The sequence below is a fragment of the Corynebacterium sp. SA-MJD20WY100 genome, from assembly GCF_039822565.1.
GTDB classification, from domain to species: Bacteria; Actinomycetota; Actinomycetes; order Mycobacteriales; family Mycobacteriaceae; genus Corynebacterium; species Corynebacterium phoceense_A.
In genome coordinates, this window is record NZ_JBCJKS010000021.1 from 1 (window position 1) to 43,454 (window position 43,454).

Here is a 43,454-nt window from a genome sequence, read left to right on the forward strand (position 1 = left end):
GGAGGGTGTGGGAGAGTAAGTTACCGCCGACATAAAACAACAAACAACAACTACATACACACAGACCGCTTGCCGGGAAGAACACGATTCTTCCCCGCAAGCGGTCTTTGCGGCGTCTTGGCTTCAGCTATCCCGGCTGGTGTAAAGGGCAGCTCCATCGCCATGCCGGCTGGTGGCCATCTAACCATGAATGAGGCATCTAATTATTAGAGATGCTGGAACGACTCATACCTAATTCAACCTCGAGCCCGGGAGAGTCGCTTTGGCCGGGTGGTGGAGCGGTGGTCTTCGTTGATGTTTTAACGCTCCATGCTTTAAAGGAGGGGCGTGGCTCGGTTGGTTGTGGTTTCGTACTTGTGACGTAATAGCACTCGAAGTCGCGCTCGCCCTTTTGATCCGGGTGGTGGTTGATGTACTCGAGTTCGGCCAATTCCAGGCGACGGGAACTCAGTGGAATGTTGCCGTTTCTTTAGCTGCTTCCCGCGGTGGCCGCTAGGGTTTTGTTCCCGTAGCGGGTAGTATGACTGGGTATTTGATTGATTCATCGAACTGGAAAGTGCAAGGCGATATGTCTGACTCCAACAGCTACGGGCGTCGCGACGGCGACCGCCGTGGTGGAAAGCCGCAGGGGAAGTTCTCTGGCCGCAACGGCCGTCGCGACGAAGGTCGTGGGCGTTCGTCGTACGGTTCCGGTCGCGATGATGATAACCGTCGCGACCGTCGTGAGGACGTCGAGCGCGGCTACCGTGGCGATCGTAACGAGCGCCGCGATGACCGCCGCGGCGGCCGTAACGATCACCGTGATGACCGACGTGGTGGTCGCAACGACCACCGCGGTAATGGCCGTCGTGATGACCGCCGTGGAGGTGGCCGTCGCGACGACCGTCGTGATAGCCGCCGTGATGGGTTCCGTGACGAGAAGAAGCGGAGCCACTCGCCGCAACGTTCGGGCTTCCGTGAAGAGCGCATCAATCGTCGCCAGAACGACCCGGATATCCCGTCGGACATTGATATGAACGAGCTCGATCCTTCGGTGCTTCAGGACTTGAAGTCGCTGTCGAAGGATAATGCGGAGGCGACCGCTAAGCATATGATTATGGCTGCGATGCTCATGCAGGACGATCCGCAGCTCGCCTTGCGCCATGCACGTGCAGCAAAGGACCGTGCAGGTCGAGTGTCTGTGGCGCGCGAGATCAATGGCGTTGCTGCCTACCACGCAGGTGAGTGGAAAGAGGCGCTGGCCGAGTTGCGCGCTGCACGTCGCATTTCCGGCGGTCCGGGCATGCTGGCCGTCATGGCGGACTGCGAGCGTGGCCTTGGCCGTCCGCAGAAGGCGATCGAGCTTGGTCGCAGTGAGGAAGCAAAGATGCTCGACCGCGATGGCGAGATTGAGCTTGCTATTGTCGTCGCCGGCGCGCGCCTCGATATGGGGCAGGCAGACGCTGCCGTGGTGACTATCCAGCGCGCACGCCCGGATAAGGCGGCGCGCGGCGAGAGCGCTGCTCGTTTGAGCTACGCATACGCCAACGCACTGCTGGAGGCTGGCCGTACAGAAGAAGCCAAGGAATGGTTCAAGCACACCGTCGCTATCGACGAGGACGAAGCGACTGACGCAGTTGATCGCCTCAAGGAGTTCTAATGAGCCTATTGTCCACGCACGATGCGTTGCTGCTCGACCTTGACGGAACCGTGTGGGAAGGCGGCGTGGCCATTCCCGGCGTTGCCGATGTCCTCAACGCGTGTGGCGTCAAGGCTATCTACGTGACGAATAACGCGTCGCGTGCGCCGGAGGAAGTCGCTTCGATGCTGCGTGCGATCGATATCCACGCGGCTCCGGAGCATGTTTTGACCTCGGCGCAGGCAGCAGTCGCGCTGGCTCAGCAGCACATCAAGGCCGGATCCAAGGTCTTGGTCGTGGGGGCTGATTCCTTTAAGAAGCTAGCGCGTGACGCAGGTTTTGAGGTCGTTTCTTCGGCAGACGACAAGCCGGTGGCGGTCCTCGAAGGTATGAGCAAGGACCTTGGGTGGCGCGAGCTGTCTGAGGCGGCTTTCGCTATTCGTGCCGGCGCACAGTTCTTTGCCTCGAACCTGGACACCTCGCTGCCGACGGAGCGCGGTCTTGCGGTGGGCAACGGTGCGCTCGTCGCAGCCATTACGACGTCGACGGGCGTGGAGCCGCTGTCTGCGGGCAAGCCCGGGCCCGAGATGTTTATTCAGGCCGCGAAGATGATGGGTTCCTCGAAGCCCCTGGCAGTCGGGGACCGCTTGGATACGGACATCCTGGGTGGCAATACCGCCGCCATGGATACTTTCCACGTGCTTACCGGCGTCAGCGGCCCGATGGCTCTTATCGAGGCACCGGAGAAGCACCGTCCCGATTACATTGGTGCGACCTTGGCGGATCTCGGACTTAAGCGAGCGGAAGCACGCCCAGGCGCCCAGGGTGGTTTCACGGCCCGCGTCGATGGTTATGATGTCCTGCTCGAGCATGGAGATGAGGGCGCTACGCCGACGCAGGCGCTGCGTACGGTGCTCGAGGTTGTCTGGGCGCTGCCCAAGCCTCCGCGCTACATCCAACCGCGTTCTGAGGCCGCGGAGCGTGCGGTCAAGGCGTGGTGGTGATGTCTGCACCAACTCCAGGGTCCATGCCTAGTCATCGACCCGCCCCGAAGCCGCATGATCCGCACGCGGTGGTGAGTCCTGAGTCCGTTGACACGCGTGTCGGTGAGATCTTGGGCGAACCGGCTGCGAACTTGCGCGAAGAATTTGAACAGCTTGATCGCGCGCACACGGTGCTGCGCGACGTACTTCAGGAGAACTAATGGCCCCCAAACGCCGCCGTCTCGACGCAGAGCTCGTGCGCCGCAAGATTTCGCGTTCACGCGAACAAGCCGTCGACTGGATTAAGGCTGGTCGTGTCTACGTCGGGGGCTTCCAGGCCAAGAAGCCAGCGACCATCGTCGAGCCTGAGGTCTCCATTCGCGTTGAGAAGGCCGACGAAGACGATTGGGCATCGCGCGGCGCACAAAAGCTATTGGGAGCGCTGGAGGCCTTCGATGTCTCGGTCGACGGGCTGCGGGTGCTCGATGCAGGGGCATCGACAGGCGGTTTTACGGACGTGCTCCTGCGCCACGGCGCGCGGGAGGTGCTTGCCGTTGACGTCGGTTATGGACAGCTGCTGTGGCGTTTGCAGAATGACGAGCGCGTCATGGTTCTCGACCGGACGAATATTCGTCACCTCACGCTTGAGTTGACCGAGGGCCCGTGTGATGCCATGGTGGGCGACTTATCGTTTATTTCACTCAAGTTGGTTCTGCCCGCCATCGTGGAGTGCTTGAAGGACGGGGCATTCTTGCTCCCGATGGTCAAGCCGCAGTTCGAGGTGGGCAAGGACCGCTTGGGGCACGGTGGCGTGGTGCGCTCGCCGGAGCTGCGGGCAGAGGTCACGGAAGAAATCGCTGCCTTTGCCCAGACCCTCGGACTAAGCTGCAAGGCAGTGGCTGCGTCACCACTGCCAGGCCCCAGCGGAAACGTGGAGTATTTCCTGTGGCTGGTCAAAGATGGTGGAGCGACGCATCCAGATGCCGAGACTCTGCACGACATGGTTGTGCGGGCCATTGAGGAAGGACCCCAGTAATGACCGCAACGCCGGACCGCACGCAGGACGCGCAGCGGACGATTTTGCTCGTGCCGCACACCGGGCGCGAAGACAATGTCGCCTCCATGCGTCGCGCCGCGGAATTGTTGCGTGACGCGGGGATTACGGTGCGCGTGTGCGCCACGCCGGCACCAGGCGTCGATCTGTCAGGATTGGATCTCGTTCCGCACGAGCCAGCCTCGGCCGAGGGGTGTGAGATGGTGCTCGTCTTGGGCGGCGATGGCACCTTCCTGCGCGCTGCAGACTTGGCGCATGCGGTGGACATCCCGGTTCTGGGTATCAACTTGGGTCACGTGGGCTTCCTCGCCGAGTGGGAGGCGGAGTCCCTGGAGCAGGCTATCGAGCGGGTGATCTCGCGAACCTACCGCGTGGAAGATCGCATGACACTTGATGTCGTTGTCTATGACCGCGCCGGCAAAGAGATCGGGCGCTCGTGGGCGCTGAACGAAGCCAGCGTGGAAAGCCTCGACCACTCGGGCGTGCTGGACGCCGTGCTGGAAATTGACGCCCGCCCGGTGTCGTCTTTTGGGTGCGATGGTGTGCTTATCTCTAGTCCCACGGGGTCGACGGCCTACGCCTTCTCCGCTGGTGGACCAGTGTTGTGGCCGGAGCTCGACGCTATTCTCGTGGTGCCCAACAACGCGCATGCCTTGTTTACCAAGCCTTTGGTGGTCTCGCCGCAGTCGCGAGTTGCCGTGGAATCCGAGTCGTCGACGTCCGAGGCACAGGTGAGCTTGGACGGCTTTCGGCGGTTGGATATGCCTGCCGGCGCGCGCGTGGAGGCCGTGAAGGGTGAACGCCCCGTGCGCTGGGTGCGCTTGGATAACCAGCCTTTTACGGACCGCCTGGTGAGTAAGCTGCGGCTGCCCGTGGCGGGGTGGCGCGGCCCGCAGCGCGGCGGCGACGACTACTCGGTCTAACTCGCTGCCGGACGTGGGCGCGGACGTGTGGACGCTTCGAACACAAATACGATAGACTATGGGGCATGCTAGCAGACATCACGATCGAGAACCTGGGCGTTATCGAACGCGCCAGCGCGGAGTTGTCCTCGGGATTGACCGTGCTTACCGGTGAGACCGGTGCAGGTAAGACGATGGTGGTCACTGGTTTGCGCCTGCTTGCGGGCGGGCGTGCCGATTCCACGCGTGTGCGCCAGGGCTCGAAGAAGGCCTCGGTGGAAGGCACATTTGCCGTGGATACGGCAGCGCCGGATATTGCGCAGGCGGCCGCGGCAGTCGTGGAGGATGCGGGCGGCTCGCCGGATGAGAACGGCGAGTTTATCGTGGCGCGCACGGTCTCGGCTGCGGGGCGTTCGAAGGCGTACCTGGGCGGACGTTCGGTGCCGGCGGCGACGTTGGGGGAATTCTCGTCGCTCGTGCTTACCGTCCATGGGCAAAACGATCAGCTGCGGTTGCTCGCGCCAGACCAGCAGCTCGGAGCCGTGGATCGTTCGGATCCGGCGGTCGCCCCGCTGCGTGAGGCCTACGCAGAGTCATTCCGTACGTGGCGCACGCTGTCCAAGGACTATAAGACGCGCACGGAGTCGCGGCGCGAGCTGGCACAGGAAGTGGACCGGCTTCAATTCGCGGTCGATGAGATTGATGGCATGCACCCGCAGTCGGGTGAGGACGTGGACTTGGTCGAGCGCATTCGCAGGCTCCAGGACGTCGATGGTCTGCGAGAGGCGGCCATGGTGGCGTTGGGGAGCATCGACGGGCAAGAGGGCTACGAGGAAGACGCGGCCTCGTCCTTGTTGGGTCAGGCGCAGGCGCAGCTGTCGGGCGTGGAGGATAAGCAGCTCAAGGCGTTGGGAGAGCAGCTGGCGGAAATCACGTCGCGCTTGGGCGACATCGCCGGTGAGCTTGGCGCGTTCCTGGCAGATTTGCCCGCGGATCCGGAGGAACTGGAGAAGTCGCTCACGCGGCAGCAAGAGCTGAAGACGCTCACCCGGAAGTACGCGCCGGATATCGACGGCGTGCTTGCGTGGCGGGATCACGCGAACGAGCGGTTGGCGTCCATCGACACGTCCACGGAGGCGCTGGAAGAGCTGGCCAAGCAGGTTAAGGCGGCGGAGTCTGAGATGATCGCGCACGCGGCGACACTGACGGCGGCGCGTGAGGACGCGGCGCGGCGCTTGGGGGAAGCCGTGACGGCGGAGCTCAAGGGGCTGGCCATGGCGTCCTCGGAGTTCACGGTCGCGGTGAAGGACGCCCGGTACTCGAAGACGGGCGCGAACGAGGTGGAGCTGCAGCTCAATGGCCGGCCGCTGGCGGCGACGGCATCGGGAGGCGAGCTCTCGCGCGTCATGCTGGCGCTCGAGGTCGTGCTTGCGGCGAATACGGAGGGCACGACCATGGTCTTCGACGAGGTCGACGCTGGCGTGGGCGGCCGTGCGGCGGTAGAGATTGGACGCCGCCTGGCGCGGTTAGCGACGCGCAATCAGGTCATCGTGGTGACGCACCTGCCGCAGGTGGCGGCGTATGCGACTACGCACCTCCACGTGGCGAAGGATAGGTACACCTCGGGCGTGAGCACGCTCAGCGAGAGGGAACGCGTAGAGGAGCTGGCGCGCATGCTCGCGGGACTCGACGGCACGGAGACGGGGCGTGCGCACGCACAGGAGCTCTTTGACCGCGCACAGGCGGAAGTCGCGGAATTCCAGCAGGAGAAACCGCAGGAGAAAGCGAATAAATAGGCCCGAGCCGGGGATGCTGCCGCGCGCCTCCCACGCTGGAAGGCCCAGAAGTGGGACAATCGCGCGCATGAGTTTGTTTTCTCGCACTACCGACGCACCCGGTGTCACTGGAACCCTGCGCGATTGCACGCCCGGCGGCAAAGGGCTGAAGAAGTTCGGCGCGGGGGACTTCGCCGTGGTCGACGCCGCGAATATCTCTCGCCAGGAAGCCCAGCAGCTGGTGGACTTGAAGCCGGCCGTGGTCATCAACACCGCGGAATTTAGCACCGGCAGCATTCCTAATTACGGCCCGCACATGTTGCTCGACGCCGAAGCGCAGCTCGTGGAGGGCGTGGGCCCGCAGTTCCTCGAGGCGATGAAGGACGGGAAGAAGGCGCGTCTTACCGATGACGGCACTGTCTATCTGGGAGACAAGCAGATTGGCTCTGGCACCGTCATCGAGCGCGGCCAGGCGCAGGCGCGCTTTGCCGAGGCCGAGCGCAACCTCATCGACCACATGGAGGCCTTCTTCGGCAACTCCATCCAGTTCATCCACTCGGAAGGCCCGCTACTCATCGACGGCTTGGGTATTCCGGAGTCGGGTGTGGAGATGCGTGGCCGCAAGGTCATGGTCGTCTCGCCCAGTGAGGACCACCGCGCCAAGGTGAAGTTGCTGCGCAACTTCATTCGCGAATACGAGCCCGTTATCGTGGGCGTCGACTCCGCAGCAGACTCGCTCGTGGAGATGGGCTACAGCCCGGATCTCATCGTGGCAAACCCGGAGACGGTCAAGGCGGAGACGCTGCGTTCGGGCGCGCGCGTCATCCTGCCGGCCACGCCGGACGGCACGGCACCGGGCTTGGAAAAGATTCAGGACCTGGGTGTGGGTGCGATGACCTTCCCGTCCGCGACGGATTCCTCGACGGACCTGGCGCTGCTGCTCGCGGACTTCCAGGAAGCGGACATGATCGTGCAGGTGGGCGGCTCTGTTGACCTTGACGATATCTTTGCGGACAAGGCACACGCGACGCCCGCGGCGTTGCTCGCGCGCATGAAGACGGGCACGAAGCTCGTCGACGCGGACTCCGTCATCACCCTGTACACGGCACCCGCAGGCGCAAGCCTGGGCTGGCTGTGGGCGTTGCTCGGTATCCTCGTTGCGCTCGCTGTCATCGTGCTCATCGCGGGCTTGGGTGGCGACGCCTCCTTCGGCGAGAACCTCTCCGCCACGTGGTCCAATCTCACCGAGACGGTCGCAGGATGGTTTAACTAATGCCACAGCGATTCTCTTCTTCTGGCCCGGTCATCGCAGGCATTGGCTTCGGGGTGGCCGTCGGCGTGGCTATCGGCGCATTCGCGCTGGGCCCCACAGTCGCGGGTTCTGCGGGTGGCGATGACGCCGTGCGCGATGAATTCCGCCAGGTCGTCCAGGACAACCAGGTGCTGCAGGCGCAGTCCAAGTCCGGCGACTCGGTCGTCTCTGAGCTGTCGCCCACCATGGTGGATGGCAGCCTCGCTGGGCGCCCGGTGCTCGTCATGACGACGTCGAATGCGCAAAGCAACGAGGTCGACGGCATCAAGGCGCTGCTCGCCTCCGCGGACATCGAGAACGCCGGAACCATCGACTTGGCGGATGCCTTCTTCGATCAGTCGCGTGCGGACGAGCTCCAGTCGCTCATCGCCAACACGCTGCCCGCTGGCGCGCAGCTATCCACCAAGCAGCAGGACATGGGCACCCACGCGGGCGAGTCTCTCGGCGCTGCGCTCTACATGGATCCGGAATCCACGCAACCGCTGGCCTCCGTCGCCGACCGCGCGACGGTGCTTCAAGCGCTGCGCGATGCCGGATTCATCGACTACGAGGATGGGACGATTCTGCCCGCCCAGGCCATCGTCGTCATCGACGGCAAGACGTCGGGGACTGCGGGCGATGCGTTCAAGTCCGATAACCTTTCGGCCATGCTCACGGCCTTGAATAAGACGGGCCGCAACGCCGTGCTCGCCGGAAGGATAGAGTCGACGTCGGATGAAGGGGTCATCGGCAAGCTCCGCTCCGCGAAGGATAACGAGGTCTCTACGGTCGATTCCATCGACCGTTCGTGGGCGCGCATGGCGACGGTGCTCGCGGTGCGCGAGCAGCTCGACGGCGGCCATGGGGCCTATGGTGCGGCCGCGGGTGTCGATGCCGCCGCGCCGCCGCTGCCGAACGCCGCCAGCTAACCTCTGGAAAGGATGACAGGCAATGTCGCATGAATTTAAGACTCTGAGCTCGGAGCTGCTCCTTGACGCACCGATTATCGCGGTGCGCCGCGACGAGGTCGCCATGCCCGATGGCCACGTGGCCAGTCGCGAGGTCGTTGAGCACTTCGGCGCCGTGGCCATCGCCGCGGTGGACGATCAGGGACGTATCGCGATGGTGAACCAGTACCGCCGCTCCGTCGACCGCCACCTGCTCGAGCTGCCCGCAGGATTGCTCGACATCAAGGGCGAAGACGAGCTCACCGGCGCCCAGCGCGAGCTGCAGGAAGAGGCCGGGCTTGCCGCTGAACAGTGGGAGACGCTCGCAGACCTCGTCACCTCGCCGGGCTTTTGCGAGGAGGCCGTGCGCGTCTTTCTCGCGCGCGATCTCCACGAGGTGGAGGCGCTCCACGCCGTGGGCGACGAGGAGGCAGACATGGACTTCCTGTGGCTGCCGCTCGAGGAGGCTGTCGCGAAGATTCTTTCCGGTGAGATCGTCAACTCCATCGCTGTGGGTGGCATTCTCGCCGCGGATCGCGTCATCAACCATGGCGGGGCCACCCGGCCTGCCGATGCCCCCTTTGACCTGCGTCCCCAGTCCCTCGCCGCGCGCCGCCAGGGCCCGGACATGAAGAAGCTGTGAGTTTCTCTCAGCTAGACCTGCCCGCGCATCAGGGGGAACCGTCGACCCCGGCCCAGCGCGTTGCCGCGACGTGGCTTAACCACTTGGCCGTCGAGCGGGGCGTCTCATCCAATACGCTGAGCAACTATCGGCGCGATGTGCGCCGCTATCTCGGCTGGCTCGCCGAATCTGGGATCGAGGATCTCGGCGACGTCACCCGCTCCCATGTCGAGGCCTACCTCGCGTGGCTGCGCTCCACCATGGCGGCATCCTCGGCCAATCGAGCCCTCGTGGTCGCGCGCGGCCTCCACAAATTTGCCGTCGCCGAGGGCGTGCTGGGCCTTGACGTCGCCTCGGAGGTCTCGCCGCCTGCCCCGCCGCAGCATCTGCCGGATACTCTCTCGGTCGACGAGGTCGCACGCCTCATCGAATCCGTCCCGGACGGGGAGGCCGCGAGCCCCATCGACGTGCGCGACCGGGCGCTGCTCGAGCTGCTCTATGGCACCGGCGCCCGCATCTCTGAGGTCGTCGGCCTGGCCGTCGACGACATCCACGACGCACTCGAATCTGAGCCCGGCACGCCCGGCGTCCTGCGGATTACCGGTAAGGGCAACAAGGAACGCCTCGTGCCCGTGGGCTCCAAGGCGCAGGCCGCCGTGCGCGCCTATCTCGTGCGTGCGCGTCCCGTGCTGAGCGGGGGACGTACGCCCGCGCTCTTCCTCAACACCCGGGGCAACCCGCTCACGCGGCAATCCGCCTGGGCCGTGCTGCAGACCGCCACACAGCGCGCCGGACTCGACGCGAAGGTCTCGCCACACACCTTGCGGCACTCCTTTGCTACGCACCTGCTTGAAGGCGGCGCCGACGTGCGTACCGTCCAAGAACTCCTAGGTCATTCCTCGGTGACGACGACGCAGATCTACACGCACGTCACAGCCGATGCGCTCCGTGAGGTCTGGCGCACGGCCCACCCGCGCGCCTAAGCCCGTAGTTTCCGGGCCGTCCACTGTGACGGTTAGACTAGGCCCGTTCAACTTCTGTTCATCGTCCACTCGCGCGGCACAGTGAGTACCGCGTCGACCATAAAGGTTGTGATCCCACCCGTGCCGACGACTTCCCACTCCGTGTTCCTGCCTTCGCGCCGCCATCTGGCTGCCGCGTGCGCCGCCGCGGCGCTGACCGCTCCGGCTCTCGCCGCCCCGGCCATCCTCGCGCCGCTTGGCGAGTTGTCCGTTCCCGCGGCCTCCGCGCAGATTCCGGAGGGCATGACTCCGGAGGCCGTCCAATCGATGCTCGCGACTCCCGTGAGCGTCGCCGCGGGCCAAACGACCACGGTCTCCTTGCCCGTGCCTGTCGAAGCCTCCTATTCCGGAGGCGGCTGGTCCGTCTCGGCATCCGGCGGTTCCGCCACGATTACCGCCCCCGCCGAGGGCGGCCAGGTCTCCATCCCGGTGAGCTACCAAGGCTATTCCGGCACCGTCACGCTCGTCTCGACCGCGCCGGAGAAAGCCGACGTCGGTGGCACCGGTAACGGCGGACACGGCGAGGGCGGCAGCAACGGCGCAGACAACGGTGCTTCTGGCACTGGCTCGGGCGGTGAGGGCACGCAAGGTGACAACGGCGCTGGCGGCTCCGAGGGCGGCAGCGGTTCTGCCGAGGGAACGAACGGCGGCGCCGCGGGGGATGCGACCGGTGGTGAGGCTGACGCGAACCTTCCCGTCGTGCCGGGGGAGAAGCCCACACGGTCGGCGGCGAGCCCCGCTGATGCCTCCGCAGCCGAGCACATCTACCTCGAGTCGACCATCAAGGACAACGTCATTACGGCCCAGATGGGCGTGAGCCAGGCGCTCGATCTCTATAACCGCTTCAAGGACATGGACCGCAACAGCGTGACGCTGCGCTATATCGACGCGGACGGCAACATCATTGAGGGCGTCCAGCGCGATATCAATACCACCGCGCGCACCCTGACGCTGACCTACCCCGAGGGCCAAGCACCGGACAACCCGTTTATCATGCAGCTCATCCGTGAGGATGGCTCCGGCGTGGTCGCGGACGTCACCCTGCGCGACCCGCACTACGCGTCCGCTGACCATGCCACGAGCGAGCAGCTCGAGAAGGAACAGACTGCGCATGATTCGGCGGATTCCTCCAACACCAAGCTCATCGTTGCCGGTGTCGTCATCGTCGTCCTCATTGTGGCGCTCATCGCCGCCCTCGTCGCACTGGCGCGCAAGCGCCGTTCCGCGCGCTCAACGACTCTATAGTCTAGCCTTTACCCTTTACTTTCCGGAGGCTTTGAGGGTTATGCGTCGTGGTTGCGCGGCGGCGGGTACGCTGTAAGATACGTCAAAGGGAAATGACACGGCTGTAAGACGGCGCGCCGACGGGCATGCTGGCAGCCCCGCCGGTGGGCGATGCATCGGTAGAAGTCAAGGAAGTAGGTGTGACTATGAGTGAGGACGGCCTCTTCGACGCCTCCGAAGTAGAGGTGGGCCTAACTGGTCGCCCGGTGCGTGAGCTCCCGGAGCCTGCCCCGCTGGAGTCCCACGGTCCCGCAACCATCTTGTCCATGTGTAATCAAAAGGGCGGCGTGGGTAAAACCACCTCGACCATTAACCTGGGCGCGTGCCTCGCGGAAGCTGGACGTAAAGTCCTCCTCGTTGACTTGGACCCGCAGGGCGCATTGAGCGCCGGCCTCGGCCTTACGCATGACGAGATTGAAGACACCATCTACGACGTCATGCTCGACAATCAGGTGTCCATTCACTCCGCCATTAAGCGCACGCCCATCGCAGGCCTTGACCTTGTTCCCGCGAACATCGACTTGTCCGCGGCGGAGATTCAGCTCGTCAACGAGGTCGGCCGCGAGCACACGCTCGCCCGTGCGCTGCGCCCCGTGCGCCGCGATTACGACTTCATCATCATTGACTGCCAGCCGTCCCTCGGCCTGCTCACCGTCAATGCCTTGGCGTGCTCGGCGGGCGTCATCATCCCGATGGAGTGCGAGTTCTTCTCCCTGCGCGGCTTGGCACTGCTCACGGACACGGTGGAAAAGGTTGCCGAGCGCATCAACTTCGATCTGGAGATCCTCGGCATCCTGGTCACCATGTATGACCGTCGCACCAAGCATGCCCGCGAGGTCATGTCGAGCGTCGTTGACTACTTCGGAGACAAGGTCTTTGACACCGTCATCACGCGCACCGTCCGTTTCCCTGAGACGTCTGTCGCTGGCGAGGCGATCACCACGTGGGCGCCGAATTCGCAGGCGGCGAAGCAATACCGCGACCTCGCCCGCGAGGTCATCGAGCGCACTTCGAAGTAGTGAACGCTACTCATCCCACCGCGCCTTCTCACGCACCCAACCAGGAGGCCGTCCAGCCGGAGATCACCGGCTTCCGCATCGCCCTGAAGAACTTCGAGGGGCCCTTCGACCTGCTTCTGCAGCTCATTTCGTCGAAGAAAATGGACGTCACGGACGTCGCGCTCTCCGAGGTCACTGACGAATTTGTCGCCTACACCCGGGCGCTCGGCGCCACGGCGGACCTCGACGAGACTACGGAGTTTCTCCTCGTCGCCGCGACCCTTCTCGATCTCAAGGCCGCGCGCCTCTTGCCCCGCGGCGAGGTCTCTGACTTGGAAGACTTGGAACTCCTCGAGACCCGCGACCTGCTGTTCGCGCGCCTGCTTCAGTACAAGGCCTACAAACAGGTCGCAGACCTCATGGCGCGCTGGCAGCGCGAAGCGCGCCGCAGCTATCCCCGCGCGGTAGGCATGGAGGAACAGTTCGCGCAGCTGCTCCCGCCGGTCACCCTGGGTCACACGCCCGCGAGTTTCGCTGAGCTTGCCGCCAGCGTATTCCGTCCCAAGCCGCCCGAGGGCGTGGCGACGGGCCACATTCACCACGTGGCCGTCTCCGTGCCTGAGCAAGCAGGAAAGATTCTCACAACGCTTAAGCTGCTGGGGCAAGACAATTGGATGTCGTTTACTGCGCTCACCCGTGACTGCACCGTGTCCATGGAGGTCGTCGGCCGCTTCCTCGCACTGTTGGAGCTCTACAAAGCGAAGGCTGTCGACGCGCAGCAGGAGGAGTCGCTCGGACCCCTCGATGTTGCATGGACCGGCCTCGACGTCGACCCGGCCGTCGTCGCGGCGGCTAACTGGGATTAGACTGCGAAGCCATGGATAATTCCCAGCCGCGTCCCGCCTTGCCGCTCATCTCGCAGCAGCGCTCGCGCCTCGAGTCGATTCTGCTCGTCCTCGACGCCCCCGCGTCCGTCGAGGCTTTGGCGCGCGCCCTCGAGCTCGAGCCCACCGTGGTCAGTGACCACCTGCGCGCCATTGCGAGGGAATTCGACGAGCGTGGCTCAGGGTTCGACCTCCGTGAAACAGGGGAGGGCTGGCGCCTCTACACGCGCAAAGACAACGCAGAGGCCGTCGAAGGATTCCTTCTCGACGGCAGCCAGACCAAGCTTTCTCGTGCCGCGATGGAAACCCTCGCGGTCGTCGCCTACCGTCAGCCCGTCACGCGCGCACAGGTCGCCGCCGTGCGTGGCGTTAACGTGGATGGCGTCATGCGCACACTCACCCTGCGCGGACTCATCCGCGAGGTTGAGCACGAGGGCCTGGCTCATCAATACGAGACCACGGAGCTCTTCCTTGAGCTGCTCGGCATCGATTCGCTGCAGCGCCTGCCAGACCTGGCGCCGCTGTTGCCGGACGTGGACTCGATCCTCGAGGAGTACTAACGCCCGAAAATCCGCGAATACCACGGCCAGACCATTCGGGGGTAGGATGGCCTCCGGTAAACAAAGCGTTTCCACGTCCAGCGCCTCGCGAGCAGGAGCTCGCGAGATTTCAACCGGAATGAACAAGGCGCCAGGCGGCAACTGCATACACAAGAAAAGGACACGTGATTATCGTGACCCCACCCGCTCGCCGCGACGGCACACCGGACAAGAAGCAGCGAGCCAGCGACATGCTGGTCTCGAATGCCAAGCCGGCCCGCCGCCAGCACGTGAAGAAAACTGACCGTTCCAAGAACGCCACCGCCGACTCTGTCGCGCGGGAACTCGGCGCCGACTGGCTGGTCAGCGGAAACAATGGAAAGGGGGAGCGCCTCCAGAAGGTGCTCGCCAAGGCTGGCGTCGCTTCGCGCCGCCACGCCGAGATCCTCATCGACGCCGGTCGCGTCGAGGTCAACGGAAAAATCGTCATGCAGCAGGGCGTGCGCGTCAACCCGAATGTTGACGTTATCCGTGTCGACGGCGTGCGCATCAACGTCAATGAGAACATGCAATACTTCATTCTCAACAAGCCGCGCGGGATGCAGTCGACCATGCATGACGACATGGGCCGCCCGTGCGTGGGCGACTTGGTCTCCGACCGCGTGGCGGCGGGCCAGCGTTTGTTCCACGTGGGCCGCCTTGACGCGGACACCGAGGGCTTGCTTCTGCTCACCAACGACGGCGAGCTTGCCAACCGCCTCATGCACCCGAAGTACGGCATTAAGAAGACCTACCTTGCCACGGTGCTCGGTGAGGGAGGCAACAAGTTAGTCAAGCAGCTCAAGAACGGCATCGAGCTCGATGACGGCCTGGCCAAGGCCGACTTCGCGCAGATTGTGGATAAGAACGGCGGCTACTCCCTCGTGCGCGTCGAGCTGCACGAAGGCCGCAAGCACATTGTGCGTCGCATGCTCAAGGAGGCCGGCTACCCGGTCCAGCGCCTCGTGCGCACCAAGCTGCACACGGTACAGCTGGGCGAGCTCACCCCGGGCGCGTTCCGCGCGCTCAACTCGAACGAACTGACCAGCCTGTACAACGCGGTGGAGATGTAAATGCTGAACAATATGCCTAACAATGGACTCATCGTGGCCGTCGACGGCCCGTCCGGCACCGGCAAATCCTCCACGTGCCGCCAGCTCGCCAAGGATCTGGGCGCCAAGTACGTCGACACCGGCGCCATGTACCGCGTCGCGACGCTTGCCGTCCTGCGCGCTGGCGTGGACCCCGCCGATACGCAGGCCGTTATTGCCGCGACCGCAGACCTGCCGCTCGAGGTTTCCGATGATCCGGATTCCAAGCAGGTGCTGCTCGCCGGTGAGGACGTCTCCCAGGTCATCCGCGAAGACGAGGTGACCCGCAACGTCTCGGCCGTCTCCGCCATCCCGGAGGTCCGCCAGAACCTGGTCGACCTGCAGCGCAAGCTGGCAGCCCAGGCGCATCGCGCCATCGTCGAGGGCCGCGACATTGGCACCGTGGTGCTTGCCGATGCCCCCGTGAAGATCTTCATGACCGCCTCGGCGCAGGTCCGTGCGCAGCGTCGCTATGACCAAAACGTCGCCGCAGGCATTCCCTCTGACTTCGACACGGTGCTCGCCGACGTCGAGCGCCGTGACGCCGCGGATTCTTCTCGCGCCACGTCGCCGCTGCGACCGGCCGAGGACGCCGTCGTGGTCGACACGTCTGAGCTCACGCTGCAGGAGGTTCTGCAGCGTCTCACTGCCATCATTAAGGAGTCCGCGCGTGGCTAAGAACACCAACACCGGCGGCCAGCCGGAGGAATTCGAGACCGAGTTCCACTACCCACAGGGCAAGATGGAAGAAGAAACCGTCTCCTCGAGCCAGAAGTGGGCGTCGTCCGACTTCGATGTCTCGGAGTTCGACTTCGACCTCGACGAGGACTCGAAGGAAATCGCTGTCGTCGACGGCTACGAGGGGGTCGACGATGATGACTTCGATGAAGACTTCGACGCCGAGGACTTTGACGAGTCCGAATTCGGCGAGGCCGACTATGGCGAAGATTACGAGGACGACCTCACGGATGAGGAATGGGCCGAGATCGAGGCCTCGTTTGGCGTCAATGCTGACGGTCACGTCGAAGAGAACCTCTGCACCGTGGCCGTCGTAGGTCGCCCGAACGTGGGCAAGTCCTCGCTTGTCAACCGTTTCCTCGGCCGCCGCGAGGCCGTCGTCGAGGATCATCCGGGTGTTACCCGCGACCGTATTTCTTACGTCGCCGAGTGGAACGGCCGCCGTTTCCTTGTCCAGGACACCGGCGGATGGGACCCCAACGTCAAGGGTATCCATGCTGCCATCGCGCGCCAGGCTGAGGCCGCCATGGAGACCGCTGACGTCATCGTCTTCGTCGTCGATACGCGGGTGGGCATCACGGAGACTGACTCCGTCATGGCGAAGAAGCTTCAGAAGTCCCAGGTCCCCGTCATCCTCGTGTCCAATAAGTTCGACTCGGACAACATGTATGCGGACATGGCGGAGTTCTACGCGCTGGGGCTTGGCGATCCGTGGCCGGTCTCCGCACAGCACGGCCGCGGCGGCGCTGACGTCCTCGACGAGATTCTGCGTCTCTTCCCGGACCAGCCGCGCCACCCGTCCATCACCTCGGGTCCGCGTCGCGTAGCGCTCGTGGGCAAGCCGAACGTGGGCAAGTCCTCACTGCTCAACAAGTTCACCGGCGAGGAGCGTTCCGTCGTCGATAACGCGGCGGGTACCACCGTCGACCCTGTTGACTCGCTCGTTCAGCTCGACCAGAAGCTGTGGAAGTTCATTGACACGGCGGGCCTGCGCAAGAAAGTCAAGAACGCTCAGGGCCACGAGTACTACGCGTCCCTGCGTACCCGCGGCGTCATCGACGCCGCCGAGGTCTGCGTCATGCTCATCGACGCCTCGCAGGAAATCTCGGAGCAGGACCAGCGCGTCCTCAACATGGTGCTCGAGGCGGGCAAGGCGCTCGTCATCGCGTTTAACAAGTGGGACCTCGTTGACGAGGACCGCCGCTACTACCTGGACCGTGAAATCGATGAGCAGCTCAGCCACCTGACGTGGGTCACCCGCGTGAATATCTCTGCGGAGACCGGCCGCGCCCTCCAGAAACTGGAGCCGGCCATGCTCGCGGCCCTCGAGTCCTGGGACCAGCGCGTGTCCACCGGCCAGCTCAACACCTGGCTGCGCGAGGCCATCGCCGCGAATCCGCCGCCGATGAAGAACAACCGTCTGCCGCGCGTGCTCTTTGCTACGCAGGCGGGCACGCAGCCGCCGACCATTGTGCTGTTTACCACGGGCTTCCTCGACGCCGGCTACCGCCGCTACCTAGAGCGCAAGTTCCGTGAGCGCTTCGGCTTCCACGGCTCGCCTGTGCGCATCGCCGTCCGCGTGCGCGAGCGTCGCGATAAGCGCAAGCGCTAGACGCAAGCGCTAGACTTCGGGGCCTAGACAAGGAATCCCCCTCGCCGTGCCGCCCTTTTAACTTGGGCGGTAGAGCGAGGGGGATTTTCGTCTTTGGTGCGGCGCATACTGGATATAACAACCGGCGTGCGATGGTAGGGGATGCCAGCGAAACGTCCGACGTTCGGCGTGGGCGCACGCGTCGCCCGCGGATAACAGTACGTGCGTTATGCAGCCATTATAGATCATAAGGTGCCGAAAACCGGCATTCCTCGCATGTGACTTTTCCCGCCTATGTTGCTTTATGTCTGGTTATGTCCGGTCGCATAAGATGGAGCACGTACACAGTTTCATTCTCAGAACCTTCAATGAGTTCGGAAGGGCGCGTAATGCTTGCCTCCATCCTTGACCCGACCTCGGGTCTCGCGATCGTTCTCCAAATCATTGTCATCCTCTCCGCGCTGCTACTTGGCACGCGCTACGGTGGCCTGGGGCTCGGTCTCATTTCCGGTATTGGCCTCGTCATCATGGTCTTCGTCTTTGGCCTCAAGCCAGGCGAGCCCCCGGTATCGGTCATGCTCACCATCATCGCGGTTATCGGTTGCGCGGCCACGCTGCAACAGGCCAGAGGTCTAGAGGTGATGATGCAATTCGCCGAGAAAATCTTGCGCGCTCACCCCGAGCGCATCACCATTCTCGCCCCGATCACCACGTGGTTCCTCACCGTGCTCTGCGGTACCGGCCACGTTGTCTACACCATGTTCCCGATCATCGAGGACATCGCGCTGAAGAAGGGCATTCGTCCGGAGCGTCCGATGGCCGTGTCCTCGACCTCGGCCCAAATGGGTATCACCGCGTCTCCGGTGTCCGTCGCTACGGTGTCACTCGCGTCCATCATTGCGGAGAATGCGGGCGTCACCGGCGTCTCATATTCCATTCCGCAAATCCTTATGGTCGCCATCCCCGCCTCGCTCAGCGGCGTTATCCTTGCCGCGCTGTGGTCGCTGCGTCGTGGCAAGGACCTCGACAAGGACGAGGCTTTCCAAGAGAAGATGAAGGATCCGGAGTTCGCACAGTCCGTCCAGTCGGCTGGCCACTCGTTGCTCGGTGAGGTCTTCCCGGCTTCCGCCAAGCACTCCGTTATCGTCTTCCTCACCGCTATCGCCATTGTCGTCATCCTCGGCGCCTTCGACGTTCTGCGCCCATCCTTCGCGGGCGAGGACGGCGAGCTGGAGAAGCTGTCCATGAACCTGGTCATCCAAATGGTTATGCTTGTCGCCGGCGCCGTCATCCTCATCTTCTGCAAGGTCGACAACAAGAAGATCGCCACGACCCCGGTCTTCAAAGCCGGTATGACCGCCGTGTTCTCCGTCTTCGGTGTCGCGTGGATGGCGGATACCTTCTTCGAGACGCACATCGATGCACTGGAAAGCACCCTGGGCGGCATCGTCCAGTCCGCTCCGTGGGCTTACGCTATCGCCCTGCTCATTGTTTCGAAGCTGGTCAACTCCCAGGCCGCGGCCCTTGTTGCCCTCGCGCCTATCGGTCTGTCGTTGGGCATCGACCCCGCCATCATCGTCGGTTTCTACGGTGCTGCGTACGGTTACTTCATCCTGCCGACCTACCCGTCTGACCTCGCCTGCATCGGCTTCGACCGCACGGGCACGACGCACATCGGCAAGTTCGTTATCAACCACTCGTTCATCATTCCGGGCTTCATCTCGGTGCTCACGTCCTGCGTGGTCGGTTCTCTGCTCGCTACCGTCATCCTCTAAGCCGGCTGGTATTTATACGCCGCGCGCACTTCGGTGCTGCGCGGCGTTCGCTATCCCACGGGCCCGGGGCGAAGCGCGAGGCGATTGAGGCATGGTGTGCGCTGCCTAGGACGCCCGCGTATAGGCGAAAGCGTCCGTGCGATAGGGAATCTCGAGCTGCTGCCCGGGTTTAAAGCCCATGTGCTCGAAGAGATACCAATTGAGGTTGTGCGTCATGCGCTCGTGAACCTCCTCGCCGTTGCGCAGCCAGTAGGAGCGCGTGTGCATGAGGCGGTGCAGCTGCTCCGGGGTAAGCGGCGTGGACCAACGCAGGCGGCGTTCCTCCGCGAGCTCCCACGGGTCGTCGATGGCGGGGTAGAAGCCTTCTTTCTGAATATCGCCGGAGTGCATGATGCGGGCCAGACGCAGGACCCACGGGTCGGAGTGCACGTCGAGGGTGTTCCATGCAAGCACTACGCGCCCGCCTGGACGCAGGATGCGGTCGAACTCGGCGCTGGCGCGGGCAACATCGACCCAATGCCACGTCTGGGCACACGCGACGGCGTCGAGGGCGGCATCGGGAAGCGCGGTGGCTTCAGCAGTGGCCCGCCAGACGGGAAGCCCCAGCCCGGCGCGCAGGACCCTGCACATATCGGGCGAGGGATCGCAGGCGAGCACCTCGGGATTGGTAAGTGTCGCCGTGAGCTTTCCCGTGCCGGCGCCGACGTCGAGGACGCGACCAGCTTGAGCGATAAGTGCGGCGACCTCGGCGGGGTAGCCGGGACGCACGTCGGCATACTCATCCGCGCCGCTGGCGAAGGCACGAGCGGAGGCCTGACGGTGCGCGGTAGTGCGGAACTCCGGCGCGGACTTCTCCGAGGGCTTGCGGTAGCTGGGGAAGTTCTCCGGGGCGGGGTGGAGTGAATCAAAAGACATCGTGTACACAATGTAGTCGGGCGCGTGGCGGGCGGTCTATTAGACTAATTCGTTATGAGTTCTCTCCCCGCGCCCGATGACAAGCGGTGGCTCATCAAGACGGTTCTGCTGCGCAAGCGCCGCACGATGCCGGCCGCCGTGCTCATGTCGCTCGGCTTCGTCACCAATGGTTTAACGCCGGTGCTCGTGGGGCGCGCGATCGATGACGCCATCGCACGGGGTTCGCTGAGCCGCCTGGGCTTGTGGCTCATGGCGCTGGCCGTGTCCTTTCTCATCAACGGCCTGGCGAACTGGTGGGCACGCAACCTCTTCTCGCTCGCGATGCTCGAAGTGGGCCACGTTCTGCGCATGGCTGTCACGGATCGCATCCAGGATCCGCGTGGCATGGCGGGCCCGCGGCGCACGGCGGGGGAGCTGCTTGCTATCGCGTCAACAGATACGCAGCGCGTGGGCGATGCGGTATTCATGACGGTCTTCCCGGTTGCCGAGGTGACCTCGATTATCTATGTTGCGACGATGGTCTCCTTGGTCAATCTTCCTTTGGGGCTCGCCGTGCTCGTGGGCGGGCCTATCGTGGTGCTCATTTCCCTGCGCGCTGCGAAGCCTTTGCGGCATCGCTCGGGTGCGCGGCAGGCGGCGCTCGCCAAGGCTGCGGCCACGGCGACGGACGTGGTACAGGGCCTGCGTATTCTGAAGGGCCTCGGCGCCATCGACACGGTGCGCTCGCGCTACGCGGCGGTCTCTGATGCTGCCTATACGAAGACGGTCGCCGCGGACGGCGCCCGGGCGAAGCTCAACGCAACGACGGAAACCGTAGGCGCCGTCTACGTCGTGCTCGTGGCGCTGGCGGCGGGCAGCCTCGCGCTGAAGGGCTCCATCACGATCGGCGAGCTCATCTCTGTGGTGGGCCTGACCCAGTTCATCATCACGCCAATGACGATGTTGGGAAAGAATATCGCCTCGCGGTGGGCCAATGCGCAGGCCTCGGGCAAGCGCATCCGGGCGGTGCTCGGCGCTGGATTCGCAGAGCATCCAGAGGTGGAACTGCCCGCGTTGCCGCGCGGCATCACGGTGGTGGACGCACATGCGCCGGAAGGCCTGGAGTACCTGCCGCACGAGACGGCCGTCGTGGCGCCACACCAGTCGGACCTGTTCGAGGGCAGCGTGTTGTCCAACGTGCACGAAGACCCAGAGAAGGCGCGCGAGGCACTGTGGGTCGCTGCTGCGGACGATATCCCCGGCGGGCCGGAGCGTGAGGTGGGCGAGAACGGCGGCAACCTTTCGGGCGGCCAGCGCCAGCGCGTGGCGTTGGCCCGAGCCATTGCTGCCGATGCCCCCATCCTCATCCTCCAAGACCCCACCACCGCCGTGGACTCCGTGACGGAAGCCATCATTGCCGAGCGCGTGGCCGCCCATCGCGCCGGGCAGACGTCGGTCATCTACACCTCGGCGCCCGCGTGGCAGGCCGTCGCTGTGGACGTCACCGCCGATGTGCAGGAAGCGGAGGCATAGCCCATGGCCTTGAGTTTCCCTACTGCCGCGTGGCCGGACGTCCGTCGCGTTGTGGGCCGCCATGCTGCGCAGGTCCCCGGCGCCAAGGGCCAGTGTGCCGCAGCCATCGCGCTGCTGGCGGGCGGCTCGGTGGCCAATATCTTTATCCCCATCCTGCTGGGGCGGATCGTGGATGCCGTCATCGCCGGCGGCGGCGCGAACCTTTTCGCCATCGGCGTGGGCCTAGCCGTCTGCGCCTTGCTGGGCGCGGCGCTGTCTGCGGGAGGATTCTATCTGCTCTCCCGTATCACGGAGCGCGTGATCGCCAACCTGCGCGAAGACATGGTGGGTACGGCTCTAGGCCTGCCCACGCACCGCGTCGAGGAAGCCGGCACCGGCGACCTCGTCTCGCGCTCCACGGATGACGTGGCGGAGCTTTCGGCCGCGGTGACGGAGACGGTGCCAGTGCTCTCGAGCTCGGTCTTCGCCATCATCACGACGGCGGTGGCGCTCGTCTCGCTCGACTGGCAGTTCCTCCTCGTGGTTGTCGCGGCCGCACCCATCTACTACTTTGCGGCCAAGCGTTACTTGCGCGTCGCGCCGGGCCGGTACGCTGCGCAGCGCGCCGCCATGGCCGATCGCGCCCGGCGGGTTCTCGAGGCCATCCGCGGACGGGCGACTGTGCGTGCCTTCGGACTGGAGGAACGCACGCACGAAAATATCCGCGCAGCCAGCCAGGACGTCGTCGATTACGGCTTTAGCGCCCGGCGCACGCTCATGGTGCTGCAGTCGTGGCTCACTACCGTGGAATTTGTCATGGTGACCACGGGCCTGCTCGTTGGCTTCTGGACGGTACGCACGGGTGCCATGACGGTGGGCGCTGTCACGGCGGCGATGCTCATGCTCATCCGTCTGCGCGGCCCGCTCATGGGACTCATGCGTGTGCTGGACACCATTCAGTCGGGCTACGCGTCGCTCGCGCGCATCGTGGGCGTGGTCATGGACCCGCCACAGCCCACGCCGCCCGCGGGCGCGCCGAGCAAGGTGGGCGAGGTGCGCATGGATCACGTCTCCTTCAGCTACGGCGAGGGCTGGGCCGTGGACGATATCTCCATTCATCTCCACCCGGGCGAAATGGTGGCTCTCGTTGGCGCGTCCGGCGCGGGAAAGACCACCGTTGCGGCGCTCCTCGCGGGCCTGCGCGTCCCCGATGAAGGCACGGTGACCGTCGACGGCGTGGAGGTCTCGCACCTTTCGGATACCGAACGCGTCGCTCGTTTGGCAATGATCTCGCAAGACGTGCACGTCTTCTCCGGAACGTTGCGCGAGGATCTTCAGCTGGCGCGGCCGGATGCCACCGATGAGGACATGCGCGACGCGCTGCGTCGGGTGCGGGCGGACTGGGTGGAGCACCTCGTCGATGGACTCGATACCGAGGTTGGCGCGCAAGGCATCCAGCTCGAACCTGTAGAGGCACAGCAGTTGGCGCTGGCGCGTATTTTGCTGCTCGACCCGCGCGTCATCGTCATGGACGAGGCGACGGCGGAGGCCGGTTCCGTGGGCGCGGGTGCGTTGGAAGAAGCCGCGGATGAGGTCACGCGCGGGCGCACGGCGCTCGTCGTGGCGCACCGGCTTGACCAAGCCTCGCAGGCGGATCAGATCCTCGTCATGGATGACGGACGGGTGAGTGAGCGGGGCACACATGCAGAGCTGGTAGCGTTGAACGGTCGATACCACGAACTATGGCAGGCTTGGCAGAAAGGACGGACGAGCTCTTCGTGATTATGGGCAGGACATCCGGGAGCTCGCGCACACGGACACACGCGGGCGCGGCGCTGAGCGTTCTCGCTGCTTGTGGTCTGTTGGCGGGATGCGGCGCTGGGGATGGTTCGGATGAAGGACTCACCGATCCCGCCGCCGTGACGACCACGGGGGCGACGCAATGGGAGCCCAGCCTCGGCATCCCCGCCTCCTCGCCGTTGGCGGGACCGGAGCCGGGGGAGTCGAAGACCATCAACCTGCCGTCGGGTCGTACGTTTATCCTCCATGTTCCGGAGAACTACGATCCGTCGCGTGCCTGGCCCGTGGTCTTAAGTTTCCACGGCTGGGGCGAAACGGCCTCCCAGATGGAGGCGTACACCCGGTTTGATTCCTCCGAAGCCATCGTTGCGTACGCACAGGGGACGGATAAGGCATGGGCGCCGGCTCCCTATGCGAAGACGAGCGGCGCGGAAGATGTCGCGTTTGTCCAGCAGATCGTGGACTCTCTGCGCGCGACGTACGCAGTTGACGACGAACGCATCTACGCCGTGGGCATGTCGAACGGGGGCGGTTTTGCAGCCTATCTCGCGTGCCAGATGCCGGAGTATTTTAACGCCGTCGCCAGCGTCTCGGCCGCGTATTACTCGAAGATTCACGATGGTTGCAAGTCGGCCGCGGAGAGCGAAAACGAGCACTACGGCGAGCCCCTCCCTGTGGGGCGCCTTGATCTCCACGGCACCGACGATCCAATCGTGTCCTACTTTGGCGGGACCCGTCACGGTGCCAGATACAACCCGGTCATGGAGGTCCTCGCGATGGACCAGAAGCGCAACCAATGCAGCGACCAGATCTCCACGTCGCGCCTGGCTTCGAACTCGTTGCTCATGCAGTGGAAAGGCTGCCGCGCGCCGCTGGTGCACATCCGCATTGGCGGCGGCAACCACGTTTGGCCCGGCGGTTCCTACGATAAGTCGCACGTCCTGCCGGAAGGCTTTGCTACCGATGCCGTCCTCGACTTCTTCGCCATTCCTGGCCGCGCGACCGGCACTGAGGACTCGGCGAATAAGCTCTAGAAGCTCTTCGTGCCTACGGCGGGCTCGGCGGGCTCGGCGGGCTCGGCGGGCTCGACATCCCAGACGGTGACGGACTCGCTGGCGGCCGCTGCCGCCGCCTCGAAGCGCGCGAGACAGAGTGCCGCGAGGTCCTCGTAGCCTGCTCGGAATGCGGCGGAGTCTTTCTCCGTGGGCTGTGGGATCTGGACGAGCTGGACGCTGCGGGTCCCGCCGTCGTCGGCATTGAGTTCGAAGACTGCTTGGGCGGTCGTGCCGGAGCCAGCGAAGAAGTCGAGCACGGTGGCATTGGAAGGCCCGCACAACGCAATGAGGTGCTGGACGAGACGCACCGGCTTCGGGAAATCGAAGATTCCGCGCACGCCCAACGCTTCCTCGACGTCGCGTCGGCCGGTGCGGGTCACTCCAAAGCGCTCGCCGTCGAGAATGGAACGCGGACGGGCGCCGCGGCTCGCATAGTTCTTCGTGTAGACGAAACCGCGGCGGAAGACCAAGTCATCGTGGTGCTCGGCCACCTTGTCGCGGCCCCAGCGCCAGCGCGCCACCTTGTCGCGACCCGCGGGCTGGTCCGGCCAGTACTCTCTGCCGTCCGGGCCTGCAATGGGGAAGTCGAGGGTAGGCAGGTAGCCCAGCGTCTTCGAGTCGAGGCGCACGAGCGAGTACCGCCCACGTTCGTCTTCATGGTTATAACGGGTGGATTTCTCGGCGCCCACATCGAGATTGAAGCCAGGGTTATCGAGGGACTTGGCGTAGACGAGGATGTATTCGTGCTCGACGACGGCGTAGCGCGAGTCATTCTTGCCAGTACCGGCCTTCTTCCAGATGAGTTGGCCGGCGAAGCATTCCTCGCCGAAGATTTCGTCGGCGACCTTGCGCAGGTTGGCCACCTCGTCCTCGCCGATAGAGATACAGATGAACCCTGAGTCCTTGAGCAGATCGCGCGCGAGCACGAGACGCGGGTACATCATGGACAGCCACTCCGCGTGCCAGCGGCCATGGTCCGCGGCGCGGAATTCGCGGCGGCTGCGGTAGTTATCCCGGTAGATGAAGTCGCGCCCCGTGTTGTACGGCGGGTCGATGTAGATGACGTCGATGCTGCCGCACCCAGCCTGTGGCGCGTCGCGCAAATGCTTGAGGACGTCGAGGTTATCGCCCGAATAGAAGTGATGCGGGCTTGTGGTGCCCGTGCGCTGGCGCAGGCGCGTCGAGGTGGGACGTGTTGCTGCGGCCATGGCCTCGTCCTTGCCGGGCCATACCAGCCCGAAGAAGGAGGATGACATGGGCTTTAAGGATAGTCACTAGCGCATATGAGTGGACTCTGCCACGCGTGACCTCGCCGTAATCTTCTGCCGCAGCCCGTAGGGGACCCTGTGCGGAGACTGGCAATCCTAAGGTTTTCTCATCTTTAGGTGGCGTGGCCCGGGTGGCGTCGCTACGGTGGGTGTCATTCCCGCTGCGATGGTGGGCGTTAAGAATTTGGCAACGAAAGGATTTTTAATCATGGGCATCTTCGGCAAGGCCAAGGACGCACTGAACTCCGACAAGGGCGAGCAGATTTCTGACCAGGGCCTTGACAAGGCTGCTGAGTTCGCGAAGGGCAAGCTCGGCGAGGACAAGGCCGACCAGATTAACTCCGCGCGCGACAAGGCCGACGAACGCATCGGCAAGCAGGGCGAGTAAGCCCTCACGCACCTCCGCGACAGCGCTGGTTCTTCTCCGACATTAAGGAGAGCCGGCGCTTTTCGTCTGTTCGGAACGACAGCTTCTTAGCCCTAGCCCTAGCCCGAGGTGTGCCAGAGGGTACAACGACGATGACCGGAGCACGCTGTTGTGCTCCGGTCATGTGCTGTCGGGCTAACAGGATTTGAACCTGCGACCCCTACACCCCCAGTGTAGTGCGCTACCAAACTGCGCCATAGCCCGTCCGTCGCTGTTGTTGGCGACTGGTCTAGATTACACCACGGTAGTTCGCTGACACAAAAGGGCCGCTAGGATACCTCGCCGGTGGAGTAGAACCACTGGCCATCGCGCTTGAAGAAGCGCGAGCGTTCCCGCTGCGAGCCTTTGGCGGAGCCCTTGTAGAAGGCCTCGAACTCGACTGCGCCGGTGTCGTCGAGGAGTCCGCCGCCCTCCGTGTCGAGGATGTCAAGGCGGTAGAAGCGGATGGTGGTCTCCTTGAGCTGGAGATCATAGGGGCGCGTGTCCGGGTCCCACGTGCGTAACAGGTACTCCTCGTCGCCGGTGACGAAGGCGCTAAAGCGTGAACGCATGAGGGTCTCAGCCGTGGGGGCGTCGGCACCCTTGTGGTACTTGCCGCAACACTCGCCGAAGGTGAGGCCTGTGCCGCAGGGGCAGCGGGCGGTATCGGCAAGCGGGTGCAGGACGAGGGGAGTGGAAGCCATGAAGAAAATAGTAGACGCCCCTGCCCGGCGCGCCGACATGCGGTGCGGGGCAGGGGCGTGGGGACGCGGAGGGTTTAGGGCGTCACGTCGACGATGTGGGTATGGCCAATGAGGGTGTCAATCCCGGCACCACGGGCAGTGGAGCGCAGCTGGGCGCGCTGTTCCTCGCTGATATCGCCGGTGATCTTAATGCGGCGCTCGAAGGTTGAGTCGTGCACGTGCGTGACCGTCACCGAGATATCTTCGATCGCCTTGTCGAGCTTGGCTGCCTTGGCCGCGTCGACGAGCGACTGGTGGGTGCCTGTGGCGATGGCGGACATGAGCAGGCCCTCAGCCGTTATGCCCTTGCCCTTGCCGCCGTTCTTGCGCGAACGGTCTGCAAAGACGGACTGGTTATTGGAACGCACGACCACGCCCACCTTGGTGCCGATCGCGGTGTGCGTGACGGCGGAGTCCGGGGAGACGTCTTCGGGCTCGGTGTCCGGGATGATGAATTGCTCGGCCCAGCCGCCAATGAGATCGGCAGCGCGCGCGGCGGCGTCTTGCTTGGTGAGCAGGTGGTCCGCCTTATCGAGCGCCACGAGGGACTTGGGGTAGCGCGTGGACAGGAAGATGTTCTGCGCATTATCAATGCCCACGGTCTGGTCGATGGGCGAGTGCAGCACCATGAGAGGCTTGCGCAAGCGCGAGAGGTAGGTCACCGGGTTGGTATCCGCGAGGTCCTCGAGGAAGTGGCGGGAAATGGTAAGCGCGCGGCCGCCGAGAGTGACCTCGACTTCACCGTTGGCGTCGACTTCGCCGATCTTGTCTGCATAGTGAAGCACCGAGTGTGCCGGGTCGAAAGGTGCGCCGAGGGTGGCGATGGCACGTAGCGAGTCGATCTTGCTGCCGGCGGCCAGGGATGCGGCGCCGCCGAGGGAGTGGCCCATGAGTAGCTGCGGGGCGCGGTAGTTCTCCGTGAGCCACTCGGCGGCCGCGACGATATCCGCGACATTTTGACTAAAGCTCGTCTCTGCGAAGTTGCCCTCGGACTGGCCGAGACCCGGGAAGTCGAAGCGCAGCGTGGCGATGCCGAATTTGGTGAGCTGCTTGGCTGTGCGCGCCGCACCCGGGGTGTGGCGCGAGCCTGCGAAGCAGTGCGCGAAGATGGCGAAAGCCTTGGGCGCTGAATCAGGGAAGTCGATGGTTCCCGCCATCGCGGTGCCGGCACTCGAAGGGACAGTCACATTCACGGATTGCATGGATTCCACAATAGCGGGCACGAGCGAACTCGTGCGAGCGAGCGTGCGGTACACGAAGTGTGCGCGTAGATGTAACTCATAGCACGCTCGCCCCATGCTTCCGCCCAAGCCGTGGGCTGCGGCGGCTAGAGTAGGAGAGATACTAATTCATCTTTTCCGTGAATGGGCCGCCCGTGCGATCGCAGCGGCCGCGCGGTGAGCGGCGACGTCAAGCATGAAGGAGGCCCCGCATGGGTGCATTTGGCTGGTTCTGGAAAGCGATGGGTGCGCAATCCGAGCGCAACGATAAGAAATCCAAAGCCATCGTCAACGATTCGGCTGCGGCGACGCAGTCTCTGGCGCAGCTCAGCGACGCCGAGGTCGCGCAGCACGCGCGCGACGCCGTGCGTGACGGCGCGATCGCCGATAAGTCAGCCTTCCTCGCCGCGCTTGCCGTCGCGAGCGAGCGCCGCCTGGGCATGCACCCCTTCAACGTCCAGTCCCAGGCCGTGCTGCGTCTGCTCGAGGGCGACGTCATCCAGATGGCCACAGGTGAAGGCAAGACCCTCGTGGGTGCCATGGCCGCCACCGGGTTCGCACTCACAGGCAAGCGCGTTCACCTCGTCACCGTGAACAACTACTTGGCCGAGCGCGATGCGGAGTGGATGCGCCCGCTCGTCGAATTCTTCGGCCTCACAGTTGCCTCGGTGACCGAGAAGATGGACCAGGACTCCCGCCGCGCGGCCTACCGCAGCGACATTATCTACGCCCCGGTCAACGAGCTGGGCTTCGACGTGCTGCGCGATAACCAAATCACGGACCGCTCCCAGACCGTCCAGGCGCGCGCGGATGTCGCGCTCGTCGACGAGGCAGACTCCGTGCTCGTCGACGAGGCTCTCGTCCCGCTCGTGCTCGCCGGCAACCGCCCGGGCGAGGCCCCCACAGGCCACATCACGAATGTCGTCTCTCGCCTGCGCGAGGACCTGGACTACACCATCGCCGAGGATGGCCGCACCGTGGCGCTCACCGACGACGGTGCCGCGCGCGTCGAGCGCGAGCTGGGCATCGACTCCCTCTACTCGGAGGAGAACATCGGCACGATCCTGGTCAAGGTCAACTTGGCGCTCCACGCCAAGGCCCTGCTCATCCGCGACATTCACTATATCGTCACCGACGGCAAGCTGCAGCTTATCGATGCCTCCCGCGGCCGCGTCGCAGACCTCCAACGGTGGCCAGACGGCCTGCAGGCCGCCGTCGAGGCCAAAGAAGGCCTTGAGGTCTCCGAGGGCGGCCGCATCCTCGACACTGTCACGCTCCAGGAGCTGATGCGCCGTTACCCGCTCGTGTGCGGCATGACTGGTACCGCCGTCGAAGCGACCGACCAGCTGCGTCAGTTCTATGACCTTCACGTCTCCGTCATCGACCGCAACAAGGAGCTGCGCCGCTTCGACGAGGCGGACCGCATCTACGCCACAGCCGAGGAGAAGAACAAGGCGATCGTCGAAGAGATCATCGCCATCCACTCCACTGGCCAGCCGGTGCTCGTGGGCACCCACGATGTCGCCGAGTCTGAGGATCTGGCCGAGGTCCTGCGCGAGCGCGGAATCGGCGTCAACGTCCTCAACGCAAAGAACGACGCGGAGGAAGCACGCATCGTCGCCGAAGCCGGCGATATCGGCCGCGTGACGGTCTCCACGCAGATGGCAGGCCGCGGCACCGACATCAAGCTCGGCGGCGCGGATGAGGGCGACCACGACACGGTCGCGGACCTCGGCGGCCTCGCCGTCATTGGCACGACCCGCCACCGCACGGCGCGTCTCGACAACCAGCTGCGTGGCCGTGCCGGGCGCCAGGGCGATCCCGGTTTGAGCCTCTTCTTCGTCTCCCTCGAGGATGATGTGGTCCGTCAGGGCGGCGAGGATGAGTCGCTGTCCGCGCAGCCCGGGCCGGACGGGCGCATCGAGTCCAAGCGCGTCTCCGACTTTATCGCTCATTGCCAGCGCGTGACGGAAGGCCAGCTGCTGGAAATCCACGCCCAGACGTGGAAGTACAACCAGCTGCTCGCGGATCAGCGCATCATCATCGATGAGCGCCGCGCCGTGCTTCTCGACACGGACCAAGCGTGGAAAGAATTCCAGCAGCGCGCGCCGCAGAAGGCCGCCGCGCTGGAAGCCCTGCCGGAGGAAACCCGCGTCGCTGCCGCGCGCGAGATCATGCTCTACCACCTCGACCTCGCGTGGGCCGACCACCTCGAGCTCATGGACGATGTCCGCGAGTCCATCCACCTGCGTGCCATCGCGCGCCAGACGCCCATCGACGAGTATCACCGCATTGCTGTGCGCGAGTTCAAGCAGCTGGCTCAACGCGCGGTGGATCAGGCGGTGGAGACCTTTAACGACGTCCTCATCGACGAGGACGGCGCACACCTTAACGATTTGGGTTTGTCGCGTCCGAGTGCGACGTGGACGTACATGGTTTCCGATAACCCGCTGTCCGGTTCTGGAAACTCCGTCATGAGCAGCATCGGAAACATCTTCCGTTAAATTAAATAGCTCCAACGGCGCCGCCGAGCGAGGCGGATCGCTATGATTGAGAGCAGTTAACTTTTGGTCCGAAACATCGGAGGTAATAATGAGCGAACATACTGGAACCCCGGAACCGCAGGTGGAAACCACTTCTGTCTTCCGCGCAGACCTTCTGAAGGAGATGGAATCCGGCGCTGCCACCGATAACACCGTGACGGGTGCGGACAACCTGCCCGCCGGCCAGGGCCTGCTTGTTGTCAAGCGTGGTCCCAACGCGGGTGCGCGCTTCCTCTTGGACCAGGAGACCACCACCGTGGGTCGCCACCCGGAGGCAGACATCTTCCTCGACGATGTCACCGTTTCCCGCCGCCACGCGGAGTTCCGCATCAAAGACGGCCAGTTCGAGGTCGTCGACGTGGGATCCCTCAACGGCACCTACGTGAACCGCGAGCCGCGCAACTCCCAGGTTCTCGAGGTGGGTGACGAAATCCAGATTGGTAAGTTCCGTCTGGTCTTCATCGCCGGCAAGAACTAATCTAGACAGAAACGCGTACCGCGGCGGTCCGGCACACTTGGCCGTCGCGTGGCGCATTCGGCTTCCCGCGCACCGCGTCGCCCGTGCTTGTACCACCGGCTCAGCGCAGCACCACCGCAGTGTAGCGGCGCGAAGCCATACCCCTTAGTGAAGTAGACAATCCCGACAGATACGGCGAGTTATAAACCAGTGAACGCAATAGCACGCGATCAAGGCTCCGCGGCATTCCGCACGCAGCCCAAGGCAGGAGCGAAGAAGGCTAAGACCATGTCTATTGGCGTGGTGTTGCAGACGCTTAATCAGCAGTTCCCCGACGTCACCGTGTCTAAGATCCGCTTCCTGGAATCCGAAGGACTTATCACACCGCAGCGCACGGCCTCAGGCTACCGCCGCTTCACGGAGGCCGACGTCGACCGCCTGCGCTTTATTCTGCAGACCCAGCGTGACAACTACACGCCGCTCAAGGTCATCCGTGAGCAGCTCGAAGCTATGGATTCCGGCCAGGTGACCGCCATCGTGGGTGCCAGCCTCGGCGAGACCCTCGTGCGCGCCGACCAGTTCCGCGCCCCGGCCCTCACGCGGCTTACCGACGCCGATGTCGCCGCGCAGGCCGGCTGCACCGAAGAAGAGGTCGCCTCCCTCGCCAAGCTGGGCCTCATCACGCCGGACGAGTCCGGCTTCTTCACCGCGGATGACGCCGCCGTCGTATCCACGGCGCTCGCACTCAAGGCTTTCGGTTTTGACGAGCGTTCGCTCAAGACGCTGCGCAACAATGCACGTCGCCAGGCTGACCTCATCGCCCAGGCCGCCACTCCCGTCGCCAACGGCAAGTCCGATACCGCGCGCCAGAAGGCCGAAGAACTCTCTCAGCAGATGACCGCACTCGTGGTGTCCCTGCACGGCACGCTGGTGAAGACGGACCTGCGCAACGAGTTCAACGCCTAAACGCTCGCTCTCGCCGCTGTTCGTCGTACCCACTTTCCTTGAGGGAGGAACCATGGCCGCCGTCGCACTTGCGCTTATCGACATCGTGTTGGACGTCACCGAGGACTTCACCTGCATCGCTCTGCAGCCTGAAGGCCAGCAGCGTGTCGTGCCCATCTGGACCACTGGCCAGGAGCCGCGTCTCGCCGCCGCGTATGTCAAGGGCTATGAAGGTCAGCGCCGCCGCGCCATCGATGCTCTCATTGACGTCTTCGACGACCAGGGCGGCGTCGAGGCCATCTCCCTGTCGACATATAACGAGGGAGTCTTCCTCTTCGATGTCGTCTCTGCCAGCGGCAGCAGCGTCGAGGTGTCGGCCTGCGACGCCATTATCCTGGCGGACCGCTTTGGCGTCGACCTCACCATGGACGAGGAGGACGTGTCTCAGGTCGCTATCTTTACCACGCCTGAGGCACTCGATGAATACTTAAGCTCGTCCTACCCACTCGAGATTCAAGCGGACCAGCCTGCGACGCAGGGGGACGCCAAGAGCACCTCGGCTTCGGGGGACCCGCAGGCCGACGCCGACTTCGAAGCGATGATGCGCTCCCTTGGCATGGAAGACGAGGACTTCGGCGAGACCGACTAAACGCGCCGAAGGCCAATCACAGGGCGAAAGCACTGGTCCGAATCGCGTCAGGAAGCCGACGCGCACACTATTCACACCAGTCACGTGCGCCACGGGGGTAACACCTGGGGGTAATCCGTGAAAGAAATTTCGCCGATGTAATGACACGCCTGTGACTCGTGGTGCAGAGGTTTATTCCAAGGTCTAAAGTTCTACTTAAGAGTTAGACGCCGCCCAGTCGACGAAGAACGGTTGACTAGGCGGCGTGAGTGGAATTTAATAGGTCCTAGGACTTGACTCGCCAGCTGCAATTCTGGCTGAGACAAGGATCGCTAGGCCTAGACCAGTGGAGAATACCGTGAGCAATACCGAAGACAATCAGCTGAAGGAACGGGCAGTGCAAGAGTCCCTCTTCGACCTCGGCCCAGACGAGGAAGTGGGCTACCGCGTCCCGATCGCCTGCCAGGTCGCCGGCATCACCTACCGTCAGCTTGATTACTGGGCACGCACGGACCTGGTCAACCCGTCCATCCGCACCGCACGCGGCTCCGGTTCGCAGCGTCTGTACTCTTTCAAGGACGTCCTCGTCCTCAAGATCGTCAAGCGCCTGCTTGACACTGGTATCTCGCTGCAGAATATCCGCTTGGCTGTCGAGGGCCTGCGTGACCGTGGTGTGAACGACCTCGCTGAACTCACCCTCGTCTCCGACGGCACGACCGTCTACGAGTGCCGCTCCAACGAAGAGGTCATCGACCTTCTCGCCGGCGGCCAGGGCGTCTTCGGCATTGCCGTGCCGGGCATTGTCAAGGAACTTACCGGTACCATCTCCAACTTCCCGTCCGAGCGCGTCGAGCCTGTCGATGCCCCCGTGGCCGAGGTCGTTGGCCTCGACGAGCTCGCCGCTCGCCGCCAGCGCAAGACCTCCTAAGGCAGCGCTTCAGGCGTAACCCCGCCGTCCACCCACGCTCACGGGATAGACGGCGGGGTTTGTGCTGTCTTGTGCGACAGTGTTGTGTAGAGCGTTCTCGTACGCGCATGAGCATGAATCGGGGACGCGCTCCACCTCGACAGAGTGTAGAGGGCAACGGTGTGATCGGCGCGAGCCGCCAGCGCGGGCGTTCGGCAACGCCGATTCATCGACGACCAAGAAAGGCACCGGCCCCGCGTGAGCGGGGCCGGTGAAAGGACGGAGGCTGGGAAGCCAAGTAGTCAACTGCTTAGACGCCGGAGGCGGTGGCGAGAACCTTGGCGGCGTCGTTCGGGGAAGCTGTGGCGTAGGAGGCTGCTGCCTTAGCCAAGGCCTCATCCTTGTCACCGCTGATCTGGACTACGGAGAGCTTCACATTGTCGCTGCGGACGTCGTCGAGTGCCGCTGTGAAGGCAGCGTCGTCCATGTCCTGGGCGGTGCCGGTGGTAACCAGGACGACGCGGGCGCCCTTGCCAGTGGCGTTGGCTTGATCGCGGGCGGTGGCAAGTGCTGCGATGACAGCGCTTCGCGTTTGCGGGACGCCACCGGTTCCGAACTGCGTTGCGGCGGCAGCGACGTCACCAGCGGCACCGAATCCGACATTGTCGCGGTAGCCAACAGTTGCGGTGGGCGAGAGCGGCGAGGAGTAGTTCCACAACGCGACGGACTGGCCAGCGGCGCCGAGCGCCTGTGCGGTGTCGGCGAGCGCGCCCGCGACGGCAGCATAGTTCGGTGCCATCTGGACGGACGTATCGAGGAGGAAGAGCGTGTCGGCCGGCGCTGCAGGTGCGTGTGCTGCGCTGGGCTTCTCGCTCGACGGGGCGGCGCTGGAAGGAGCTGCCGCGGACTCGGAGGCGTCCTTGGACTCCGCGGCAGACGAAGTAGCAGGGGAGTCCTTGTCTGAAGCCTTTGCGGAGTTCTGTGCTTCCTTCTCGCTGGCAGGCGCTTGAGATGCGTTGTCGTCTGCGGACCCTGCGCTGGAGGACACTGCGGCGGGTGCGGCGGAGGTGGCCCCTTCATCGGAGCCGCCGCGCAGCAGCCAACCGATGCCGAAGACGAGGGCGGCGACGATGAGGATGGCGAGCACAATGAGCCACCAGGCCACCGAATACGTACCTTTACCGTTTGAATGACGTGCCATGAGTGAGTGCTGTCCTTCCCGCCTGAAGTATGGCCGCATGTGCGACCCGTTACACAATGGCTAAAGTGTAGCGGCGCGCGCGGCGTCAACGAGTGCGACAAGCCGTTGACGAAGCGGATTCCCCTTCGCCGCGAGTGCACGCTGGCGATGGACGTATTCTGCCTTGCCCTCAGAGGTCTCGATGGGCACGACGCCAAAGCCCCACTCACGGCAATCGTAGGGCGAGGCCTCCATGTCGAGCGTACGTGCCTTCACCGCGAGGTCGAAGGCCTCAAGGAAGAGTTCTCCGGGGACGAGCGGGCCGAGTTTCCAGGCCCACTTGTAGAGGTCCATCGTCGCGTGGACGCAGCCGGCCTGGTCGTGGTCGGGCTGACTCTCGCGCGTCAAGACTGTGAGGTTGAGCGGCCGGGCCGGTTCGGTGAAGAAGCGGAACGCGTCATAATGTGTGCACTTGATGCGATTGGCTTCGACCACGGCATTCGTTCCCTTCGCGCCAAGGCGCAGCGGAAGGTCGTGGCGCGGAGTGTCCGTTTTGTAGACCATCGCCCACTCGTGCAGGCCAAAGCAATCGAAGCTCGTGGGGTTGACCGTCGACTTCGCCATGAGGTCGCGCATATACGTAAAAGACTCGCCGCGGAGTGCCCACACTGCGTCGAGGTCAACGGTGACGGCCTGACCGCGCGGGGTGTCGACGACGTGATAGTCGCGATACTCCGCTTGCGGTATATCCGTCGGCTCGCCGAGCAGCGCCGTGCCGAAGCCCGGGTGCCAGCGCGTGAGGTGGGACGGGCGGACCGGGTAATACTCGAAGAGGAAATCGTAGACCGGGTGATAGCCGCCGGGGTGGCGGAACCGTGCAAGGCGTTCCTCGGCTGCGGCGACGTGCGCCGCATGGCGCGGTTTCCACTCCTCAGGGGTGAGGTATGTAAGTGCGGACAAGCTCGCCATCACTAGCGCCCCTGGCGACCCTGTCGTCCGCCGCGACCTTGACCACCTCGTCCTTGACTGCCCCTGCGGGAGTGGCCGCCGCCTTGGCCATCCTGACCGCCATTGCTGCGACGCGTGGAACGACGGCGCGAGCTAGAGCGTGAGCCGCCTGCGGAATCCTCGCGTGCGCCGCCGTTCGAGGGCTTTCCGCGTCGTGAGCGGGGCCTGCGGCCCTGGCCGGACGACTTCTGTGCGCCTGACTTCTGCGCCGAGGACTGGCCGCCCTGTGCGGCCTGGCCCGGAGGCGGCAACGGAGCGCCGGTAGGCGTGCGCGCGCCCGTGATACGGACGAGCTCGGGGTCGAGGGCAGGTGAGGGGGCATCGGCAAGCTCGAGCTTGCGGGCCTTGACGCCGGCCTTCTTCAGCAGTGCGGCGACCTCGTCGCGCTGTTGGTCCATGACGAGAGTGAGCACGGTGCCGGAGTGGCCACCCCGGGCCGTACGTCCCGCACGGTGGAGGTAAGCCTTGTGCTCTGCGGGCGGATCGACGTGGACGACGAGCGAGACATCGTCGATGTCGATGCCGCGGGCAGCGATATCGGTGGCGACGAGGACCGGCACGGAGCCGTCGGCAAAGCCCTCGATGGCGCGGGTGCGTGCACCCTGGCCCTTGTCACCGTGCAGCGGCATCGCGTTGATGCCGGCGCGACGCAGCTTCTTCGCCTGGCGATCGACGCCGTGCTTGGTGCGCATAAACATGATGGTCTTGCCCTCGCGCGCGCCGAGGGTGAGCACGACGTCGTTGCGGGTGTCGCGGTCGCCGACGAAGGCGACGAAGTGCTCCATGGTGCCCACGGCGGCCTCGACCGGCGCGGTGGAGTGCGTCACCGGGTTATGCATGTACTGCTTGACCAGCTTGTTGACGTCGCCGTCAAGCGTGGCGGAGAAGAGCAAGCGCTGGCCAGTGTTCGACGTGAGGTCGAGGAGCTTGCGCACTTGAGGCAGGAAGCCCATGTCAGCCATGTGGTCGGCCTCGTCGAGGGCTGTGATCTGCACGTCGGCGAGGGAGAGCTTCTTCTGGTTGATGAGGTCCTGTGCGCGGCCTGGGGTGGCGACGAGGATGTCGACGGGGCGGGCGAGTGCGCGGATGTGGCTGTTGATGTTGACGCCGCCGACGACGGCGAGGGTACGTAGGCCCAGCGCATTGGCGGGCTCGTCGAGGCGTTCCTGGATTTGGATGGCCAGCTCGCGGGTGGGCGCGAGGATGAGGCCGCGCGGGTTCTGTGGCTTGGACGCGCCGGAGTTCGCCAGGCGGGTGATGATGGGCAGACCAAAAGTAAAGGTCTTGCCGGAGCCCGTGGGGCCGCGACCGAGGACGTCCTTGCCCGCGAGCGCGTCCGGAATGGCGGCTTCTTGGATGGGGAAGGGGGACTCGATCCCTTGGCGGGAGAGAATGTGAACGATGTTGCGAGGCAGGCCGAGATCGGCGAAAGTAGTCATTGTTTATCCAGTCTATAGCCGGGATGGATGAAAACACGGATCGCCGGTGAAATGGGTGTTTTATTCGCTTTTGTGACCGTGACGTGAGAAATCCCATAGGCGTGAGGGACTGCTTGGTTAGAAGATATCCACAAGAGGTTATAACCTAAAGGGGTACGGCGCGAAAGCCCAGAGGACAAGGGCGCGACTATATGGCATGCATGGGCGAGTATTCGCCAAAGTGGGCCTATGAGGTGGTCCCGCGGGGGCTGGCGCGCATCACCCCGTGGGAGTTCCTGCGGCCGCCGGGGCATGTGTGGCACCGTGCGGTGAGAGCACTAAAGGAGTGAGACGAATGTCTCAAGAAAACACGTCAGGCGGCGCCGCTGCCGTGCACGAAAAGCGAGCGGACAGCGCAGCAGCCCCTGTGAAGAAGCGTGCGTTCGATATTAACGCGGCCTGGTTCTTCGTCGCTGTCGCGGCGTTGGTCACCGTGCTTGTGCTTCCCATCGAGTCCTTGAACCAGCCGGGTCAAGTGGCCTTGGCGATGCTTGCGTTCGCTGTCATCATGTGGGTGACGGAAGCCGTGTCGTATCCGGTGAGTGCCCTCCTTATCGTGGGCCTTATTTCGGTGATCCTGGGACTCACGCCCGATCCTGAAAATCCCGGTGAGATCATCGGTACCTCGAAGGCGCTCGGCGTGGCCATGGACGGCTTTTCGTCCTCGGCGGTCGCGCTCGTCGCGGCGGCGCTTATCCTTGCCGGTGCCATGCAGGTCACGGGCTTGCACAAGCGCATTGCGCTCGTCGTGCTCAAAGTAGCGGGGGAGAAGACGTCGCATATCGTGGCCGGCGCCATCGTCATCGCCATTATCCTGGCTTTCTTCGTACCGTCCGCAACTGCGCGTGCTGGTGCAGTGGTCCCGATTCTGCTGGGCATGGTCGCGGCCTTCGGCTTGTCGAATAATTCGAAGCTTGGTGCGCTCCTGGTCATCACTGCGGCGCAGGCCGTGTCCATCTGGAACGTGGGCATTAAGACCGCAGCTGCGCAGAATCTCGTAGCGGTTGGCTTCATTGAAAAGCAGATGGACCAGTCCGTGAGCTGGGGCCAGTGGTTCCTCTGGGCCGCACCGTGGTCAGTGCTCATGTCCGTTGCGTTGTACTTCATCATGCGCGCAGTTATCAAGCCCGAGACCGACCGGATTGAGGGTGGCAAAGAACTCGTCGCCAAGCAGCTTCGTGACTTGGGTCCCATGTCCGGTGCTGAGAAACGACTCGTGGTCATCTCCGTTCTGCTGCTGTGCTTCTGGGCGACGGAGGATCTTCTCCACCCGATCAGCTCCGCTGTCGTCACAGCCGTGGCTGTGGCCATCATGCTGCTTCCGGGCGTGGGCGTATTTACCTGGAAGGAAGCTCAGGCCAAGGTGAGCTGGGGTACGCTCATCGTCTTCGCCATCGGTATCTCGCTCGGCTCCTTTCTTTTGGACACGGGTGCTGCGACCTGGCTGTCGGAGAAGACTTTCGGTCTCATGGGCCTTGACTCCCTGCCCATCCTCGCAACGATTGCGCTCGTGGCACTGTTCAATATCTTCATCCACCTAGGCTTCGCGTCCGCGACCTCGTTGGCTTCGGCCCTTATCCCGGTCTTCATTGCGCTCGCCTCGACGCTGTCTCTGCCCAACGACGGCATTGGCTTCGTCGTCATCCAGCAGTTCGTTATCTGCTTCGGCTTCCTGCTGCCGGTTTCCGCACCGCAGAACATGCTGGCCTACGGTACCGGCGCGTTTTCCACCAAGCAGTTCCTCAAGACGGGTGTTCCGCTCACCATCGTGGGCTACCTGCTTGTGCTTCTCTTCTCCGCGACGTACTGGAAGTGGATGGGCTTGGTTTAAGCCACTTTCTAGCAGTGGATCGCGGACACAGGAAACGCCCCAGCCGCCTCATTGAAAGAGGTGGTCGGGGCGTTGGCCTGTGCGCTGGTTGCGCCTAGGCGGTTAGTAGGCTTAGGCGTCGGTCTGCGTCAGGGAGCGGTCCGTGGACCACTCGATGTGGAACGTGCCTTCACGGTCCGTGCGCTTGAAGGTGTGGGCACCGAAGAAGTCGCGCTGGCCCTGGATGAGGGCGGCGGGCAGGCGCTCGGCGCGCAGGGAATCGTAGTAGGACAGCGACGAGGCGAACACCGGCACCGGCAGGCCCATGTGCGTGGCAGCAGCGACTACGCGGCGCCAGGGCTGAATGAGGTCCTCCAGCTCGCCCTTGAAGTACGGGTCGAGAATGAGTGCCGGAAGCTCCGGGTTGGTGTCGTAGGCCTCGCGGATGCGGTTCAAGAACTTCGCGCGGATGATGCAGCCGCCACGCCAGATGGTGGCGAGATCGCGCGGGTCGACGTCCCAGCCGTACTGGTCTGAGCCAGCCTTGATTTCGTCGAAGCCCTGGGAGTAGGCGATGAGCTTGGAAGCATAGAGAGCGCGGCGTACGTCCTCAACGAACTCGTCCGGGTCGACTCCGCCGTCGTCGATGATGCCCGCGGGCAGGCCGCCTTCCTGAGCGGCGGCGCGCTGCGCGGTGGCGGAGGAGAGGCCACGGGCGAAGACGGCCTCGGCGATGGCGGTAACCGGGGTGCCCAGCTCCAGGCCGTTGATGGCGGTCCAACGGCCCGTGCCCTTCTGGCCCGCGGCGTCGAGGATGACGTCGACGAGCGGGGCGCCGGTGGCCGGATCCTTCTGTGCGAGAACCTCAGCGGTGATTTCGATGAGGTAGGAGTCGAGGTCACCCTGGTTCCACTCGCGGAAGATGTCCGCGATGGCGGCGGGCTCAAGGTTCAAACCGTAGCGCAGGAGCTGGTAGGCCTCGCCGATAACCTGCATGTCTGCGTACTCGATGCCGTTGTGGACCATCTTCACGAAGTGGCCGGCACCGTCGGGTCCGATGTGGGTCACGCACGGGGTGCCATCCACGTTCGCGGCGATGGACTCGAGGATGGGGCCGAGGGTCTCCCAGGACTCCTTCGGGCCGCCCGGCATGATGGACGGGCCGTTGAGCGCGCCCTCCTCGCCGCCGGAGATGCCGGCGCCGACGAAGTGGCGGCCCTTGGCGGCGACTTCCTTCTCACGACGGATGGTGTCCGTGTAGAGCGAGTTGCCGCCGTCGATGATGATGTCGCCGTCGTCCATGGCCTCGACCAGCTGGGAGATCATGGAGTCGGTGGGAGCGCCAGCCTTGACCATGATGATGGCCTTGCGCGGACGCTCGAGGGACGCAACGAAGTCTTCGATGGTTTCCGACGGGATGAACGAACCCTCGTCACCGTGGTCCGCGATGAGTGCGCGGGTCTTTTCTGGGCTGCGGTTGTACACGGCAACAGTGTTGCCGTTGCGAGCAAAGTTGCGTGCCAGGTTGGAGCCCATCACGGCCAGGCCCACAACGCCGATCGATGCGAGATTCTTCGTTTCAGTCATGGGGTCTATCCTACGTCACCGAGCGGCGCCGATGCCCGTCTGCGTGGGATTGTGTGGTGAATATCTGTGGTGACTGCGTGCATGCCGCCGTGGGCGCGTGCGCGGGCGGGGAGCCCGTTGCCAGCCACAGTGGGCACGGTGGGGCAGGTTGGGCGCTAAGCTTGACGACTATGACACGCCAGTCCCACACGAACCAGGACTCCTCGGCCGACGCGCGCCAGGACTTGCTCAACCGACTCATTGCTACAGCCGCGCAGCGCCCGCTCAATCAGGGGGAACTCGGGGAGCTCAACGATTCGAATGCCGGTTTTGATGCTCAGGTCGGCATTCGTTATACGCACCTCTCCCGCGGCGAGGTGCGCGGCGTCATTCACGCGGGGCCGCAGCACCATCAGCCTTGGGGGCTCGTCAACGGCGGCGTGTACGCCTCTTTTGCAGAGTCGCTCGGGTCCATCGCAGGCGTCATCGTGGCCGGCTGCCCCGTGGTGGGTGTGAACAACTCGACCGACTTCATCCGCTCGGTTAAACAGGGGCCCATCGAGGGCGTGGCGCGCCCGCTGCAGACAGGCCGCCGCACCCAGCTGTGGGAAGTCGAGATGTCGCACGGCGGAGAGCTCGTGGCGAAGTCGACGCTGCGCACCATCGTTGTGGGCGCGTAGGCGCTGGGGAGTCGGGCGGCTTAGAGCCACTTATTCTTGCGGAACCAGAACCACAGCACGGCGACGACGAGCACCATGAGGAATACGGCGAAGGGGTAGCCCCACGCCCAGTGGAGCTCCGGCATTTTATCGAAGTTCATGCCGTAGACGCCAGCGATCATGGTGGGTGCGGCCCACATGCCAACGATGGCGGAGATGGTGCGCATATCGGCGTTTTGCTGCATGGAGACCTTGGCAACGGAGGCATCGATAAGCGAGGTAAGGCGCTCGTCGAAGTGTGCGACCTCGTCCTTGACCACGAGCTCGTGGTCGTTGACGTCGCGCAGGTAGGAGCGCAGCTGCTTGGAGATGAGGTCCTTGTGGTTGCTGATCATGGCGCTCAGTGCGTCGGAGAGCGGCGCGATGGCGTGCTTCATCTCGAGGACCTCGCGCTTGAACATGTAGATACGGTCGATCTCAAAGTTGGAGCTGGGCGTAAAGACCATCTCTTCGAGTTCGTCGACCTCGATGGCCAGCAGCTTGCCAATCTCGCCATAGCGGTCCACGAGCATATCGAGCACCTTCCACGCCATGGCGACGGGACCCAGCTCCACGAGGTCCTGGTCGTCGCCGATGGTGTAGGCAAGGTTGGGCAACTTCGCACGGTGGCGGACGGTGATGATGAAGTTATGGCCGATAATCATCTGCACCTCACCGGTGGAGATGATTTGGCGCTTATCGATAACCTCGTCGTGGTCGCGGTAGTTGACGGAGCGGGCGACGACGAAGAGCTGATCATCGTAGCGCTCCAGCTTGGGGCGCTGGTGTGCCTGGACGGCGTCTTCTACGATGAGTTCGTGGATGCGGAATTCCTCGGCGACGGAGGTCATCTGGTGCTCGTCCGGCTCGTGGAGACCGACCCAAATAAAGCCGCGGCCGTACTCGTCCACGGTGTCCTGCGCAGTGGCAGGCGTGAATTCGCCGGGGAGGGCCTCGCCGTCGACGAAGACCCGGCAGTGTTCAATGGCGCGCTCGACGGGGACGCGAATGCGGGCGGGCGCAGGTGCAGGGTCCTTCGGCTTACGCGACCTGAACGGAGATGGTACTCCTGCCATAATCTGCCTCCCTTGCGCAGTAAGGTGTTGCCGTCCGCCGCGGGGCGTGGACGGTGCGGGCTACACGCCGTGGTCAATCTGGCACGGACGCACCGCAGTGCGGGCTTAATAGTAGCGCGTTTTGCGTCCTATACTGAACAGCATGCCTACCTGGAAAGAAGTCACCGCCGCTAACCCTGCACATTCCCATAATTTTGCACGCAAGTGGAAGATGCTTGAGGCGCAGGGCCAAGACATCCACGGCGAGTCACGCCTCATCGACGCGATGGCGGAGCGCGGTTCGCGCGTCCTCGACGCTGGCTGCGGCACCGGCCGCCTTGGCGGGCGTCTGGCGGCGCTCGGCCACGACGTGGTGGGTGTCGACGTCGACCCCATCCTCATTGAACACGCTGTGCATGACTTCCCAGAGGGGGATTGGCGTGTGGGTGACCTCTCTGAGGATGCGATCGAAGAGCGTGACTTCGACATCGCGGTGGCTGCGGGCAATGTGGTGGGCTTCTTCGCGCCGGACGGCCGCGAGGCCGCGTACCGCAATATCTTCAACGCGCTCAAGCCAGGCGGTCGCTTCGTCGTCGCATTGGGTGCGGGACGCGGTTGGGAATTCGATGACATGATGGCACTGGCGGAGGCCGTGGGCTTTGTTACCGACTACACGTTCTCGTCCTGGGACCTCAAGCCCTTCGGACCCAATTCGACGTTTCTCGTGGTCGTCTTCCGTCGCCCCAACGTGAGCAGCTTGCTGGCATAGAACTGCGAGGTGCCCACGACGTCTAGCCCCATCGGCTTTGTCGATGGGGTTTTCGCGTGTGTTTCGTTAGCAGATAACCGGGTCGCCGTAGGCGGGCTGGTACCAGATGCGGCCTTGATCGTCTTTCCAGTAGCTATCGCCGTCGGCCTTTTTGCCGTTGTGATATCTGCACAGTGGCATGAGGTTATCGAGGACGGAGAGCCCGCCTTTGTTGACGGCTATGATGTGGTCGTTGTCGCAGCGGTCCCGCGGCACGTGACAGTTCGGGTTCAAACACTCGAGGTAGACTGCGGTATTCATGTCGATGGCCTTCTTCGTGAACTCTCGGCCGTAGTAGTTGTCGATCGGTTCGCCGCGCC

Annotated in this window: 40 protein-coding genes and 1 tRNA gene; 30 read left to right on the forward strand and 11 right to left on the reverse strand. The window is 64.1% G+C overall.

The genetic code is table 11. The features are described from left to right. Nucleotides 1–568: 568 nt before the first annotated feature. From ABJ196_RS10550 to ABJ196_RS10635, 18 genes are all read left to right on the forward strand, one after another. A complete protein-coding gene (locus ABJ196_RS10550) occupies nucleotides 569–1,639 on the forward strand; it encodes a hypothetical protein (RefSeq protein WP_347306916.1) in 1,071 nt (356 codons plus the stop codon). After that, entirely contained in the window at nucleotides 1,639–2,622 is a 984-nt protein-coding gene (locus ABJ196_RS10555) for an HAD-IIA family hydrolase (RefSeq protein WP_347306918.1), read from the forward strand. Before ABJ196_RS10550 ends, ABJ196_RS10555 begins: the two co-directional genes overlap by 1 nt. Then, nucleotides 2,622–2,822, forward strand: coding sequence for a hypothetical protein (locus ABJ196_RS10560; RefSeq protein ID WP_347306920.1), 201 nt, complete (start codon nucleotides 2,622–2,624; stop codon nucleotides 2,820–2,822). The genes ABJ196_RS10555 and ABJ196_RS10560 overlap by 1 nt, the downstream gene beginning before the upstream one ends. After that, nucleotides 2,822–3,637: a TlyA family RNA methyltransferase gene (locus ABJ196_RS10565; RefSeq protein WP_347306922.1), complete on the forward strand. Its 816-nt coding sequence runs from the start codon at nucleotides 2,822–2,824 to the stop codon at nucleotides 3,635–3,637. The genes ABJ196_RS10560 and ABJ196_RS10565 overlap by 1 nt, the downstream gene beginning before the upstream one ends. Beyond that, entirely contained in the window at nucleotides 3,637–4,578 is a 942-nt protein-coding gene (locus ABJ196_RS10570; RefSeq protein WP_347306924.1) for an NAD kinase, read from the forward strand. The genes ABJ196_RS10565 and ABJ196_RS10570 overlap by 1 nt, the downstream gene beginning before the upstream one ends. A gap of 65 nt (nucleotides 4,579–4,643) precedes the next feature. Next, on the forward strand, nucleotides 4,644–6,353 hold the full coding sequence (gene recN / locus ABJ196_RS10575) for a DNA repair protein RecN (protein WP_347306926.1): 1,710 nt from the start codon (nucleotides 4,644–4,646) through the stop codon (nucleotides 6,351–6,353). A 67-nt stretch (nucleotides 6,354–6,420) separates the two neighbouring features. Continuing rightward, on the forward strand, nucleotides 6,421–7,605 hold the full coding sequence (gene steA / locus ABJ196_RS10580; RefSeq protein WP_347306928.1) for a putative cytokinetic ring protein SteA: 1,185 nt from the start codon (nucleotides 6,421–6,423) through the stop codon (nucleotides 7,603–7,605). After that, a complete protein-coding gene (locus tag ABJ196_RS10585; protein ID WP_347306930.1) occupies nucleotides 7,605–8,552 on the forward strand; it encodes a copper transporter in 948 nt (315 codons plus the stop codon). Before steA ends, ABJ196_RS10585 begins: the two co-directional genes overlap by 1 nt. A 22-nt stretch (nucleotides 8,553–8,574) precedes the next feature. Further along, entirely contained in the window at nucleotides 8,575–9,213 is a 639-nt protein-coding gene (locus tag ABJ196_RS10590; RefSeq protein WP_347306932.1) for an NUDIX hydrolase, read from the forward strand. Between the two features lie 17 nt (nucleotides 9,214–9,230). Continuing rightward, nucleotides 9,231–10,175, forward strand: coding sequence for a site-specific tyrosine recombinase XerD (gene xerD / locus ABJ196_RS10595; RefSeq protein WP_347306984.1), 945 nt, complete (start codon nucleotides 9,231–9,233; stop codon nucleotides 10,173–10,175). A 120-nt stretch (nucleotides 10,176–10,295) separates the two neighbouring features. Further along, entirely contained in the window at nucleotides 10,296–11,459 is a 1,164-nt protein-coding gene (locus ABJ196_RS10600; RefSeq protein WP_347306934.1) for a hypothetical protein, read from the forward strand. Nucleotides 11,460–11,644: 185 nt separating this feature from the next. Further along, nucleotides 11,645–12,517 carry a ParA family protein gene (locus ABJ196_RS10605; RefSeq protein ID WP_066489215.1) on the forward strand — a complete coding sequence of 291 codons (873 nt, stop codon included), beginning with the start codon at nucleotides 11,645–11,647 and terminating at the stop codon, nucleotides 12,515–12,517. Continuing rightward, nucleotides 12,517–13,362 (forward strand): ScpA family protein, encoded by an 846-nt coding sequence (locus tag ABJ196_RS10610; protein ID WP_347306936.1) that lies wholly within the window; start codon nucleotides 12,517–12,519, stop codon nucleotides 13,360–13,362. Before ABJ196_RS10605 ends, ABJ196_RS10610 begins: the two co-directional genes overlap by 1 nt. An 11-nt stretch (nucleotides 13,363–13,373) precedes the next feature. Continuing rightward, a complete protein-coding gene (gene scpB, locus ABJ196_RS10615) occupies nucleotides 13,374–13,940 on the forward strand; it encodes an SMC-Scp complex subunit ScpB (protein ID WP_347306938.1) in 567 nt (188 codons plus the stop codon). 230 nt (nucleotides 13,941–14,170) lie between these two features. Further along, the gene (locus ABJ196_RS10620) at nucleotides 14,171–15,031 is read left to right on the forward strand and encodes a pseudouridine synthase (RefSeq protein ID WP_347306987.1); all 861 of its coding nucleotides are present in this window, start codon (nucleotides 14,171–14,173) and stop codon (nucleotides 15,029–15,031) included. Beyond that, nucleotides 15,032–15,727 carry a (d)CMP kinase gene (gene cmk / locus ABJ196_RS10625; RefSeq protein WP_347306940.1) on the forward strand — a complete coding sequence of 232 codons (696 nt, stop codon included), beginning with the start codon at nucleotides 15,032–15,034 and terminating at the stop codon, nucleotides 15,725–15,727. Between the two features lie 64 nt (nucleotides 15,728–15,791). Next, nucleotides 15,792–17,399, forward strand: a complete 1,608-nt coding sequence (gene der, locus ABJ196_RS10630) for a ribosome biogenesis GTPase Der (RefSeq protein WP_347306989.1) — start codon at nucleotides 15,792–15,794, stop codon at nucleotides 17,397–17,399. Between the two features lie 368 nt (nucleotides 17,400–17,767). After that, a complete protein-coding gene (locus ABJ196_RS10635; protein WP_347306942.1) occupies nucleotides 17,768–19,153 on the forward strand; it encodes an anaerobic C4-dicarboxylate transporter in 1,386 nt (461 codons plus the stop codon). Nucleotides 19,154–19,258: 105 nt separating this feature from the next. Here ABJ196_RS10635 and ABJ196_RS10640 read toward each other — a convergent pair whose 3' ends face one another. Further along, nucleotides 19,259–20,068 (reverse strand): class I SAM-dependent methyltransferase, encoded by an 810-nt coding sequence (locus tag ABJ196_RS10640; protein ID WP_347306944.1) that lies wholly within the window; start codon nucleotides 20,066–20,068, stop codon nucleotides 19,259–19,261. Nucleotides 20,069–20,122: 54 nt separating this feature from the next. Between ABJ196_RS10640 and ABJ196_RS10645 the strand changes: the two genes are divergently transcribed. From ABJ196_RS10645 to ABJ196_RS10655, 3 genes are all read left to right on the forward strand, one after another. Continuing rightward, a complete protein-coding gene (locus tag ABJ196_RS10645; RefSeq protein ID WP_347306946.1) occupies nucleotides 20,123–21,580 on the forward strand; it encodes an ABC transporter ATP-binding protein in 1,458 nt (485 codons plus the stop codon). A gap of 3 nt (nucleotides 21,581–21,583) precedes the next feature. After that, nucleotides 21,584–23,341, forward strand: coding sequence for an ABC transporter ATP-binding protein (locus ABJ196_RS10650; protein WP_347306948.1), 1,758 nt, complete (start codon nucleotides 21,584–21,586; stop codon nucleotides 23,339–23,341). A 137-nt stretch (nucleotides 23,342–23,478) separates the two neighbouring features. Further along, complete coding sequence (locus tag ABJ196_RS10655; protein ID WP_347306950.1) at nucleotides 23,479–24,393, forward strand: PHB depolymerase family esterase; 915 nt, start codon at nucleotides 23,479–23,481, stop codon at nucleotides 24,391–24,393. Here ABJ196_RS10655 and ABJ196_RS10660 read toward each other — a convergent pair. Continuing rightward, nucleotides 24,390–25,670, reverse strand: coding sequence for a site-specific DNA-methyltransferase (locus ABJ196_RS10660; protein ID WP_347306952.1), 1,281 nt, complete (start codon nucleotides 25,668–25,670; stop codon nucleotides 24,390–24,392). The genes ABJ196_RS10655 and ABJ196_RS10660 overlap by 4 nt on opposite strands. Nucleotides 25,671–25,890: 220 nt before the next feature. Between ABJ196_RS10660 and ABJ196_RS10665 the strand changes: the two genes are divergently transcribed. Next, the gene (locus ABJ196_RS10665; protein WP_347306954.1) at nucleotides 25,891–26,070 is read left to right on the forward strand and encodes an antitoxin; all 180 of its coding nucleotides are present in this window, start codon (nucleotides 25,891–25,893) and stop codon (nucleotides 26,068–26,070) included. Nucleotides 26,071–26,239: 169 nt separating this feature from the next. Here the strand turns inward: ABJ196_RS10665 and ABJ196_RS10670 are convergent. The 3 genes from ABJ196_RS10670 to ABJ196_RS10680 all read right to left on the reverse strand — a co-directional run bounded on the left by ABJ196_RS10670 (nucleotide 26,240) and on the right by ABJ196_RS10680 (nucleotide 28,033). Beyond that, nucleotides 26,240–26,313: transfer RNA gene (locus ABJ196_RS10670), tRNA-Pro, on the reverse strand. Nucleotides 26,314–26,378: 65 nt separating this feature from the next. Further along, nucleotides 26,379–26,792 (reverse strand): YchJ family protein, encoded by a 414-nt coding sequence (locus ABJ196_RS10675; protein ID WP_347306956.1) that lies wholly within the window; start codon nucleotides 26,790–26,792, stop codon nucleotides 26,379–26,381. A gap of 74 nt (nucleotides 26,793–26,866) precedes the next feature. Further along, nucleotides 26,867–28,033 (reverse strand): alpha/beta fold hydrolase, encoded by a 1,167-nt coding sequence (locus tag ABJ196_RS10680; protein WP_347306958.1) that lies wholly within the window; start codon nucleotides 28,031–28,033, stop codon nucleotides 26,867–26,869. Between the two features lie 230 nt (nucleotides 28,034–28,263). Between ABJ196_RS10680 and secA2 the strand changes: the two genes are divergently transcribed. From secA2 to ABJ196_RS10705, 5 genes are all read left to right on the forward strand, one after another. Beyond that, entirely contained in the window at nucleotides 28,264–30,555 is a 2,292-nt protein-coding gene (gene secA2 / locus ABJ196_RS10685; RefSeq protein ID WP_347306960.1) for an accessory Sec system translocase SecA2, read from the forward strand. An 88-nt stretch (nucleotides 30,556–30,643) separates the two neighbouring features. Beyond that, complete coding sequence (gene odhI, locus ABJ196_RS10690; RefSeq protein WP_066488016.1) at nucleotides 30,644–31,072, forward strand: oxoglutarate dehydrogenase inhibitor Odhl; 429 nt, start codon at nucleotides 30,644–30,646, stop codon at nucleotides 31,070–31,072. Between the two features lie 189 nt (nucleotides 31,073–31,261). Beyond that, entirely contained in the window at nucleotides 31,262–32,017 is a 756-nt protein-coding gene (locus tag ABJ196_RS10695) for a MerR family transcriptional regulator (protein ID WP_347306963.1), read from the forward strand. Between the two features lie 52 nt (nucleotides 32,018–32,069). Continuing rightward, on the forward strand, nucleotides 32,070–32,645 hold the full coding sequence (locus tag ABJ196_RS10700) for a bifunctional nuclease domain-containing protein (protein ID WP_347306965.1): 576 nt from the start codon (nucleotides 32,070–32,072) through the stop codon (nucleotides 32,643–32,645). A gap of 337 nt (nucleotides 32,646–32,982) precedes the next feature. After that, entirely contained in the window at nucleotides 32,983–33,552 is a 570-nt protein-coding gene (locus tag ABJ196_RS10705) for a MerR family transcriptional regulator (protein WP_066488192.1), read from the forward strand. A 289-nt stretch (nucleotides 33,553–33,841) separates the two neighbouring features. Here ABJ196_RS10705 and ABJ196_RS10710 read toward each other — a convergent pair whose 3' ends face one another. The 3 genes from ABJ196_RS10710 to ABJ196_RS10720 are packed head-to-tail and all read right to left on the reverse strand — an operon-like array spanning nucleotide 33,842 to nucleotide 37,158. Continuing rightward, nucleotides 33,842–34,732, reverse strand: a complete 891-nt coding sequence (locus ABJ196_RS10710; protein WP_347306967.1) for a vWA domain-containing protein — start codon at nucleotides 34,730–34,732, stop codon at nucleotides 33,842–33,844. Between the two features lie 60 nt (nucleotides 34,733–34,792). Then, nucleotides 34,793–35,671, reverse strand: a complete 879-nt coding sequence (locus ABJ196_RS10715) for a 3-methyladenine DNA glycosylase (protein WP_347306969.1) — start codon at nucleotides 35,669–35,671, stop codon at nucleotides 34,793–34,795. Nucleotides 35,672–35,682: 11 nt separating this feature from the next. Then, a complete protein-coding gene (locus tag ABJ196_RS10720) occupies nucleotides 35,683–37,158 on the reverse strand; it encodes a DEAD/DEAH box helicase (RefSeq protein WP_347306971.1) in 1,476 nt (491 codons plus the stop codon). 334 nt (nucleotides 37,159–37,492) lie between these two features. Between ABJ196_RS10720 and ABJ196_RS10725 the strand changes: the two genes are divergently transcribed. Then, nucleotides 37,493–39,028, forward strand: coding sequence for a DASS family sodium-coupled anion symporter (locus ABJ196_RS10725; RefSeq protein WP_068801758.1), 1,536 nt, complete (start codon nucleotides 37,493–37,495; stop codon nucleotides 39,026–39,028). 111 nt (nucleotides 39,029–39,139) lie between these two features. Here ABJ196_RS10725 and gndA read toward each other — a convergent pair whose 3' ends face one another. Beyond that, nucleotides 39,140–40,594 carry an NADP-dependent phosphogluconate dehydrogenase gene (gene gndA / locus ABJ196_RS10730; RefSeq protein WP_347306974.1) on the reverse strand — a complete coding sequence of 485 codons (1,455 nt, stop codon included), beginning with the start codon at nucleotides 40,592–40,594 and terminating at the stop codon, nucleotides 39,140–39,142. 170 nt (nucleotides 40,595–40,764) lie between these two features. On the opposite strand from gndA, the gene ABJ196_RS10735 reads away from it, so the two are divergent. After that, nucleotides 40,765–41,253: a PaaI family thioesterase gene (locus ABJ196_RS10735; RefSeq protein ID WP_347306976.1), complete on the forward strand. Its 489-nt coding sequence runs from the start codon at nucleotides 40,765–40,767 to the stop codon at nucleotides 41,251–41,253. A 20-nt stretch (nucleotides 41,254–41,273) separates the two neighbouring features. On the opposite strand, the gene corA is transcribed toward ABJ196_RS10735, so the two are convergent. Continuing rightward, nucleotides 41,274–42,347 (reverse strand): magnesium/cobalt transporter CorA, encoded by a 1,074-nt coding sequence (gene corA, locus ABJ196_RS10740; RefSeq protein ID WP_347306978.1) that lies wholly within the window; start codon nucleotides 42,345–42,347, stop codon nucleotides 41,274–41,276. Between the two features lie 142 nt (nucleotides 42,348–42,489). Between corA and ABJ196_RS10745 the strand changes: the two genes are divergently transcribed. Then, nucleotides 42,490–43,095 carry a class I SAM-dependent methyltransferase gene (locus ABJ196_RS10745; RefSeq protein ID WP_347306980.1) on the forward strand — a complete coding sequence of 202 codons (606 nt, stop codon included), beginning with the start codon at nucleotides 42,490–42,492 and terminating at the stop codon, nucleotides 43,093–43,095. 66 nt (nucleotides 43,096–43,161) lie between these two features. On the opposite strand, the gene ABJ196_RS10750 is transcribed toward ABJ196_RS10745, so the two are convergent. Then, the coding region (locus tag ABJ196_RS10750; RefSeq protein ID WP_347306982.1) for an HNH endonuclease signature motif containing protein at nucleotides 43,162–43,454 on the reverse strand (293 nt) is incomplete at its 5' end.

Bases quoted from the DNA above. Each gene is read 5' to 3' on its own strand.
- ABJ196_RS10745 (WP_347306980.1), top strand. From the start codon at position 42,490: ATGCCTACCTGGAAAGAAGTCACCGCCGCTAACCCTGCACATTCCCAT.
- der (WP_347306989.1), top strand. From the start codon at position 15,792: ATGGAAGAAGAAACCGTCTCCTCGAGCCAGAAGTGGGCGTCGTCCGAC.
- ABJ196_RS10735 (WP_347306976.1), top strand. From the start codon at position 40,765: ATGACACGCCAGTCCCACACGAACCAGGACTCCTCGGCCGACGCGCGC.
- ABJ196_RS10680 (WP_347306958.1), bottom strand. From the start codon at position 28,033: ATGCAATCCGTGAATGTGACTGTCCCTTCGAGTGCCGGCACCGCGATG.
- cmk (WP_347306940.1), top strand. From the start codon at position 15,032: ATGCTGAACAATATGCCTAACAATGGACTCATCGTGGCCGTCGACGGC.
- ABJ196_RS10590 (WP_347306932.1), top strand. From the start codon at position 8,575: ATGTCGCATGAATTTAAGACTCTGAGCTCGGAGCTGCTCCTTGACGCA.
- corA (WP_347306978.1), bottom strand. From the start codon at position 42,347: ATGGCAGGAGTACCATCTCCGTTCAGGTCGCGTAAGCCGAAGGACCCT.
- ABJ196_RS10645 (WP_347306946.1), top strand. From the start codon at position 20,123: ATGAGTTCTCTCCCCGCGCCCGATGACAAGCGGTGGCTCATCAAGACG.
- steA (WP_347306928.1), top strand. From the start codon at position 6,421: ATGAGTTTGTTTTCTCGCACTACCGACGCACCCGGTGTCACTGGAACC.
- ABJ196_RS10675 (WP_347306956.1), bottom strand. From the start codon at position 26,792: ATGGCTTCCACTCCCCTCGTCCTGCACCCGCTTGCCGATACCGCCCGC.
- ABJ196_RS10555 (WP_347306918.1), top strand. From the start codon at position 1,639: ATGAGCCTATTGTCCACGCACGATGCGTTGCTGCTCGACCTTGACGGA.
- ABJ196_RS10585 (WP_347306930.1), top strand. From the start codon at position 7,605: ATGCCACAGCGATTCTCTTCTTCTGGCCCGGTCATCGCAGGCATTGGC.
- ABJ196_RS10635 (WP_347306942.1), top strand. From the start codon at position 17,768: ATGCTTGCCTCCATCCTTGACCCGACCTCGGGTCTCGCGATCGTTCTC.
- ABJ196_RS10650 (WP_347306948.1), top strand. From the start codon at position 21,584: ATGGCCTTGAGTTTCCCTACTGCCGCGTGGCCGGACGTCCGTCGCGTT.
- ABJ196_RS10640 (WP_347306944.1), bottom strand. From the start codon at position 20,068: ATGTCTTTTGATTCACTCCACCCCGCCCCGGAGAACTTCCCCAGCTAC.
- secA2 (WP_347306960.1), top strand. From the start codon at position 28,264: ATGGGTGCATTTGGCTGGTTCTGGAAAGCGATGGGTGCGCAATCCGAG.
- ABJ196_RS10620 (WP_347306987.1), top strand. From the start codon at position 14,171: ATGCTGGTCTCGAATGCCAAGCCGGCCCGCCGCCAGCACGTGAAGAAA.
- recN (WP_347306926.1), top strand. From the start codon at position 4,644: ATGCTAGCAGACATCACGATCGAGAACCTGGGCGTTATCGAACGCGCC.
- scpB (WP_347306938.1), top strand. From the start codon at position 13,374: ATGGATAATTCCCAGCCGCGTCCCGCCTTGCCGCTCATCTCGCAGCAG.
- ABJ196_RS10665 (WP_347306954.1), top strand. From the start codon at position 25,891: ATGGGCATCTTCGGCAAGGCCAAGGACGCACTGAACTCCGACAAGGGC.
- ABJ196_RS10710 (WP_347306967.1), bottom strand. From the start codon at position 34,732: ATGGCACGTCATTCAAACGGTAAAGGTACGTATTCGGTGGCCTGGTGG.
- ABJ196_RS10720 (WP_347306971.1), bottom strand. From the start codon at position 37,158: ATGACTACTTTCGCCGATCTCGGCCTGCCTCGCAACATCGTTCACATT.
- ABJ196_RS10560 (WP_347306920.1), top strand. From the start codon at position 2,622: ATGTCTGCACCAACTCCAGGGTCCATGCCTAGTCATCGACCCGCCCCG.
- ABJ196_RS10660 (WP_347306952.1), bottom strand. From the start codon at position 25,670: ATGTCATCCTCCTTCTTCGGGCTGGTATGGCCCGGCAAGGACGAGGCC.
- ABJ196_RS10725 (WP_068801758.1), top strand. From the start codon at position 37,493: ATGTCTCAAGAAAACACGTCAGGCGGCGCCGCTGCCGTGCACGAAAAG.
- ABJ196_RS10605 (WP_066489215.1), top strand. From the start codon at position 11,645: ATGAGTGAGGACGGCCTCTTCGACGCCTCCGAAGTAGAGGTGGGCCTA.
- ABJ196_RS10550 (WP_347306916.1), top strand. From the start codon at position 569: ATGTCTGACTCCAACAGCTACGGGCGTCGCGACGGCGACCGCCGTGGT.
- odhI (WP_066488016.1), top strand. From the start codon at position 30,644: ATGAGCGAACATACTGGAACCCCGGAACCGCAGGTGGAAACCACTTCT.
- ABJ196_RS10700 (WP_347306965.1), top strand. From the start codon at position 32,070: ATGGCCGCCGTCGCACTTGCGCTTATCGACATCGTGTTGGACGTCACC.
- ABJ196_RS10570 (WP_347306924.1), top strand. From the start codon at position 3,637: ATGACCGCAACGCCGGACCGCACGCAGGACGCGCAGCGGACGATTTTG.
- gndA (WP_347306974.1), bottom strand. From the start codon at position 40,594: ATGACTGAAACGAAGAATCTCGCATCGATCGGCGTTGTGGGCCTGGCC.
- ABJ196_RS10565 (WP_347306922.1), top strand. From the start codon at position 2,822: ATGGCCCCCAAACGCCGCCGTCTCGACGCAGAGCTCGTGCGCCGCAAG.